At 72.4% G+C, this 57,671-nt stretch carries 44 protein-coding genes and 1 tRNA gene (1 of these 45 running past the window's edge); 29 read left to right on the forward strand and 16 right to left on the reverse strand.

Annotation, left to right across the window (positions count from 1 at the left end):
- Positions 1-124 precede the first annotated feature (124 nt).
- Positions 125-1,873, reverse strand: coding sequence for a dolichyl-phosphate-mannose--protein mannosyltransferase (locus tag ACIQMV_RS29815; RefSeq protein WP_402596387.1), 1,749 nt, complete (start codon positions 1,871-1,873; stop codon positions 125-127).
- Positions 1,874-1,970: 97 nt separating this feature from the next.
- Between ACIQMV_RS29815 and rsmI the strand changes: the two genes are divergently transcribed.
- The 14 genes from rsmI to ACIQMV_RS29885 all read left to right on the forward strand — a co-directional run bounded on the left by rsmI (position 1,971) and on the right by ACIQMV_RS29885 (position 19,978).
- Positions 1,971-2,819, forward strand: a complete 849-nt coding sequence (gene rsmI / locus ACIQMV_RS29820) for a 16S rRNA (cytidine(1402)-2'-O)-methyltransferase (protein WP_141360362.1) — start codon at positions 1,971-1,973, stop codon at positions 2,817-2,819.
- A 238-nt stretch (positions 2,820-3,057) separates the two neighbouring features.
- Positions 3,058-3,510 carry a hypothetical protein gene (locus ACIQMV_RS29825; RefSeq protein ID WP_402596388.1) on the forward strand — a complete coding sequence of 151 codons (453 nt, stop codon included), beginning with the start codon at positions 3,058-3,060 and terminating at the stop codon, positions 3,508-3,510.
- Between the two features lie 59 nt (positions 3,511-3,569).
- A complete protein-coding gene (locus ACIQMV_RS29830; protein ID WP_402596389.1) occupies positions 3,570-4,448 on the forward strand; it encodes a TatD family hydrolase in 879 nt (292 codons plus the stop codon).
- A 488-nt stretch (positions 4,449-4,936) separates the two neighbouring features.
- The gene (locus tag ACIQMV_RS29835; protein ID WP_402596436.1) at positions 4,937-6,250 is read left to right on the forward strand and encodes a ubiquitin-like domain-containing protein; all 1,314 of its coding nucleotides are present in this window, start codon (positions 4,937-4,939) and stop codon (positions 6,248-6,250) included.
- Positions 6,251-6,416: 166 nt separating this feature from the next.
- Positions 6,417-7,286, forward strand: coding sequence for a 16S rRNA (adenine(1518)-N(6)/adenine(1519)-N(6))-dimethyltransferase RsmA (rsmA, locus tag ACIQMV_RS29840; RefSeq protein WP_141360365.1), 870 nt, complete (start codon positions 6,417-6,419; stop codon positions 7,284-7,286).
- The gene (locus ACIQMV_RS29845) at positions 7,283-8,176 is read left to right on the forward strand and encodes a 4-(cytidine 5'-diphospho)-2-C-methyl-D-erythritol kinase (RefSeq protein WP_402596390.1); all 894 of its coding nucleotides are present in this window, start codon (positions 7,283-7,285) and stop codon (positions 8,174-8,176) included. Before rsmA ends, ACIQMV_RS29845 begins: the two co-directional genes overlap by 4 nt.
- A gap of 135 nt (positions 8,177-8,311) precedes the next feature.
- Entirely contained in the window at positions 8,312-10,126 is a 1,815-nt protein-coding gene (locus ACIQMV_RS29850; RefSeq protein WP_402596391.1) for an ABC-F family ATP-binding cassette domain-containing protein, read from the forward strand.
- A 268-nt stretch (positions 10,127-10,394) separates the two neighbouring features.
- Positions 10,395-12,299 carry a PQQ-binding-like beta-propeller repeat protein gene (locus tag ACIQMV_RS29855; protein WP_402596392.1) on the forward strand — a complete coding sequence of 635 codons (1,905 nt, stop codon included), beginning with the start codon at positions 10,395-10,397 and terminating at the stop codon, positions 12,297-12,299.
- Positions 12,300-12,401: 102 nt separating this feature from the next.
- Positions 12,402-14,219, forward strand: coding sequence for a PQQ-binding-like beta-propeller repeat protein (locus ACIQMV_RS29860; protein WP_402596393.1), 1,818 nt, complete (start codon positions 12,402-12,404; stop codon positions 14,217-14,219).
- Between the two features lie 261 nt (positions 14,220-14,480).
- Positions 14,481-15,152, forward strand: a complete 672-nt coding sequence (locus ACIQMV_RS29865; RefSeq protein WP_402596394.1) for a LuxR C-terminal-related transcriptional regulator — start codon at positions 14,481-14,483, stop codon at positions 15,150-15,152.
- 495 nt (positions 15,153-15,647) lie between these two features.
- Positions 15,648-16,709, forward strand: a complete 1,062-nt coding sequence (gene galT / locus ACIQMV_RS29870) for a galactose-1-phosphate uridylyltransferase (protein WP_402596395.1) — start codon at positions 15,648-15,650, stop codon at positions 16,707-16,709.
- Entirely contained in the window at positions 16,706-17,674 is a 969-nt protein-coding gene (galE, locus tag ACIQMV_RS29875) for a UDP-glucose 4-epimerase GalE (protein ID WP_402596396.1), read from the forward strand. The genes galT and galE overlap by 4 nt, the downstream gene beginning before the upstream one ends.
- A complete protein-coding gene (gene galK / locus ACIQMV_RS29880; protein ID WP_402596397.1) occupies positions 17,675-18,829 on the forward strand; it encodes a galactokinase in 1,155 nt (384 codons plus the stop codon). It begins immediately after the preceding gene.
- 522 nt (positions 18,830-19,351) lie between these two features.
- Positions 19,352-19,978, forward strand: a complete 627-nt coding sequence (locus ACIQMV_RS29885; RefSeq protein ID WP_402596398.1) for a Uma2 family endonuclease — start codon at positions 19,352-19,354, stop codon at positions 19,976-19,978.
- A 14-nt stretch (positions 19,979-19,992) separates the two neighbouring features.
- Here ACIQMV_RS29885 and ACIQMV_RS29890 read toward each other — a convergent pair whose 3' ends face one another.
- Entirely contained in the window at positions 19,993-20,436 is a 444-nt protein-coding gene (locus ACIQMV_RS29890) for a GNAT family N-acetyltransferase (protein ID WP_402596399.1), read from the reverse strand.
- A 274-nt stretch (positions 20,437-20,710) separates the two neighbouring features.
- Between ACIQMV_RS29890 and ACIQMV_RS29895 the strand changes: the two genes are divergently transcribed.
- Positions 20,711-21,484 (forward strand): LuxR C-terminal-related transcriptional regulator, encoded by a 774-nt coding sequence (locus ACIQMV_RS29895; RefSeq protein ID WP_402596400.1) that lies wholly within the window; start codon positions 20,711-20,713, stop codon positions 21,482-21,484.
- A 12-nt stretch (positions 21,485-21,496) separates the two neighbouring features.
- On the opposite strand, the gene tamR is transcribed toward ACIQMV_RS29895, so the two are convergent.
- Positions 21,497-21,994, reverse strand: a complete 498-nt coding sequence (gene tamR / locus ACIQMV_RS29900) for a MarR family transcriptional regulator TamR (RefSeq protein WP_141360378.1) — start codon at positions 21,992-21,994, stop codon at positions 21,497-21,499.
- A 128-nt stretch (positions 21,995-22,122) separates the two neighbouring features.
- Between tamR and ACIQMV_RS29905 the strand changes: the two genes are divergently transcribed.
- Positions 22,123-22,941 carry a trans-aconitate 2-methyltransferase gene (locus ACIQMV_RS29905; protein ID WP_401776774.1) on the forward strand — a complete coding sequence of 273 codons (819 nt, stop codon included), beginning with the start codon at positions 22,123-22,125 and terminating at the stop codon, positions 22,939-22,941.
- Between the two features lie 3 nt (positions 22,942-22,944).
- Entirely contained in the window at positions 22,945-23,307 is a 363-nt protein-coding gene (locus ACIQMV_RS29910) for a VOC family protein (RefSeq protein WP_225074789.1), read from the forward strand.
- A gap of 32 nt (positions 23,308-23,339) precedes the next feature.
- Here the strand turns inward: ACIQMV_RS29910 and ACIQMV_RS29915 are convergent, their stop codons facing one another.
- Together ACIQMV_RS29915 and ACIQMV_RS29920 are read right to left on the reverse strand one after the other, a co-directional pair.
- On the reverse strand, positions 23,340-24,014 hold the full coding sequence (locus ACIQMV_RS29915) for a TetR/AcrR family transcriptional regulator (protein ID WP_141360380.1): 675 nt from the start codon (positions 24,012-24,014) through the stop codon (positions 23,340-23,342).
- Positions 24,011-25,018 (reverse strand): acyl-CoA desaturase, encoded by a 1,008-nt coding sequence (locus ACIQMV_RS29920; protein WP_402596401.1) that lies wholly within the window; start codon positions 25,016-25,018, stop codon positions 24,011-24,013. The genes ACIQMV_RS29915 and ACIQMV_RS29920 overlap by 4 nt, the downstream gene beginning before the upstream one ends.
- A gap of 289 nt (positions 25,019-25,307) precedes the next feature.
- On the opposite strand from ACIQMV_RS29920, the gene ppc reads away from it, so the two are divergent.
- Positions 25,308-28,049 carry a phosphoenolpyruvate carboxylase gene (gene ppc, locus ACIQMV_RS29925; RefSeq protein WP_402596402.1) on the forward strand — a complete coding sequence of 914 codons (2,742 nt, stop codon included), beginning with the start codon at positions 25,308-25,310 and terminating at the stop codon, positions 28,047-28,049.
- An 83-nt stretch (positions 28,050-28,132) separates the two neighbouring features.
- Here ppc and ACIQMV_RS29930 read toward each other — a convergent pair whose 3' ends face one another.
- From ACIQMV_RS29930 to ACIQMV_RS29955, 6 genes are all read right to left on the reverse strand, one after another.
- Positions 28,133-28,639: a hypothetical protein gene (locus ACIQMV_RS29930; RefSeq protein WP_402596403.1), complete on the reverse strand. Its 507-nt coding sequence runs from the start codon at positions 28,637-28,639 to the stop codon at positions 28,133-28,135.
- A 52-nt stretch (positions 28,640-28,691) separates the two neighbouring features.
- On the reverse strand, positions 28,692-29,294 hold the full coding sequence (pth, locus tag ACIQMV_RS29935; protein ID WP_141360384.1) for an aminoacyl-tRNA hydrolase: 603 nt from the start codon (positions 29,292-29,294) through the stop codon (positions 28,692-28,694).
- Between the two features lie 88 nt (positions 29,295-29,382).
- Positions 29,383-29,973 (reverse strand): 50S ribosomal protein L25/general stress protein Ctc, encoded by a 591-nt coding sequence (locus ACIQMV_RS29940; protein WP_141360385.1) that lies wholly within the window; start codon positions 29,971-29,973, stop codon positions 29,383-29,385.
- 188 nt (positions 29,974-30,161) lie between these two features.
- Positions 30,162-31,136, reverse strand: a complete 975-nt coding sequence (locus tag ACIQMV_RS29945) for a ribose-phosphate diphosphokinase (RefSeq protein ID WP_141360386.1) — start codon at positions 31,134-31,136, stop codon at positions 30,162-30,164.
- A 96-nt stretch (positions 31,137-31,232) separates the two neighbouring features.
- Positions 31,233-32,681 (reverse strand): bifunctional UDP-N-acetylglucosamine diphosphorylase/glucosamine-1-phosphate N-acetyltransferase GlmU, encoded by a 1,449-nt coding sequence (gene glmU, locus ACIQMV_RS29950; RefSeq protein ID WP_141360387.1) that lies wholly within the window; start codon positions 32,679-32,681, stop codon positions 31,233-31,235.
- 128 nt (positions 32,682-32,809) lie between these two features.
- A tRNA-Gln gene (locus ACIQMV_RS29955) sits at positions 32,810-32,882 on the reverse strand.
- 237 nt (positions 32,883-33,119) lie between these two features.
- On the opposite strand from ACIQMV_RS29955, the gene ACIQMV_RS29960 reads away from it, so the two are divergent.
- Positions 33,120-34,514, forward strand: a complete 1,395-nt coding sequence (locus ACIQMV_RS29960) for a sensor histidine kinase (protein WP_402596404.1) — start codon at positions 33,120-33,122, stop codon at positions 34,512-34,514.
- A gap of 63 nt (positions 34,515-34,577) precedes the next feature.
- Here the strand turns inward: ACIQMV_RS29960 and ACIQMV_RS29965 are convergent, their stop codons facing one another.
- Both ACIQMV_RS29965 and ACIQMV_RS29970 read right to left on the reverse strand, forming a co-directional pair.
- Positions 34,578-35,114 (reverse strand): SUKH-3 domain-containing protein, encoded by a 537-nt coding sequence (locus ACIQMV_RS29965; protein ID WP_141360389.1) that lies wholly within the window; start codon positions 35,112-35,114, stop codon positions 34,578-34,580.
- Between the two features lie 111 nt (positions 35,115-35,225).
- Entirely contained in the window at positions 35,226-35,741 is a 516-nt protein-coding gene (locus ACIQMV_RS29970) for a YwqJ-related putative deaminase (protein ID WP_141360390.1), read from the reverse strand.
- A gap of 312 nt (positions 35,742-36,053) precedes the next feature.
- Between ACIQMV_RS29970 and ACIQMV_RS29975 the strand changes: the two genes are divergently transcribed.
- The 3 genes from ACIQMV_RS29975 (at position 36,054) to ACIQMV_RS29985 (ending at position 41,061) form a co-directional block, all read left to right on the forward strand.
- A complete protein-coding gene (locus ACIQMV_RS29975) occupies positions 36,054-37,073 on the forward strand; it encodes an SMI1/KNR4 family protein (protein WP_402596405.1) in 1,020 nt (339 codons plus the stop codon).
- An 8-nt stretch (positions 37,074-37,081) separates the two neighbouring features.
- A complete protein-coding gene (locus ACIQMV_RS29980; protein ID WP_402596406.1) occupies positions 37,082-39,997 on the forward strand; it encodes an SUKH-4 family immunity protein in 2,916 nt (971 codons plus the stop codon).
- Between the two features lie 176 nt (positions 39,998-40,173).
- Complete coding sequence (locus ACIQMV_RS29985) at positions 40,174-41,061, forward strand: cellulose-binding protein (RefSeq protein ID WP_402596407.1); 888 nt, start codon at positions 40,174-40,176, stop codon at positions 41,059-41,061.
- Between the two features lie 90 nt (positions 41,062-41,151).
- Here the strand turns inward: ACIQMV_RS29985 and ACIQMV_RS29990 are convergent, their stop codons facing one another.
- Positions 41,152-42,645 carry an MFS transporter gene (locus tag ACIQMV_RS29990; RefSeq protein WP_253266151.1) on the reverse strand — a complete coding sequence of 498 codons (1,494 nt, stop codon included), beginning with the start codon at positions 42,643-42,645 and terminating at the stop codon, positions 41,152-41,154.
- Between the two features lie 459 nt (positions 42,646-43,104).
- Between ACIQMV_RS29990 and ACIQMV_RS29995 the strand changes: the two genes are divergently transcribed.
- The 4 genes from ACIQMV_RS29995 (at position 43,105) to ACIQMV_RS30010 (ending at position 51,132) form a co-directional block, all read left to right on the forward strand.
- Entirely contained in the window at positions 43,105-43,893 is a 789-nt protein-coding gene (locus ACIQMV_RS29995; protein WP_141360394.1) for an ABC transporter ATP-binding protein, read from the forward strand.
- Complete coding sequence (locus tag ACIQMV_RS30000) at positions 43,890-46,469, forward strand: ABC transporter permease (RefSeq protein ID WP_402596408.1); 2,580 nt, start codon at positions 43,890-43,892, stop codon at positions 46,467-46,469. The genes ACIQMV_RS29995 and ACIQMV_RS30000 overlap by 4 nt, the downstream gene beginning before the upstream one ends.
- A gap of 240 nt (positions 46,470-46,709) precedes the next feature.
- On the forward strand, positions 46,710-50,252 hold the full coding sequence (gene mfd, locus ACIQMV_RS30005; RefSeq protein WP_402596409.1) for a transcription-repair coupling factor: 3,543 nt from the start codon (positions 46,710-46,712) through the stop codon (positions 50,250-50,252).
- Positions 50,253-50,415: 163 nt separating this feature from the next.
- Entirely contained in the window at positions 50,416-51,132 is a 717-nt protein-coding gene (locus tag ACIQMV_RS30010) for an HNH endonuclease family protein (protein WP_141360397.1), read from the forward strand.
- Between the two features lie 155 nt (positions 51,133-51,287).
- On the opposite strand, the gene ACIQMV_RS30015 is transcribed toward ACIQMV_RS30010, so the two are convergent.
- Together ACIQMV_RS30015 and ACIQMV_RS30020 are read right to left on the reverse strand one after the other, a co-directional pair.
- Positions 51,288-52,070, reverse strand: coding sequence for a hypothetical protein (locus tag ACIQMV_RS30015; RefSeq protein ID WP_141360398.1), 783 nt, complete (start codon positions 52,068-52,070; stop codon positions 51,288-51,290).
- A 300-nt stretch (positions 52,071-52,370) separates the two neighbouring features.
- A complete protein-coding gene (locus tag ACIQMV_RS30020; protein ID WP_141360399.1) occupies positions 52,371-52,838 on the reverse strand; it encodes a hypothetical protein in 468 nt (155 codons plus the stop codon).
- A gap of 190 nt (positions 52,839-53,028) precedes the next feature.
- On the opposite strand from ACIQMV_RS30020, the gene ACIQMV_RS30025 reads away from it, so the two are divergent.
- From ACIQMV_RS30025 to ACIQMV_RS30035, 3 genes are all read left to right on the forward strand, one after another.
- Positions 53,029-55,242 carry an N-6 DNA methylase gene (locus ACIQMV_RS30025; RefSeq protein WP_402596410.1) on the forward strand — a complete coding sequence of 738 codons (2,214 nt, stop codon included), beginning with the start codon at positions 53,029-53,031 and terminating at the stop codon, positions 55,240-55,242.
- A gap of 236 nt (positions 55,243-55,478) precedes the next feature.
- On the forward strand, positions 55,479-56,273 hold the full coding sequence (locus ACIQMV_RS30030; RefSeq protein WP_402596411.1) for a hypothetical protein: 795 nt from the start codon (positions 55,479-55,481) through the stop codon (positions 56,271-56,273).
- Positions 56,270-57,671 carry the 5' portion of a protein kinase gene (locus tag ACIQMV_RS30035; RefSeq protein WP_401776655.1) on the forward strand. 143 nt of this gene lie beyond the right edge of the window, so only the first 1,402 of its 1,545 coding nucleotides appear in the window; it begins with the start codon at positions 56,270-56,272; the stop codon falls past the right edge of the window. The genes ACIQMV_RS30030 and ACIQMV_RS30035 overlap by 4 nt, the downstream gene beginning before the upstream one ends.

Below are 57,671 nucleotides of genomic sequence, written 5' to 3' on the forward strand. Positions count from 1 at the left end.
GCGCGGGCGGCGGGGCGGCGCGTCTCGGGGGCCGGGCGGGGGGGGGTGGGTGTCCCAAACCAACCACAACCACCCCCGGGGGGGGGGCCCCCCCCGCCCCCCCCCTCCTGGTGTGTCTGCCCAGCTAGACCCAGGTGTCCAGCCACATCCGCGACCGCCACGAGTCGATGGGAATCGACGTGCCCGTGTACAGCGGCCAGAAGTAGACGAAGTTCCAGGCGATCAGCAGGAACAGGACGCCCGCGCCGGTGGCGCCCGCGACGCGGCGGGTCTCCGAGGAGCCGGGCGGGCCCACGAGCGCGCCGATCAGCATCGCCACCGCCAGGCACAGGAAGGGGAGGAAGACGATGGCGTAGAAGAAGAAGATCGTGCGCTCCTGGTACATGAACCAGGGCAGGTAGCCCGCGGCGGCGCCGCAGGCGATGGCGCCCGCGCGCCAGTCGCGGCGGAAGAACCAGCGCCACAGGACGTACACCAGCGCGGCGCAGGCCGCCCACCACAGCATCGGCGTGCCGATGGCGAGGACCTCGCGGGCGCACTTGCCGGCGGCGTCCGTGGGACAGCCCGCCGTGCCGGGGGAGGGCGACTCGTAGAAGTACGACACCGGGCGGCCGTCGACGATCCAGCTCCACGGGTTGGACTGGTAGTTGTGCGGCGAGGACAGACCGACGTGGAACTTGTAGACCTCGTGCTCGTAGTGCCACAGGCTGCGCAACCAGTCCGGCAGGAAGGTGAAACCGCCGCCCTTGCCGTCGGTCGTGGCCCAGTCGCGGAAGTAGCCGCCGCTGCCGTCGGCGGGGGAGCGGATCCAGCCGATCCAGGAGACGAGGTAGACGGCTATCGCGACCGGGACCGTGGCCAGGAACGTGATGCCGGTGTCCCGCTTCAGCACGGCCGTGTACGGGTGCCAGGCGCCGGCCACCTTGCGGGCGCCCACGTCCCACAGGACGGCCATCACGCAGAACGCGGCCAGGATGTACAGGCCGTTCCACTTGGTGCCGAACGCCAGGCCCAGCATGAGGCCGGCCGCCCAGCGCCATGGGCGCAGGCCGAGGCGGGTCGTCCCGGCCGTGTGCGCGTCGGGCCGCACCCGCCCGTCGGCGTCGGCCGGGAGCGCGGCGGCGAGTTTCTCCCGGGCCCGGTCGCGGTCGATCAGCAGGCAGCCGAAGGCGGCCAGCACGAAGAACATCAGCACGCCGTCCAGCAGCGCGGTCCGGCTCATCACGAAGTGCAGGCCGTCCACCGCCATCAGCGCGCCCGCCAGGCAGCCGAGGAAGGTGGAGCGGAACAGCCGCCGGCCGATCCGGCACAGCATCAGCACCGACAGCGTGCCGAGCAGGGCCGTCATGAAGCGCCAGCCGAACGGGTTGAACCCGAAGAGCAGCTCGCCGAGGCCGATCACGTACTTGCCGACCGGGGGGTGCACGACATAGGCCGCGTCCGAGGGGATCGGGATGTGCCCGCCGGTCTTGAGGATCAGGTCGTTGGCGTTCTTGTCCCAGTTGACCTCGAAGCCGCGGTGGACGAGCGCCCACGCGTCCTTGGCGTAGTACGTCTCGTCGAATATCACCGCCTTCGGGCTGCCCAGGTTCCAGAACCGCAGCACGCCCGCCACCAGCGTGACCAGCAACGGGCCGCCCCAGCCCGACCAGCGGACGATCCGGTCGGCGAGGGTCCGCGGGATGCCGAGGGCCGCCCACAGGCGCTCCCCGGGCCGCGCATACGGCGGCACCAGACGGTCGACGACGCCACTGCCGCCGCTCGCGGGCCCCGCGGAGTGGCCGAAGCGGTGCAGGCGCTGCTGCCACGTCGGCCGCTGGTCGTGCGGGGCCGGGCCCTGCCGGGTGTCCGTGTGGGACGCGGTACTGGTCACCGCGCCATCGTAGGGAACCGTTCTGTGTGAGTCCCGCGCATGGCCGGTACCGGCCGGGACGCGTCCGCCCGCGACGGCACTTGAGAGGATGGGGTGCGTGACTGGAATCCTTGTTTTGGCGGGCACTCCCATCGGCGACGTCCAGGACGCGCCGCCCCGGCTCGCGGAGGAACTGGCCGGCGCGGACGTGGTCGCCGCCGAAGACACCCGGCGGCTGCGCCGGCTCACCCAGGCGCTCGGCGTCACCCCCAAGGGGCGCGTCGTGTCGTACTTCGAGGGCAACGAGTCCGCCCGCACCCCGGAACTGGTCGAGGAACTGCTCGGCGGGGCGCGTGTGCTGCTGGTGACGGACGCGGGCATGCCGTCCGTCTCCGACCCGGGCTACCGGCTGGTCGCGGCCGCCGTGGAGCAGGACGTCCGGGTGACGGCCGTACCGGGCCCGTCCGCCGTGCTCACCGCGCTGGCGCTGTCCGGGCTGCCGGTCGACCGGTTCTGTTTCGAGGGATTCCTGCCGCGCAAGGCGGGCGAGCGGCTGACCCGGCTGCGGGAGGTCGCGGACGAGCGGCGCACGCTGGTCTACTTCGAGGCCCCGCACCGGCTCGACGACACGCTCGCGGCGATGGCCGAGGTGTTCGGCGCCGAGCGGCGGGGCGCCGTGTGCCGGGAGCTGACCAAGACCTACGAGGAGGTGCGGCGCGGCGGGCTCGGGGAACTGGCCGCGTGGGCCGCCGAGGGCGTGCGCGGCGAGATCACCGTCGTGGTCGAGGGGGCGCCCGAGAAGGGACCCGAGGAGATCGGCCCCGAGGAACTGGTGCGGCGGGTGCGGGTGCGCGAGGAGGCCGGGGAACGCCGCAAGGAGGCCATCGCGGCGGTCGCGGCCGAGGCCGGGGTGCCCAAGCGGGAGGTGTTCGACGCGGTGGTCGCCGCCAAGCGCGCGGGGGCGTGAGACCTCGCTCACACCCGCTCTGAGCAGGGCGCATCTCTCATGAGCGGCCGCCCCATGGGGTGGCAAAGAGCCGTCCGGGAAGGCAAAGGGACTTCGGCCGCGGGAGGGACCCTTTGGCAAGCGGGGCCCAAAACGCCTCCAACACTCCCCAGGCCTTGTGCGCCGCCGACGGCGGAGGAGTTCACTGGACGACGGGACGGCAACCGTCCCCTTTGTCCAGCGGACACGAGGAGCTGGCGTGAGCGACATCACAGGGCGGCGGTACGGCCACCGCGGTGCGGCCATGGCCGTCGTCAACGAGTCCTACTCCTTCGCCTGCATGAGGTGCGGGCACGGATGGGAGCAGTCGTACGAGATAGAGCACTACACGGACGGCGAGGGCAACGAGTGCGTGCGGTACGTGGCGGACGGCGGCGTCGTGCCGTCCCCGCTGAGCCGGCCGCGTTGCCAGAACTGCGACGGGCACGTCGTCCGGATCATGATGGCCGGCCGGGTGTCGTCCGCGCAGAGCCATCTGCACCGGCACGAGGAACGCCGGAACCATCCGGTGCCACCCGTGGCGAACCGGGTCGGGACGTCCCCGTCGGGGGAGGAGGCGGCGGACCGCGCGCAGGGCACCCGCACCGGCCACGGCGACCACCACTGGCATCTGTCGGACCTGCTGCACCCCTTCCACCGCAAGGCGGGCTGAGCGCCGCCTCACGACGAGCGGTGGACGATGAGGACCCGCCCCTTCCGTAGGATCGGGGCATGCCTTCGAACGCCGACAAGAACGCGGCGCCCCCGCTTCCGGAGCCGCTCCGGATACCGGTCGCCGACTCCCACACCCACCTCGACATGCAGTCCGGCACGGTCGAGGAAGGCCTGGCCAAGGCCGCGTCGGTGGGCGTGACGACGGTCGTCCAGGTCGGCTGCGACCTCAACGGCTCGCGGTGGGCCGCCGAGACGGCCGCGGCGTACGACAGTGTCCACGCGACGGTCGCCCTGCACCCGAACGAGGCTCCGCGCATCGTCCACGGCGACCCCGACGGCTGGTCGCGGCAGGGCGCGCGCGAGCCGGGCGGGGACACCGGGCTCGACGAGGCCCTGGCCGAGATCGACCGGCTGGCCGCGCTGCCCCAGGTCAAGGGCGTCGGGGAGACCGGACTCGACTACTTCCGCACCGGCCCCGAGGGCAAGGCGGCGCAGGAGCGTTCCTTCCGCGCCCATATCGAGATCGCCAAGCGGCACGGCAAGGCCCTCGTCATCCATGACCGGGACGCGCACGCCGACGTCCTGCGCGTCCTCAAGGAGGAGGGCGCCCCCGAGCGGACGGTGTTCCACTGCTACTCGGGCGACGCGGAGATGGCCGAGGTGTGCGCCCGCGCCGGCTACTACATGTCCTTCGCCGGCAACGTCACCTTCAAGAACGCCCAGAACCTGCGGGACGCCCTCGCCGTCGCCCCGCTGGAGCTGGTCCTGGTGGAGACCGACGCGCCCTTCCTGACCCCGGCGCCGTACCGCGGACGGCCCAACGCCCCGTACCTCGTTCCGGTCACGGTGCGTGCGATGGCCGCCGTGCGCGGCATCGACGAGGACACCCTGGCGACGGCACTGGCGGTCAACACGGCCCGCGCTTTCGGCTACTGAGCGCATCCGGAGCGCTTTGGAGAGTGACGGGCGCTCCGCTAGGTTCTGGCCGCGTGAGCAATCTGCGGTACGAGGCGTACGAGACGTACGGCGCATACGAGACCTACGAGGCGTATGAGTCCTACGGGCCGTACAACCCGTACGAGCAGTACGGCGGCGCGTACGAGCAGTACAACAACCCGTATCAGCAGGACAACGCGGACCAGCAGGGCAACGCGTACCGGCAGTACGGCAGCCCGTACGAGCGGGACAACCCCTACTGGGAGTACGGCAGCCCGTACGAGCGGGACAACCCCTACCGGCAGTACGGCAGCCCGTACGAGCGGGACAACCCCTACTGGGAGTACGGCAGCCCGTACGAGCAGGACAACCCCTACCGGCAGTACGGCAGCCCGTACGAGCAGGACAGCCCTTACCGGCAGTACGGCAGCCCGTACCAGCAGGACAGCTCGTACGAGCAGTACGAGCACACCGCCCTCCACCACGACGTGCACACCGCGCAGACGCTGCCGTACGGGGCCCACGGGTCGCCGTACGCGGACACGTACGGGCCCGCCTACGAGGCCCTCCGCCGGTCCGCAGCCCACGAGCCCACCCAGCCGGTACTGCCCCGCCAGACCCGCCACGCCGAGAGCACTACGGCGAGCGGCGCGGGGAGCGGCACGCACCGGGGAGCGCGGCGGCGCAGGGCGCGGTATACGGAGCGGCCCGAGGCGTGCGTGCGCCGGCTGCTGCCCCGCGCGCTGGTCGTCGCGTTCCTGGCGGGCGGGACCACCGCGTTCGTCGCCGAGGACAAGGCGATCGAGCTCAGCGTCGACGGCGGCGAGCGCAGCCTGCACACCTTCGCCGACGACGTCTCCGGCCTGCTGGCCGACGAAGGTGTGCGGCTCGGGCCGCACGACGTGGTGCTGCCCGCCCCCGAGGCCGCGCTCACCAGCGGCGACGAGATCACCGTCCGCCACGGGCGGCCGGTCCGGCTGACGCTCGACGGACACCGCCGCGAGGTGTGGACGACGGCGCGCACGGTCGAGGAGGCGCTCAGGGAGCTGGGCGTGCGAGCGGAGGGGGCGTATCTGTCGGCCGCGCGCTCGCAGCCCATCGGACGTGCCGGACTCGCGCTCGACGTGCGCACCGAGCGTTCGGTGACCGTCATGGCGGACGGCCGCGCCCGCACCGTCCGCACCAACGCGGCGACCGTGCGGGACGTGGTGGAGCAGGCCGGGATCACCCTGCGGGGCCAGGACACCATCTCCGTGGCGCCGGGCAGCTTCCCCCGCGACGGGCAGACGGTCACCGTGCTGCGGATCACCGGGAGCCGGGAGGCGCGCGAAGAGCTCATCCCGTTCGCCGTGCGGCGCACCGCCGACCCGACCCTGCTCAGGGGGACGGAGGTCGTCGAGCGGGTCGGACAGCCGGGAGTGCGCAGGGTCGAGTACTCCGTGCGCACGGTCAACGGCGTGCGGCAGCGGCCGTGGCGCGTGGAGTCGGAGGTAGTGCGCGCGCCGCGGACGCAGGTCGTGAAGGTCGGTACCAAGGCCCACCCGCCGTCGGTACGGGGCGCCGACCACCTCGACTGGCAGGGGCTCGCGCAGTGCGAGTCCGGCGGCCGGGCGGACGCCGTGGACACCTCGGGCACGTACGGCGGCCTGTACCAGTTCGACGAAGACACCTGGCACGGCCTCGGCGGCCGGGGCCGCCCCCAGGACGCGCCGGCGGTGGAGCAGACCTACCGCGCGAAGAAGCTGTACGTGAGCCGGGGGGCGAGCCCCTGGCCCCACTGCGGCGACCGGCTCCGAGGCTAGTGGCGGGCGGGGCCGCGGGCGGGCCGTCCCCCGCGCGCCGGCCTCCGCTTCGGGCGGCTGCGGGCCGTCCCCCGCGCGCCGGCCTCCGCTTCGGGCGGCCGCGGGCCGGACCCGGCTCCGGGCGGCCGTGGCAATCACGCCACCCGCGCCCCCGTACCCTTGTGCCGTGAGCAGCCCCGCCCCCGACGCCCTCCTGGGTCCCGCCGACATCCGCGAACTGGCGGCAGCACTCGGCGTACGCCCCACCAAGCAACGCGGCCAGAACTTCGTGATCGACGCGAACACCGTCCGCCGCATCGTCCGCACCGCCGACGTCCACCCCGAGGACGTGGTCGTCGAGGTCGGCCCGGGGCTCGGCTCCCTCACCCTCGCCCTGCTGGAGGCCGCCGACCGGGTCACCGCCGTGGAGATCGACGACGTACTCGCCGCGGCGCTGCCCGCGACCGTCGCCGCCCGCATGCCGGAGCGCGCCGGCCGTTTCGCGCTGGTCCACTCCGACGCGATGCACGTCACCGAGCTGCCGGGCCCCGCGCCCACCGCCCTGGTCGCGAACCTCCCCTACAACGTGGCCGTGCCCGTCCTGCTGCACATGCTCGACACCTTCCCGAGCATCGAGCGCACCCTCGTGATGGTGCAGGCGGAGGTCGCCGACCGGCTCGCCGCGGCGCCCGGCTCGAAGGTGTACGGCGTGCCGTCCGTGAAGGCGAACTGGTACGCCGAGGTCAAACGGGCCGGGGCCATCGGCCGCAATGTCTTCTGGCCCGCGCCGAACGTCGACAGCGGACTGGTGTCCCTGGTCCGGCGCACGGAACCGGTCGCGACCACCGCCACCAAGCGCGAGGTCTTCGCCGTCGTCGACGCGGCCTTCGCCCAGCGCCGCAAGACCCTGCGGGCCGCGCTCGCCGGGTGGGCCGGGTCGGCCGCGGCGGCGGAGGCGGCCCTGGTCGCCGCCGGGGTCTCCCCGCAGGCGCGGGGCGAGTCGCTGACGGTGGAGGAGTTCGCACGGATCGCCGAGCACAAGGAGACCGGTAAGTGAGCGTCACCGTACGCGTCCCGGCGAAGGTCAACGTCCAGCTCGCGGTCGGCGCCGCCCGTCCCGACGGCTTCCACGACCTGGCGAACGTCTTCCTCGCGGTCGGTATGTACGACGAGGTCACGGTCACCGAGGCCGACGAGCTGCGCGTGACCTGCGCGGGCCACGACGCCGGTCAGGTCCCCCTGGACCGTACGAACCTCGCCGCCCGCGCCGCCCTCGTCCTCGCCGAACGCCACGGCCGCAGCCCCGACGTGCACATCCACATCGCCAAGGACATCCCGGTCGCCGGGGGCATGGCGGGCGGCAGCGCGGACGGCGCGGGCGCGCTGCTGGCCTGTGACGCGCTGTGGGGCACCAACGCCTCCCGCGACGAACTCCTCGACATCTGCGCCAAGTTGGGCAGCGACGTGCCGTTCAGTCTGGTCGGTGGGGCGGCGCTGGGCACCGGGCGCGGGGAGAAGCTGCGCCCGCTGGAGGTCGGCGGCACCTTCCACTGGGTGTTCGCGCTGGCCGACGGAGGGCTGTCCACACCGGCGGTGTTCCGCGAGTTCGACCGGCTGAACGAGGGCGTCCGGATCCCGGAGCCGACCGCCTCCGAGGACCTGCTGGCCGCGCTGGAGAAGGGGGACACCGCCGCCCTCGCCGCCGCGCTCTCCAACGATCTCCAGCCCGCCGCGCTCTCCCTGCGCCCGTCCCTCGCGGACACCCTCGCGGCCGGCCGCGAGGCGGGGGCCCTGGCGGGCCTGGTGTCGGGGTCGGGGCCGACGACGGCGTTCCTGGCAGCCGATGCGGAGGCGGCGACTGCGGTGGCTCAGGCCCTGCTCGCGTCGGGGACCTGCCGAGCTGCCCGGGCCGCCGAGTCGCCGACGGCCGGGGCGACAGTGGTCTGAGAAACTCTGTTTCTCCACCGCAGCCGCCGTCTCCCGATCACGTCATCACGAAGAGTGACGGCAGCGTGACGTTCCAGCCCTTTCCTCCAAGGCCCTACGCTAGAAAGCTGACCGACCCCCGCGCACAGGAGTGAAATGGCCGTCAACCTGGTCAATGTCGAGAACGTCAGCAAGGTGTACGGCACACGCGCCCTGCTCGACGGTGTCTCGCTCGGTGTGTCCGAAGGGGACCGGATCGGGGTCGTCGGGCGCAACGGTGACGGCAAGACCACGCTGATCCGGATGCTGGCCAGGCTGGAGGGAGCCGACACCGGACGAGTCACGCACTCCGGCGGACTGCGGCTCGGGGTGCTCACGCAGCACGACTCCCTCGACCCGGAGGCCACCGTCCGCCACGAGGTCATCGGGGACATGGCCGACCACGAGTGGGCGGGCAACGCCAAGGTCAGGGATGTCCTGACCGGACTGTTCGGCGGGCTCGACCTGCCGGGCTTCCCCAAGGGCCTCGACACCGTCATCGGACCGCTGTCCGGCGGCGAGCGGCGGCGGATCGCGCTGGCCAAGCTGCTCATCGAGGAGCAGGACCTGCTCGTCCTGGACGAGCCCACCAACCATCTCGACGTCGAGGGCATCTCCTGGCTGGCCCGGCACCTGCGCGAGCGCCGCTCCGCGCTGGTGTGCGTCACCCACGACCGGTGGTTCCTGGACCAGGTCTGCACCCGCATGTGGGACGTGCAGCGCGGGGCGGTGTACGAGTACGAGGGCGGCTACTCCGACTACGTCTTCGCCCGCGCCGAACGCGAGCGCATCGCCGCCTCCGAGGAGGTCAAGCGGCAGAACCTGATCCGCAAGGAACTGGCCTGGCTGCGGCGCGGCGCCCCCGCCCGCACCTCCAAGCCGCGCTTCCGCGTGGAGGCCGCCAACGAGCTGATCAAGGACGTGCCGCCGCCGCGGGACAGCAGCGAGCTGATGAAGTTCGCCTCCTCCCGGCTGGGCAGGACCGTCCTCGACCTCGAGGACGTCACCGTGCAGGCCGGGCCCAAGGTGCTGCTCAAGCACGTCACCTGGCATCTCGGGCCGGGCGACCGGATCGGTCTCGTCGGCGTCAACGGCGCCGGGAAGACCTCCTTGCTGCGGGCCATGGCGGACGCCGTCCGCACCGAGGGCGAGGCACAGCCCGTCGGCGGGCGGATCGCCGTCGGGAAGACCGTGAAGCTCGCCTACCTCTCCCAGGAGGTCGCCGAACTCGACCCGGACTGGCGGGTCCTTGAGGCCGTGCAGCAGGTGCGCGAGCGCGTCGACCTCGGCAAGGGGCGGGAGATGACCGCCGGGCAGCTGTGCGAGACGTTCGGCTTCGGCAAGGAGAAGCAGTGGACGCCGGTGGGCGACCTGTCCGGCGGTGAGCGGCGGCGGCTGCAACTGCTGCGCCTGCTCATGGACGAGCCCAATGTGCTCTTCCTCGACGAGCCCACCAACGACCTCGACATCGAGACCCTCACCCAGCTCGAGGACGTCCTCGACGGCTGGCCCGGCTCGATGATCGTCATCTCCCACGACCGCTTCTTCGTCGAGCGCACCACCGACACGGTGTACGCGCTCCTCGGCGACGGCGCGCTGCGGATGCTGCCGCGCGGCATCGACGAGTACCTGGAGCGGCGGCAGCGGATGGAACAGCAGGCCGCGGCCGCCGCCCCGGTCCCGTCGGCCGTCGCCGAGCAGGCCGCGCCCGAGCGGAGCGCCGCCGAACTGCGCGCCGCGAAGAAGGAACTGCAGAAGATCGAGCGGCAGTTGGACCGGATCTCCGAGAAGGAGTCCACGCTGCACACGCGGATCGCCGAGCACGCCACCGAGTTCGCGAAGGTCGCCGAACTCGACGCCGAGCTGCGCGCGTTGGCGGGGGAGCGGGAGGAACTGGAGATGCGCTGGCTCGAACTCGCCGAGGACGCGTAGCGCTGCGGGAGGTCCCGTCGGGGGCGGGCGCACGCGCCGTGTGAACGCGGCGTGGCGGTTTTCTGGAGGAAAGTCCCCCGGGCCCGCCACGCATAACGGGCGCGTCACGGGCCGGTCCTCCCTTGGGAACAGGGGCCGACGCGGCCCGGTGACGGGCGGGTTGCGAGTGATAGGAATGAGCCGTCCGGGGACTTTCCCGGACGGCTCTGGGTTCTTCGGGTACCTCAGGGCGTGGCTAAAAAGCAGTGATTGAGGGGGAAGCGCGCTGATGTCTCAGCCGCCCAGCCAGCCGCCCCAGGGCGGCTTCGGAGCACCGCAGGATCAGCCGCAGCAGCCGCAGGACCAGCCGCCGCAGTCCGGCGGCTTCGGGCCGCCGCAGACCCCACCGGCGCAGGGCGGTTTCGGAGCTCCCCAGGACCCGTCGGCGCAGGGCGGTTTCGGAGCTCCCCAGGACCCGCGCCAGGCCACGCCCCCGCCCCCGGCCCAGCCGCCGCAGGCCCCGCCGCCCCCGCCCGCCGGACCGCCGCAGCCCGGCTACGGCTACCCGCAGCAGCCCGGGCCCTACGCCCAGCCCGGCCCCTATGGCGCGGCCGCCGCACCCGGCCCCTACGGCGCGCCCGCCGCACCCGGCCCGTACGGGCAGCCGCAGCAGCCGGGGCCGTACGGGCAGCAGCCCGGCTACGGCTACCCGCAGCAGCCGCACTTCGCGGGCGCGCCCGGCACCCCGCCCCCCGGCGGCACCGGCAGCCCGTTCAAGGGCAGGACCATGGCCATCATCGGCGCCGCGGTGGCCGCCGTGCTCGTCGCCGGTGTCACCGTCTGGGCCGTCAGCGGCGACGACGGCGACAAGAAGCCGGTCGCCGACGCGAGCGGCGACGCGAAGCCCTCGAACTCCGCCGCCTCCGACGCCCCGGTCAACCCCGGTGACGGCAGCGGCGACGGCAAGGGGGAGGCGGAGGACCTCAACGCGGGCCGCAAGTCCGGCGAGGCCAGGGTGCTCTGGTACAAGGAGGCGCCCGCCGCGCCCGGTGGCGGCGCCGAGGCCCCCGGTATGTGGATCACCGGCAAGACGGCGGTGAAGGCGGCGTACAAGCAGGTCTTCGCCTACAACGTCGGTGACGGCAGGCCCACCTGGGAACCGATCACGTTCCCGGAGAAGATCTGCGCGGTGACACCGCGGAAGACGGCCGACGACAAGGTGGTCGTGGCCTACATGAGCGGCAGCAGCGACCGCGCCAAGTGCAACCAGCTCCAGCAGATCGACCTGAACACCGGCGCGAAGGGCTGGACCATCAAGGTCGAGGACGGCGAGCTGTTCGACAGCACGCTCACCATCGAGATGACCGTGGCCGGCAAGACGCTGATGGTGGGCCGCTCGCAGTCGGGCACGGCGTACGACGTCGACAGCGGCAAGAAGCTCTTCGACAAGCGGCGCTACGGCCAGGCCTGCTTCCCCGGCGCCTTCGCGGGTGGTTCCCGGCTGATCTCCGTGGCGTCCTGCGGGGCCGGCGGTTCGAACGAGCACGACGAGGTGCAGGAGCTCGACCCCGCGACCGGCGCGGTCAGGTGGACCAAGAAGATCCCCAAGGACTGGTCGGTCGAGCGTGTCTACTCCGTCGACCCGGTGGTCGTGTACTCGGTGGACAAGGACAAGAAGCACTGGAACATCTCGACGCTGAGCGGCGGCGCCATCCGTTCCCAGGTGGACACCAAGTCGAACTTCAACGCCCAGTGCGGCTGGGCCATCCTCGCCCGTAACCTCCAGGGCTGCCAGGCCGTCGCCTCCGACGCCGACACCCTCTACCTGCCCACCGACGTCACCACCGGCGCCAACGAGATCGTCGCCCTCAACCTCGCCACCGGCAAGGAGAAGTGGCGCGTGAAGTCCCCGACGGACTCCTCGATGATGCCGCTCAAGGTGGAGAACGGGCAGCTCATCGTGTACGTCGAGCCGTCGTACGACGCGGGCGGCCAGATCGTGTCCGTGGCGACGGCGGGCTCGGCCCACACTCCGGTCAAGCTGCTCCAGAACCCGGAGGGCACCGCGTCGATCGAGAACGGCTTCTACTCGCGGGCCGTCGACTGGGTCGACGGACGCTTCTACCTCTCCACCACCCGGCTGCGCGGAAAGGCCGACGCGAAGGAGAAGCTGATGCTCGCCTACGGCAAGTGAGCCCGGCCGGTCGCGCCACGCGCGGCCGGCGTCGCACGCCGTTCCGGCCACCCGGCTTCCCCGTCGTCCCGTCCCCTCCGCTTCCCCCGAGGTGCACCCGTCATGTCCCAGCCGCCCCCGCCGCCCAACCAGCCGCCGCAGCCCGGCGGCTTCGGCCCGCCGCGGGACCAGCAGCCGCAGCAGCCCGCACCACCTCCGCAGACGCCGCCCGCGGGCGGTCCGGACTTCGCCAAGTCCCCTCAGCCGGCGCCGGGTTACGGCTACCCGCAGGCACCGCAGGGCGCCCCGCAGACGCCGCCGCCCCCGGCCGGACCGCCGCAGCCCCAGTCCGGCTACGGCTACCCGGGCCTGCAGCCGAACCCCTACGCCCAGCCCCCCGCCGCGCAGCCGAACCCCTACGGCGCCCAGCAGCCCGGGTACGGCTATCCCGGCCAGCCGCCGACCGTGCCGGCGCAGCCGCAGGCCGGACAGCCGGGGGGCGGCCGGAAGATCAACGCCCAGGTGGTGATGATCGTCTCGACCGTCGTCGTGATCGCGCTGATCATCGGCACCGGCATCTGGTACTCGAACAGGTCCGACGGCGGCAAGCAGGACACCGCCAGTTCCAGCGGTGGCACCGGCGGCAAGGAAGACGACGGGAAGTCCGCCTCCGGCGGCACGGAGAAGGCGCCGTCCGACCCGGCCGCCAAGGTCCTCTACCAGGTGCCGATGCCCGAGGTGAGCGACCTGGTCACCACCACCGGGTCCTGGCTCACGGACAAGGCGTACGTCAAGAGCGGCGTCGCCGAGATCGTCGGCTACGACCGGGACAAGGGCACCAGGCTGTGGACGATCGAGCTGCCCGGCCCGGTGTGCGAGGCCAGCAAGCACGCCACCCCGGACGGCAGGACGGCGATCGTCCACGAGCCGGCCATGCCGACCAAGGACAAGCCCACGCACGGCTGCAGCCAGGTCGCGGCGATCGACCTCGACGCCGGCAAGAAGCTGTGGACGCAGACCGTCAAGTCCGGTGACCAGGCCATCAGGCTCGACAACGTCACCGTCAGCGGCGGCACGGTCGCCGTGGGCGGCACCAGCGGCGGCGCCGCCTTCGACATCGCGGACGGCAAGGCCCTGTGGGCCCCGAAGGCGGCCGACACCTGCTACGACGCCGGGTACGGCGGTGGCGCGAAGCTGGTCGCGGTGCGCAAGTGCGGCCAGTACGGGCAGCGTCAGCTGCACATCCAGACGATCGACCCGAAGTCCGGCAAGGTGATCTCGGAGTACAAGATGTCGCAGGGCATCGAGTACGCCGCGATCGTCTCGACCGATCCGCTCGTCGTGGCCGCCGATGTCGGCCAGAGCGCGGGCGACGGCAGCGGCATCTCGGACTTCTTCTCCATCGACAACGGGACCGGCAAGCTGCGCGCCCACATCTCGGCGCCCGGCGACACCTACGCGGCCCGCTGCGACGGCATCAGCAGGGTCGAGGACTGCCGGGGCCTCGCGGTCGGCAACGACCGGCTGTACGTGCCCACCGAGGACCACGACGGCAGCGAAGAGTTCCGCAAGACCAACGAGGTCGTCGCGTTCGACCTCGGTACCGGCAAGCAGACCGGCCAGCGAGCCGACGCGGGCGACGGCTACCACATCTACCCGCTGCGCATGGACGGCGCCGACGTCATCGCGTACAAGAGCCCGCCCTACGACAAGGGCGGCCAGATCGTCAGCATCGACGGCGGCAGCTTCAAGCAGACCAAGCTGCTGGAGAACCCGGCCTCGCGGGACGTGCGCGACGCGGAGACCTCCATGTCCCCGGACCGCGCGGAGTTCCTCTACTCCCAGGGTCACCTCTACATGTCGTCGATCTACGCCCGCAAGGCGTCGTCCTCGTCCCTCGGCAAGGACTACCTGGCGCTGGCCTTCGGAGCGGGCGGCTGATCCGCCGCACGGCCGGAACGAGACGGCCCCGCCCCCGACCGGGGGCGGGGCCGTGCGCGTACCACTCAACGCCCCCGCATGACCCTCGAAATGAGTTTTGAATGCGAGGAATGCGAAAAGTCCGCCGATCCGTGGGTACTTCTCGCCGGTAGGGGCAGCGCGACGTCGAACAAGCGTGTAGCTTCCGGGGGCATGACGGGCGGGCGTGCCGGGGGGCCGCCGTCCGGGGCTGTGGACATCCTTGGGGGGACTGGGGGCTCGATGGGAGTGCGGCTCATGGTGGTCGACGACCACCGGCTACTGGCCGAGGCACTGGCCTCGGCGCTGAAGCTGCGCGGACACCGCGTGCTCGCCGCCGCGGCGCCGGCCGCGGGCGCGGCGGACCTGGTGATCAGCCGCGCTCCGGAGGTGTGCCTGCTGGGCACGGCGGCACCGGCCGAGCCCGGCATCTTCGACCCGGTGGTGAAGATCAAGCGGGAGCGTCCGCAGGTCGCGGTGGTTGTGCTCGGCCCGGTTCCGTCCCCGCGCGGCATCGCGGCCGCCTTCGCGGCGGGGGCCTCGGGGTACGTACGCCACGACGAGCGCATCGAGGGCGTCGAGCGGGCGATCATCAAGGCGAGGGCGGGCGAGGCCGCCGTCGCCCCCCAGCTCCTCCACGGCGCCTTCGGCGAGTTGCTGAACCCCGCCGCCCCGCCGGACGACGAGGGCCAGCGTCTGCTGCGGATGCTCACCCCGCGCGAGGTGGAGGTCCTGGTCCGGGTCGCCGAGGGCGAGGACACCCGCCTGATCGCGGCCGGCATGGGCATCGCCCCCAGCACGGCCCGGACCCACGTCCAACGGGTCCTGATGAAGCTCGGGGTGGGCTCGCGGCTGGAGGCGGCGGCCCTGGCCGCCCGCACCGGCCTGCTGGACCGCGCGGGCCCGCTGCCGTAACCCCGTCGTCCGGCCCGGCTCTCCCGCGCCGGACGGGGGCGCCCGGGTCACCTGCTCTCTTGCGAGGAGGCCCGCCGTTCAGACCGGGTAGGAATCGCCTCGTGTGACGGCGGCGCGGAGTGCCGCCGCATCCGGATTCCAGGGCGCGGAGCGCCCTGACGGCCTGCCCGGTGGAGCCGGTCGAACTCGAACGCGTGTGCCTGGCGTTCGCTGATCGGGGTGATCGCATCGGAAGAGGGGTGCGACTGTTCGGGTGTCGGGTGCAGATGTGGGGGTTTGCGTGGAACTCACTTCGTCGCGCGAACTGGTTCAGCGGGAACCTGCCCCTCCGTGTTCAGTGATTGAACGCTTTTGTTGATGGGCTTTGTTCGATCGTGATCTGAAAAGGGCTGGTGAGTTGTGGCGTGTTATGTTTGATTGTGTTGGGGTGGTCGGGTGCTGACGGGGTGTGGGCTCGCGGACCGGCGGCCCGGGGACCAGTAGGGAGTTCCGGTAGTGAAGAAGACCTCGACCCGGCTGGCCGACGGTCGCGAGCTCGTCTACTACGACCTGCGGGACGACACCGTGCGCGACGCGGTGGACCGGCGCCCGCTGGAGCCGACGGTCACCACGTCGGAGGTGCGCCGGGACGTGCTGCTCGGCGACGCGGTCGCCGTCGCCTCCCACCGCCAGGGCCGCACCTACCACCCGCTGGCGGACGAGTGCCCTCTGTGCCCCTCCACGGGCGACCGCCTGAGCGAGATCCCCGACTCCTCCTACGACGTGGTGGTCTTCGAGAACCGCTTCCCCTCGCTGACCGGCGACCTCGGCCGCTGCGAGGTCGTCTGCTTCACCTCGGACCACGACGCCTCGTTCGCCGGCCTGAGCGAGCGGCAGGCCCGGCTGGTCCTGGACGCGTGGACGGACCGCACCGCGGAGCTGTCCCGACTGCCTTCCGTGGAGCAGGTGTTCTGCTTCGAGAACCGCGGATCCGAGATCGGCGTGACGCTGGGGCACCCGCACGGCCAGATCTACGCCTACCCCTTCACCACCCCGCGCACCGCGCTGATGCTGCGCTCACTGGCGGCGCACCAGGAGGCCACCGGCGGGGAGAACCTCTTCGACGCGGTCCTGGAGCGCGAACTGGCCGGCGAGCGGGTGGTCGTCGAGGGCGACCACTGGGTGGCCTTCGTGCCGTACGCGGCGCACTGGCCCTACGAGGTCCACCTGTACCCCCGGCGCCGGGTCCCCGACCTGCTCGGACTCGACGAGGCGGCGCGCGCGGAGTTCCCCGGGATCTATCTGGACCTGTTGCGGCGCTTCGACCGGCTCTTCGGCGAGGGCGCCCCGCCGACGCCGTACATCGCGGCCTGGCACCAGGCCCCGTTCGGCGTGCCGGCCGGGTCCGGCGGTGTCACGCGCGACGACTTCGCGCTCCACCTCGAGCTTTTCACCATCCGCCGCACTACCGGCAAGCTGAAGTTCCTCGCGGGTTCCGAGTCCGGCATGAACGTGTTCATCAACGACGTCCCGCCGGAGCGTGCGGCCGAGCGACTGCGGGAGGTGGCGGGTTCATGAGCGGGAAGTACCTGGTGACGGGTGGCGCGGGCTACGTCGGCAGCGTGGTCGCCCAGCACCTGCTGGAGGCCGGTCACGAGGTCGTCGTGCTCGACAACCTGTCCACCGGCTTCCGTGAGGGCGTGCCCGCGGGCGCCTCCTTCGTCGAGGGCGACATCCGGGACGCCGCCGAGTGGCTGGACCCCTCCTTCGCCGCAGTGCTGCACTTCGCCGCCTTCTCCCAGGTGGGCGAGTCGGTGGTGAAGCCGGAGAAGTACTGGGAGAACAACGTCGGCGGCACGATGGCCCTGCTCACCGCGATGCGCGAGGCCGGCGTACGCACGCTGGTCTTCTCCTCCACGGCGGCGACCTACGGCGAACCGGAGCGGGTCCCGATCGTCGAGACGGTCCCGACCCGGCCCACCAACCCCTACGGTGCCTCCAAGCTCGCCGTCGACCACATGATCGCCGGCGAGGCGGCGGCCCACGGCCTGGGCGCGGTCTCGCTGCGCTACTTCAACGTGGCCGGCGCGCACGGCGCGTACGGCGAACGCCACGACCCCGAGTCGCACCTGATTCCCCTGGTCCTCCAGGTCGCCCAGGGCAGGCGGGAGGCGATCTCCGTCTACGGCGACGACTACCCGACCCCGGACGGCACCTGCGTCCGCGACTACATCCACGTGGCGGACCTCGCCGAGGCCCATCTGCTGGCCCTGGACGCCGCCCGGCCCGGCGAGCACCTGGTGTGCAACCTCGGCAACGGCAACGGTTTCTCCGTCCGCGAGGTCGTCGAGACCGTCCGGCGGGTCACCGGCCACCCCGTCCCGGAGGTCGTGGCCCCGCGCCGGGCCGGCGATCCCGCGGTCCTGGTCGCCTCGGCGGCGGCCGCCCGCGAAAAGCTCGGCTGGAACCCGTCCCGCACGGATCTCGCGGGTATCGTCGCGGATGCCTGGGAGTTCGCGCAGCACATCGCAAGGGAGCGGTAAGTGGGGGCACTTGAGGTCCGGGAAGGCTTCACCGAGCTGTACGGCGCCGAGCCGGAGGGGGTCTGGGCGGCGCCGGGCCGCGTCAACCTGATCGGCGAGCACACCGACTACAATGACGGCTTCGTGATGCCCTTCGCGCTGCCGCACGTCACGACCGCCGCGGTCGCGCGCCGCGACGACGGCGTCCTGCGGCTGCACTCGGCCGATGTGCCGGGGCCGCCGGTGGAACTGCGGGTCGACGACCTGGCCCCGGAGTCCGACCGGAACTGGACCGGCTACCCGGCGGGCGTGGTCTGGGCCCTGCGCGAGGCGGGCCACGAGGTGACCGGCGCGGACGTCCACCTGGCGTCGACGGTCCCCACGGGCGCCGGCCTGTCCTCCTCCGCGGCCCTGGAGGTCGTGGTCGCCCTGGCCCTGAACGACCTCTACGCCCTTGGCCTGAAGGGCTGGCAACTGGCCCGCCTGTGCCAGCGCGCCGAGAACGTCTACGTCGGCGCCCCCACCGGCATCATGGACCAGACCGCCTCGGCCTGCTGCGAGTCGGGCCACGCCCTGTTCCTGGACACCCGCGACCTGTCCCAGCGTCAGATCCCCTTCGACCTGGCTTCCGAGGGCCTGTGCCTGCTGGTCGTCGACACCCGCGTCCAGCACGCCCACAGCGGCGGCGAGTACGGCAGGCGCCGCGCGGGCTGCGAGAAGGGCGCGGCCCTGCTGGGCGTGGACGCCCTGCGCGACATCCCCTACGACGGCCTGGACGCGGCGCTGGCCGGCCTGGCCGGCGAGGAGGAGGTGGCCCGGCTGGTCCGTCATGTCGTCACGGAGGACGAGCGGGCGGAACGGGTGGTGTCCCTCCTGGAGTCGGGCGACATCCGGTCGATCGGCCCGATCCTGACCGAGGGCCATGCCTCCCTGCGCGACGACTTCCGGGTCTCCTGCCCGGAGTTGGACCTGGTCGTCGACGCGGCCCTCGCCTCCGGCGCCCTCGGCGCCAGGATGACGGGCGGCGGCTTCGGCGGCTCGGCGATCGTCCTGACCGACACCTCCGACGTTCCCGCCCTCACCAAGGCAATGGAAGAGGCCTTCACCAAGGCGGCCCACACGATCCCACGCGTCTTCGAGGCGGTGCCTTCAGCGGGCGCCCGACGGCTGGCCTGACACCCGCGGCCGGATCTGTGCGCGCGGGCGGGCACACAGATCCGGCACGCTGATCAACAGCGGCCGAGGGCAGCCCGGACGGGCTGTCGGCGGCAACCGCTACGAATGTCGGCATGACCGACGACAGGATCATCCCTAGGATCCGAGAGCAGGATGCGGCTGGCGAACTGCCGCTACCTGCGCCACCCGAGGCCGTGCGCGCTGCAGCGCACTCTGGTCACCGTCGGTGTGACCGATACGGGCATGGGCCCCACTCCTTTCCCCGCGTCCATGCCCTCGCCGGAGAGCGAACACGGACGCAGGCTGCTCATCACCGACGCGCTGGCCGCCCGGTGGGGAACCCACCGGACGAGGAGTGGTCTGACGGTCTGGGCCGAAATCGCCACCGGGCCACGGGCGTCCGGGTGCTGACCCAGCCGACTGCCCCCGCCGAGTCACCCCACCGGTCGGATCGTCACCCTTTGTGATGACGTTCATCGATCGCGGCGGTTACCGTGGACGCGCAGGCCGAAGATGCCGCCCATGGGAGGAATCATGACCGCCGAGCCCACTGCCGAGCCGACCGCTGAGCCCGGCTGCCGCTGGCCGGTGCCGCCCCGGGACGGATACACCGTGGACGACCTGTTCACGTTGCCCGACCTCCCGCCGCACACCGAGCTGATCGACGGGAGCCTGATCTTCGTGAGTCCGCAGCGGTATTTCCACAGCATCGCGATCGACCTTCTGGTGACCGGCCTGCGCCGCACGACTCCCGCGAAGATGAAGATCGTCCGGGAGATGACGGTCGTGCTGGACCGTCGTAACGGACCGGAGCCGGACCTGTCGGTGGTCCGCGCGGAGGCGGTCACCGGCAGGGAGCAGACCCGCTTCCCCGTCGCCGATGTCCTGCTGGCCGTCGAGGTCGTCTCCCCGGACTCCGAGGCCCGGGACCACGACACCAAGCCGCACAAGTACGCCGCCGCGGGCATCCCGCACTTCTGGCTGGTCGAGATGAGCGGCTCCGATCATCACCCCGTGGTCCGCACCTACGAACTCGATCCGCTGACCAAGACGTACGCCCTGACGGGCACCCACCGCGACCGGCTCAAGCTCGACGTGCCCTACGACATCGACATCGACATCAGCACGGAGGCGCTCGACGCGCTCTGAGGGCCGCCGTCCGCTCAGGGCAGCGGTTTGATCATGGTGTACTCGGTGATCCCCGGCGGATAGTCGGGGATCGCGCAGACGACCTTGTAGCCGTGCCTGCGGTAGAAGTCCGGGGCCTGGAAGTCCCAGGTCTCCAGGCGGGCGGCGACGCAGGCGCGTTCGCGGTGGGCGATGCGCTCGGCGCGGGTCAGCAGGCGGGAGCCGAGGCCCGTGCCGCGGTGGGGGTCGTCGACCCAGAGGTGGGTCACATGCAGCCAGGTCGCCCAGGTGTGGCCCACCAGTCCGCCCGCCAGATCGCCGGAGTCGTCCAACGCCCAGAGATGGATGGGGACTTCCCGGACGGCGGGCGTTTTGCGCAGGGCGTCGATGAGCGGGGAGGCCGCCGTGTTCGTGTCGCGGAGGCGGGAGCGGAGCAGATCGTGCCGCGCTTTGTCGACTTCTGCCTCAATACGAAACATGCGGCACACCCTAAACGCGTCTGCCGGTCAGTTCTGCGAATTGCCTTCCCCTCCCGGCCGCCGGCCGTACCCTGATGAGCGGCACCGGTGGGGGCCGGTGCTGGTCAGGGGGGCGAGAGGGTTCGGGCAGGACACCGGGGCGGGGTGGCGGTCCGGTACGGCGAGGGCCGTACGACCGTGCTCGGCCCCGGGCGTCGGGTCCGTGCCGCTCGGCGTTCTCCGGCGATGGGAGACTCCCCTGCTCCGACCAGGAGCGCGGGGAAGGGGGTTTTCAGTGGTTCGTGTCCGAGTCCTGGTCGTCGACGACCACCGCATCTTCGCCGAGTCGCTCGCCGCCGCCCTGGCCGCCGAGCCCGACGTCGAGGTGTCCGCGGCCGGCTCCGGTCCGGCGGCACTGCGCTGCCTGGAGCGGGCGGCCGCCGACGGCCGCCGTTTCGACGTCGTGCTCGTCGACGCCGACCTCGGCGGCACCGTCCCCGGGGCCCGGCCCGCCGCCCCGGTGCGGGAGGGTGACGAGGACGGACTGGTGGACGGGATATCCCTGGTCGCGGGGGTGCGGGGGGCCCAGCCGGGGGTGCGGACCGTCGTACTCGCCGAGAAGGACGACCCGCGCCGCGCCGCGCTCGCCCTCCAGGCCGGTGCCTGCGGCTGGGTCGCCAAGGACTGCTCGCTGTCCCGGCTGCTCACCGTCATCCGCGGAGTCCTGCGCGACGAGACCCATCTGCCGCCCGCCCTGCTCACCGGTGTGCTGCGGGAGCTGACCGCCGCGCGCAAGCACCGCACCGAGAGCGAGCGCCTCGTGGAGTCGCTGACCCCGCGCGAGCGGGAGGTGCTGCGCTGCATGGTCGCGGGGCTGGGCCGCAAGGCCGTCGCCGAGCGGCTGTTCCTGTCCCCGCACACCGTGCGCACCCATATGCAGAACGTCCTGGGCAAGCTCGGCGTGCACTCCACGCTGGCCGCCGTGGCACTGGCCCGCCGGGCCGGGGTGGGGCCGGCCGACCTGGCGCCCGCCGGGCGGATCGGGGTGGAGGAAAGCAGCAGCGCCTGACCCGGCGCCCCCTCAGCCGGGGATGTTGTCGAACGGGGCGGTCAACTGGCGGAGCAGGCCGGCCAGTTCGGCGCGCTGTGCGGTCGACAGCTCGGCCAGCAGCGCGCGCTCCTGGTCCAGGAGTCCGGCCAGGGACCGGTCGGCGCGGTCCCGGCCCTCGTCCGTCAGGCGGACCAGCACCCCGCGCCGGTCGCTGGGGTCGGGGAGTCGCTCCACCAGGCCCTTCTTGGCCAGCCGGTCGATGCGGTTCGTCATCGTGCCCGAGGTGACCAGTGTCTGGGTCAGCAGCTGCCCGGGGGAGAGCTGGTAGGGCGAGCCCGCGCGCCTGAGCGCCGTCAGGACGTCGAACTCCCAGGGCTCCAGACTGTGCTCGGAGAAGGCGAGCCGGCGTGCGCGGTCCAGGTGCCTGGCCAGCCTGCTCACCCGGCTGAGCACCTCGAGCGGTTCCACGTCGAGGTCCGGGCGCTCCCGGCGCCACGCTGCGACCAGCCGATCGACCTCGTCCTCCATGACGATCAGTGTAGTGGTTGTGTCGACGTGAAGTCTCTTGGTGTCGAGTCTCTTGACGTCGAGATAATTGCCGGGGGAGAGTGGTGAACGCAGCCGCCGACGACTCCCCGCACCTCCAGGAGGCCGCCATGTCCGTCCACAACCCCGCCTGGGATCCCGCCCAGTACCTGCGCCACGCCGGCCACCGGGCCCGCCCCTTCGCCGATCTCCTCGCCCGCGTCCCCGCTCTGCCGGGCGACCGGCCCCGCATCGCCGACCTCGGCTGCGGCCCCGGCAATGTCACCGCCCTGCTCGCCGACCGCTGGCCCACCGCGCACATCACCGGCTACGACAACTCCCCGGCGATGCTCGACAAGGCCGTGGTCGACCACCAGGGCCCCACCCCCGGCGGCGGCCGCCTCGACTTCACTCCCGCCGACGCCCGCACCTGGACCCCCGGCGAGCCGCACGACCTGATCGTCAGCAACGCCACGCTCCAGTGGGTGCCCGGACACCTGGACCGCTTCGCCGACTGGGTGGCGGGGCTGCGCCCCGGCGGCACCTTCGCCTTCCAGGTCCCCGGCAACTTCTCCGCCCCCAGCCACCGGCTCATGCGCGAGCTCGCCGGCTCCGCCCGCCGGCGCGACCGGCTCGCGGATGTCCTGCGCCACGAGGACGCGGTGCTCGCCCCCGAGGCCTATCTGGAGCGGCTGACCGGCCTCGGCTGCGCCGCCGACGTCTGGGAGACCACGTACATCCACCTGCTGACCGGTGAGGACCCGGTCCTGGACTGGGTGAAGGGCACCGGGCTGCGGCCCGTCCTCACCGCCCTCGCCGACGACCCGGCGGCCCGCGAGGAGTTCCTGACCGAGTACCGCGCCGCCCTGCGGGAGGCCTACCCGGCCGGACCGCACGGCACCCCGTTCCCCTTCCGCCGCATCTTCGCGGTCGCCACCAAGGAGGCGTGAGGCATGCTCGCCGCCGTCGACCACGTACAGCTCGCCGCCCCGCCCGGCTCCGAGGACGACCTGCGGGCGTACTACGCCGGTGTCCTCGGCATGACCGAGGTCCCGAAGCCGCCGGCTCTGGCCGCGCGCGGCGGCTGCTGGTTCCAGGCCGGGGCCGTCCGGCTCCACCTGGGCATCGAGCGGGACTTCCGCCCCGCGAGGAAGGCCCACCCGGGGCTCCGGGTGACGGCCGTCGAGGCCTTCGCCGCCCGGCTCGCGGCGCACGGCGCGAAGGTCGTCTGGGACGACGGTCTGCCGGGCCACAGGCGCTTCTACTCCGAGGACCCCGTCGGCAACCGCCTGGAGTTCCTGGAACCGCTCGCCTGAACCTGCCGCCCAGGACGTCGCGGCGCCCGATCCTAGGACTTGCGGTGCCCGATCAGCCGGGGCCGCGGCTCCAGCCCGTCCAGCCCGTGCCAGGCCAGGTTCACCAGGTGGGCCGCGACCTCCGCCTTCTTCGGGCGGCGGACGTCCAGCCACCACTGGCCGGTCAGGGCGACCATGCCGACCAGCGCCTGGGCGTACAGCGGGGCCAGCTTCGGGTCGAAGCCGCGGGACTTGAACTCGCGGCCCAGGATGTCCTCCACCTGGGTGGCGATGTCGGAGATCAGGGAGGCGAAGGAACCCGTCGACTGGGGGATGGGGGAGTCGCGGACCAGGATGCGGAAGCCGTCCGTGTACTCCTCGATGTAGTCCAGCAGCGCGAACGCCGCCTGCTCGCACAGCTCCCGGGGGTGGCCCGCCGTCAGCGAGCCGGTCACCATGTCCAGCAGCCGCCGCATCTCGCGGTCCACCACGACGGCGTACAGGCCCTCCTTGCCGCCGAAGTGCTCGTACACCACCGGCTTGGACACCCCGGCCTTGGCCGCGATCTCCTCCACCGAGGTGCCCTCGAAGCCCTTCGCCGCGAACAGCGTGCGACCGATCTCCAGCAGTTGCTGGCGGCGCTCGGCACCGGTCATACGGGTACGGCGCGTGCGCCGCGGCTTGTCATTGCTGGGGGTGCTGGAGTCGGTCGCCACGCCGTCAATCATGCCGCCTCGGCGGTCTTCCTCCGGCGCCGGGAGTCGCCCTCCCCGTCGTTGCGGCGGGAATCGATACGCGAGCGTGACGGCCAGCGCACGTCGTAGGCCCAGCCGAACCGCTCGAACCAGCGGATGATCCGGGCCGAGGAGTCCAGCTGGCCGCGCTCCACTCCGTGCCGGGCCGAGGTCGGGTCGGCATGGTGCAGGTTGTGCCAGGACTCGCCGCAGGACAGGATCGCCAGCCACCACACGTTGCCCGAGCGGTCCCGCGACTTGAACGGGCGCTTGCCGACCGCGTGGCAGATGGAGTTGATCGACCAGGTCACGTGGTGCAGCAGCGCCACCCGGACCAGCGAGCCCCAGAAGAACGCGGTGAACGCGCCCCACCACGACATCGTGACCAGGCCGCCGATCAGCGCCGGCAGTGCCAGCGACACCGCCGTCCACAGCACGAACTGACGGGAGATCGTCCGCAGGGCCCGGTCCTTGATCAGGTCCGGGGCGTACTTCTCCTGCGGGGTCTGCTCCTCGTCGAACATCCAGCCGACATGGGCCCACCACAGGCCCTTCAGCAGCGCCGGAACCGTCTCGCCGTACCGCCACGGGGAGTGCGGATCACCCTCGTGGTCGGAGAACTTGTGGTGCCTGCGATGGTCGGCGACCCAGCGGACCAGGGGTCCCTCGACCGCCATCGACCCCGCGATCGCCAGCGCGATCCTCAGGGGCCGCTTCGCCTTGAACGAGCCATGCGTGAAATGCCGGTGGAAACCGATCGTGATGCCGTGACAGCCGAGGAAGTAGAAGAAGACCAGCAGGCCGAGGTCCAGCCAGCTCACCCCCCAGCCCCACGCCAGCGGCACCGCCGAGAGCAGCGCGAGGAACGGAACGGTGATGAAGAGCAGCAGCGTGATCTGTTCGATCGAACGCTTCTGCTCACCTCCCAGGGTGGCGGAGGGAAGAGAGGTGTCGGTCGCCTTCGGGGCGTCGTCGATCACATCGGAGCTTGTGGTCATGGGCGTCCCCTGTGGGGTCGAGGGTCGAGACGGGTCGTCGGATCAGGGAACCGTTCAGCTCCCTACGGTTCCGTAACCTACGGCGTCGTAAGTATGGCAGTGCCTCGCGCCGCGGCAAGAGCCCCTAGCCTGCGCGTCCCCCATGACACCTAGACTTGGAGGCGGTCGGACAGCGCGGTCCGCTCTGAAGAATTCCTTCCCGGACACCTGGCCCGTAAGCGGCAGCCGCCGCGCGGCACTCGTCCGGGTTCCCTCCCAGACGTGCTTCAACCCGCAAGGAGCCGCACCTGTGAGCAGTGCCGACGACCAGACGACGACCAGCGCCGAGCTGCGTGCGGACATCCGCCGACTGGGTGACCTCCTCGGGGAGGCCCTGGTACGGCAGGAGGGCCCCGAGCTCCTCGACCTGGTCGAGAAGGTCCGCCGCCTCACCCGAGAGGACGGTGAGGCCGCCGCCGAACTGCTGCGCGGCACCGAACTCGACACCGCGGCCAAGCTGGTCCGCGCCTTCTCCACCTACTTCCATCTGGCGAACGTCACCGAACAGGTGCACCGCGGACGCGAACTGCGTGCCCGGCGCGCCGCCGAGGGCGGCCTGCTCGCCCGTACCGCCGACCGTCTCAAGGACGCCGACCCGGAACACCTGCGCGAGACCGTCCGGCACCTGAACGTCCGCCCGGTGTTCACCGCCCACCCCACCGAGGCCGCCCGCCGCTCGGTGCTGAACAAGCTCCGGCGCATCGCCGCGCTCCTGGAGGCCCCGGTCGTCGAGTCCGACCGCCGCCGCCTGGACACCCGGCTGGCGGAGAACATCGACCTCGTCTGGCAGACCGACGAACTCCGCGTCGTCCGCCCCGAGCCCGCCGACGAGTCCCGCAACGCCATCTACTACCTCGACGAACTCCACGCCGGCGCCGTCGGCGACGTCCTGGAGGACCTCACCGCGGAACTGGAGCGCGTCGGCGTCAGGCTGCCCGACGACACCCGCCCCCTCACCTTCGGCACCTGGATCGGCGGCGACCGCGACGGCAACCCCAACGTGACCCCCGAGGTCACCTGGGACGTGCTGATCCTCCAGCACGAGCACGGCATCAACGACGCCCTCGACATGATCGACGAGCTGCGCGGCTTCCTGTCCAACTCGATCCGCTACACCGGCGCCACCGACGCACTGCTCCAGTCCCTCGGGACCGACCTGGAGAACCTGCCGGAGATCAGCCCCCGCTACAAGCGGCTCAACGCCGAGGAGCCCTACCGGCTCAAGGCCACCTGCATCCGCCAGAAGCTCGTCAACACCAAGCAGCGCCTGGCCACTGGCACCCCGCACGAGACCGGCCGCGACTACCTCGGCACCTCAGAACTCCTGGGCGACCTGCGGATCATCCAGGACTCCCTGCGCGAGAACCGCGGCGGCCTGTTCGCCGACGGCCGCCTGGGCCGCACCATCCGCACCCTGGCCGCCTTCGGCCTCCAGCTGGCCACCATGGACGTCCGCGAGCACGCCGACGCCCACCACCACGCCCTCGGCCAGCTCTTCGACCGGCTCGGCGAGGAGTCCTGGCGCTACGCCGACATGCCCCGCGAGTACCGCGCCAAGCTGCTCGCCAAGGAGCTGAGGTCCAGGAGGCCGCTCGCCCCCACCCCGGCCCCCGTCGACGCGGCCGGCGCCAAGACCCTCGGCGTCTTCGAGACGGTCAAGCGGGCCCTGAGCGTCTTCGGGCCCGAGGTCATCGAGTCGTACATCATCTCCATGTGCCAGGGCGCCGACGACGTCTTCGCCGCCGCCGTCCTGGCCCGCGAGGCCGGACTCGTCGACCTGCACGCCGGCTGGGCGAAGATCGGCATCGTGCCGCTGCTGGAGACCACCGACGAGCTCAGGGCCGCCGACACCATCCTGGAGGACATGCTCTCCGACCCGTCCTACCGGCGCCTGGTCGCGCTCAGGGGCGATGTGCAGGAGGTCATGCTCGGGTACTCCGACTCCTCCAAGTTCGGCGGCATCACCACCAGCCAGTGGGAGATCCACCGCGCCCAGCGGCGCCTGCGCGACGTCGCCCACCGCTACGGCGTACGGCTGCGGCTCTTCCACGGCCGCGGCGGCACCGTCGGCCGCGGCGGCGGCCCCACCCACGACGCCATCCTCGCCCAGCCCTGGGGCACCCTGGAGGGCGAGATCAAGGTGACCGAGCAGGGCGAGGTCATCTCCGACAAGTACCTCATCCCGTCCCTGGCCCGGGAGAACCTGGAACTGACGGTCGCCGCGACCCTTCAGGCCTCCGCCCTGCACACCGCCCCGCGCCAGTCGGTGGAGGCACTGGCCCGCTGGGACGCCGCGATGGACGTGGTGTCCCACGCCGCCCACGCCGCCTACCGCAGGCTCGTCGAGGACCCCGACCTGCCGGCGTACTTCTTCGCCTCCACCCCCGTGGACCAGCTCGCCGACCTGCACCTGGGCTCGCGTCCCTCGCGCCGCCCCGACTCCGGCGCCGGACTCGACGGACTGCGCGCCATCCCCTGGGTGTTCGGCTGGACCCAGTCCCGGCAGATCGTGCCCGGCTGGTTCGGCGTCGGCTCCGGGCTGAAGGCGCTGCGCGAGGCGGGCCTGCGGCTGGAGGGGGACACCGTGCTCGACGAGATGCACGGGCAGTGGCACTTCTTCCGCAACTTCATCTCCAACGTCGAGATGACCCTCGCCAAGACCGACCTGCGCATCGCGCAGCACTACGTCGACACCCTCGTCCCCGACGAGCTCAAGCACATCTTCGACACCATCCGGGCCGAGCACGAACTCACCGTGCGCGAGGTGCTGCGCGTCAGCGGCGAGAGCGAACTCCTCGACGCGCAGCCCGTGCTCAGGCAGACCTTCTCCATCCGCGACGCGTACCTCGACCCGATCTCCTACCTCCAGGTCACCCTGCTCAAGCGGCAGCGCGACGCGGCGGCGGCCGGTCAGGAACCCGACCCGCTGCTCTCCCGGGCCCTGCTGCTCACGGTCAACGGCGTGGCGGCCGGCCTGCGCAACACCGGCTGACCGTCCCCGGAACGGCCAAGGGTGCCCCCGGGATTCGTACCGGACATCGGACGAACCCCGGGGGCACCCTCATGCCCCACGGCTCACAACGCCACGAAGACCGCCGTCAGCAGCGCGACCCCCGACCCCGCCAGCACCCACGCAGCCCGGGTCCGCCGCAATCCGCCCGCCACGACCACCGAGGCCAGCAGCAGCCCACCGCCCAGCGGGGCCCACGCGTACAGGATCCCGGCCGGGCCCGAGCGGACCACCTCGTCCGTCCCCGGCTTCACGACGACGCTGTAGGTCTGCCCCTTGCGCACCGCCACGGTGTGGTCGATCACCACCTGATCGCGGGCCTTCGACCCCGTCGAGACCGGTGTGTACGGCCCGGTGCACGTGTCGCCGTCGCACCGCGTCACCGCGACCGTGCCCTGCTCACGTCCCTTGGTCAGCATCACGTACGGCGCGGTGTCCCACGACGCCCACACTCCCGCGACGAGGATCAGCGCCGTGACGGTGCCCATGGCCGCGACCCGCCCGAATTGGAGCGCGGCGTAGGAGGCCTGACGGGAACGGGTGGCGGTGGCGGCAGGCATGGCCGGGATCATTGGCCATGTCGCTACGACCGGTCAACTCAAGGGGGCGCGGTGGGAGGACAAGTCAGGAGTTGTACGCGCTTTGTGCCCGCTCCAGCCCCTCCGCCAGCAGACACTCCACCGAGTCCGCCGTCCGGTCCACGAAGTAGTCCAGCTCCTTGCGTTCGGCGGAGGAGAAGTCCTTCAGCACGAAGTCGGCCACCTGCATACGGCCCGGCGGACGTCCGATCCCGAACCGCACCCGGTGGTAGTCCGGGCCCATCGCCTTCGTCATCGACTTCAGCCCGTTGTGGCCGTTGTCGCCGCCGCCCAGCTTCAGCCGCAGCACGCCGTAGTCGATGTCCAGTTCGTCGTGCACCGCCACGATGTTCGCGAGCGGCACCTTGTAGAAGTCGCGCAGCGCGTTCACCGGCCCACCGGACAGGTTCATGAACGACATCGGCTTCACCAGCACCACCCGGCGGCTCTCCGGCCCGGGAGGACCGATACGCCCCTCCACCACCTGCGCCTGCGCCTTGCCCGCCCGCTTGAACCGGCCCCCGATCCGGTCGGCCAGCAGATCCACCACCATGAACCCGACGTTGTGCCGGTTCATGGCGTACTCCGGTCCGGGATTGCCGAGGCCGACGATCAGCCAGGGGGCGTTCGCGGAGGTCGTCACGTCCATGTCTCCTCAATACGCGTCATACGCGTCATACGCGCCAGCCGCCGCCCCCAGAGGGAAGCGGCGGCTGACGAGACGGCGACGGTCGGGCTCAGGCCTGCGCGGCCTCTTCGCCTTCCTCGCCCGCCGGGGCCTCCTCGGCCTGCGCGGCCAGCACCTGGAGCACCGCGGTGTCCTCCTCGACGGCCAGCTTGACGCCGTCGGGGAGGTTGATGTCCTTGGCGAGGATCGCGTCACCGGCCGACAGGCCAGCCACGGACACCGGCAGGGTGTCCGGGATGTGCGTGGCCTCGGCCTCGACCGGCAGCGCGGTCAGGACGTGCTCGAGCAGGTTGCCGCCCGGGGCCAGCTCGCCCTCGGCGACGACCGGGATCTCGACGACGACGCGCTCGCCGCGCTTGACCATCAGCAGGTCCACGTGGACCAGGAAGCCCTTCAGCGGGTCGCGCTGCACGGCCTTCGGAATCGCCAGCTCGTTGCTCTTGCCGTCGATGTCCAGCGAGAGCAGGACGTTCGGCGTACGCAGCGCCATCAGCAGCTCGTGACCCGGCAGCGTCAGGTGGATCGGCACCATGCCGTGCTCGTACAGCACACCGGGAACCTTGTTCTCACGGCGGACACGGCGGGCGGCACCCTTGCCGAACTCGGTGCGCGTCTCGGCGGCGAGCTTCACCTCGGACATGCTCTTCACTCCTCGTAGAGGTACACGGAAAACGGTCGGGGTCACCCGGCCACGAACGGCCTGCTACGAAGAGCGCGTCGATAACGGATCGCCGTACCACGAGAACGAGTACGGCCTCCCTCGCCGAGCAACTGAAGCAGTCTACTCGGAGGGGGAGGCCGGACCCAAAACGATCTAGGGTCTGATGCTCACTGCTCGTCGAACAGGCTCGTGACCGAACCGTCCTCGAACACCTCGCGCACCGCACGCGCGATCGTCGGAGCGATGGACAGCACCGTGATCTTGTCCAGTTCCAGCTCGTTCGGCGTCGGCAGCGTGTCGGTGAACACGAACTCGCTCACCTTCGAGTTCTTCAGTCGGTCCGCCGCGGGACCCGACAGCACACCGTGCGTCGCCGTCACGATCACGTCCTCCGCGCCGTGCGCGAACAGGGCGTCCGCCGCGGCGCAGATCGTGCCGCCGGTGTCGATCATGTCGTCCACCAGGACGCAGATGCGGCCCTTCACATCACCGACGACCTCGTGGACGGTGACCTGGTTCGCCACGTCCTTGTCACGCCGCTTGTGCACGATCGCCAGCGGCGCGCCCAGCCGGTCGCACCAGCGGTCCGCCACCCGCACCCGGCCGGCGTCCGGGGACACCACCGTCAGCTTCGAACGGTCGACCTTGTTGCCCACGTAGTCCGCCAGCAGCGGCAGGGCGAACAGGTGGTCCACCGGCCCGTCGAAGAAGCCCTGGATCTGGTCCGTGTGCAGATCCACGGTGAGGATGCGGTGGGCACCCGCGGTCTTCATCAGATCCGCGATCAGACGTGCCGAGATCGGTTCACGCCCCCGGTGCTTCTTGTCCTGCCGCGCGTAACCGTAGAACGGCACGATGACCGTGATGGAGCGGGCCGACGCACGCTTCAGCGCGTCGATCATGATCAGCTGCTCCATGATCCACTTGTTGATCGGAGCAGTGTGGCTCTGGATCAGGAAGCAGTCCGCGCCGCGGGCCGACTCCTGATAACGCACGTAGATCTCGCCGTTCGCGAAGTCGAACGCCTTCGTCGGGACGACCCCGACGCCCAACTCGTGGGCGATTTCCTCGGCAAGCTCGGGGTGGGCGCGGCCGGAGAAGAACATCATCTTCTTCTCGCCGGTCGTCTTGATCCCGGTCACAGCAGTGTCTCCTCAGCGGGTGGTTCGCAACGTGGTGGGCTGCACTTGGGGGCTGCACTTATCACGGTACGCCGTGTTCGGCGTGCCGGTTTCCGGTCAGGCTTCGCCCTCCGGCTGTCCGGATACCGACTCGGCCGCCTTCGCCGCCGCGCTTCCCGGGCGCTTGCGAGCCACCCAGCCCTCGATATTCCGCTGCTGGCCACGGGCCACGGCCAGCGAACCGGGCGGTACGTTCTTCGTGATCACGGACCCGGCGGCGGTGTAGGCGCCGTCGCCGATCGTGACGGGAGCCACAAACATGTTGTCCGAACCGGTCTTGCAGTGCGAGCCGACCGTCGTGTGGTGCTTGCTCTCCCCGTCGTAGTTCACGAACACGCTCGCCGCGCCAATGTTCGTGTACTCGCCGATGGTGGCGTCACCGACGTACGACAGGTGGGGAACCTTGGTCCCCTCGCCGATCGAGGCGTTCTTCGTCTCGACGTACGTACCCACCTTGGACTTGACCCCGAGCCGGGTGCCCGGCCGCAGGTACGCGTACGGCCCCACGGAGGCCTGCGGGCCCACCACGGCGCCGTCGGACACCGTGTTGTCCACCCGCGCCCCCGCGCCGACCCGGGTGTCCGTCAGCCGGCTGTTGGGGCCCACCTCGCAGCCCTCGCCGAGCCGGGTCGTCCCGTGCAGCTGCGTGCCGGGGTGCACGACGACGTCCTGCTCGAAGGTCACCGTCACGTCGATCCAGGTGGTCGCCGGGTCGACGACCGTGACACCCGAGAGCATCGCGTTCGTCAGGAGGCGGTCGTTGAGGGTCCGCCGCGCCTCGGCCAGCTGCACCCGGTTGTTGATCCCGGCGATCTCCCGGTGGTCGCCGGCCACGCAGGCACCGACCCGGTGCCCGGCCTCGCGCAGGATCCCGAGGACGTCGGTGAGGTACTCCTCGTGCTGGCTGTTGTTCGTCCGGACCTTGCCCAGCGCGTCGGCGAGCAGCCGCCCGTCGAACGCGAACACCCCGGAGTTGATCTCCCGGATCGCCCGCTGGGCCTTGGTGGCGTCCTTGTGCTCGACGATCGCGGTCACCGCGCCCGTGCCGGCGTCGCGGACGATCCGGCCGTAGCCGGTCGCGTCCGGCACCTCCGCGCTGAGCACGGTGACGGCGTTGCCGTCCTCCTGGTGCGTGGTGGCGAGCCGCTGGAGGGTCTCACCGGTGAGGAGGGGAGTGTCGCCGCAGACGACGATCACGGTTCCCTCGACGGGCCCGCCGAGCTCCTCGAGGCCCATCCGGACCGCGTGCCCGGTGCCCTTCTGCTTCTCCTGCACGGCGGTGCGGACCTCGGAGTCGACCTCGGCCAGGTGCTCGGTCACCCGCTCCCGCGCGTGCCCGACCACGACGACGAGGTTCTCCGGCTTCAACTCACGTGCGGCGGCGAGCACATGGCCCACCAGTGACCGGCCACAGATCTCATGCAGAACCTTCGGTGTGGCCGACTTCATACGGGTGCCCTCACCCGCTGCGAGAACGACGACGGCTGCCGGGCGAATGGCGCTCACGGGATGCCCTTCGGCTGTGGATGGGTGGGGGTGGACATCCGCAGGATACCGGGGCGGTTGTGGGGAGATATGAGAGCGGGTCCCGACCCGTGGGGGCGGGACCCGGACCGGGACCGTGTGCACCGCGGCTCCCCCGCAAGGATTCGAACCTTGTCCTGCTGGTACCAAAAACCAGTGTGCTGCCAGTTACACCACGGGGGACAGCGCTTCAGACCTTACCGGAGACGTGCCCGGGTCCGGGCCACGATTCCGTCCCGCCGGCCCCCGGAACGGGCCTGCGGTCCGAATGGAATGTCCGCTTCCGATATCGAACAGGGCATGGTTCAGCAGTTCGAGGGATACCAGCTGGTTTCGCTGTTATCCGATTACGGAGTGTGCTGGGGTCCGGTACCCGGAACTCACCGGAAATGCCCCGGCCGGCGCCCGTAGGCTGGAGCCATGACCACGACGGGGGAAGACCACGAGGCGGTCCCGACCGGGCCGTGGTGGTGGGCGCGCCGGCGCAGCGCCGCGCTCGACGGGGGGCTGGCGCTGGTGTCCGCGCTGGAGTGCGGGGCCGAGGGCGTGCCGTTCGCCCGGGACGCGGGGATTCCGGCGTCCCTGGGGATCGTGTTCGGGGTGCTGGCGGGGTCCGTTCTGCTCATCCGGCGGCGGTGGCCGATCGCCGTGGTGCTGGTGGCGATCGCCATCACGCCGGCCCAGATGGGTTTCCTGATGGGCATCGTCGGGCTCTACACCCTGGCCTCGTGCGAGTTGCCACGCAGGGTGATCGCCGCGCTGGCCGGGATGTCCCTGCTCGGGACGATGATCGTGACGTTCGTGCGGGTGCGCCAGGACATGGCGCGCGGGGATCTGACCCTCGGCAACTGGTTCGTGCCGTTCGCCGCGGTGACCACCTCGCTCGGGCTGACGGCCCCTCCCCTTCTTCTCGGCCTGTACGTGGGGGCCCGGCGGCGGCTGATGGAGAGCCTGCGGGAGCGGGCGGACAGTCTCGAACGGGAGTTGCAGCTGCTCGCGGAGCGGGCGGAGGAGCGGGCCGAGTGGGCCCGCAACGAGGAGCGGACCCGGATCGCGCGGGAGATGCACGACGTGGTCGCGCACCGGGTGAGTCTGATGGTGGTCCACGCCGCCGCGTTGCAGGCCGTGGCCCGCAAGGATCCGGAGAAGGCGGTGAAGAACGCGGCCCTGGTGGGGGACATGGGGCGGCAGGCGCTCACCGAGTTGCGGGAGATGCTCGGGGTGCTGCGCAGCACGGAGGGGCCGGCCCAGGTCCAAGTTCAGACCCAGGCCCAGACCCAGGTCCAGACCCGGAGCCAGGTCCGGACGCGGGCGGAGGCGTCGGAGCAGGGTGTGCCCGGCGCGCCGGACGCCGTGCCGCTCGCCGCGGTGGGGGCCGCCGCGGCCGCCGCGGCCTCCCGGGCCGCCGGCGGCACGCCCGAGGGGCCGTGCCTGTCGGAGCTGGACGAGCTGGTCGGGCAGTCGGCTGCCGCCGGGATGGCCGTGGACCTGTCGGTGCAGGGCACGGTCCGCCCGTACGCGGCGGAGGTCGAGCAGACGGCGTACCGCGTGGTGCAGGAGGCGCTGACGAACGTCCACAAGCACGCGGCGGGGGCGAAGACGTACGTGCGGCTGGCGCACCGCTCGGCGGAGATCGCGATGCAGGTGGAGAACGAGCCGCCGCCCGAGCCCGCGTCGGCGTCGGCGGGGCTGCCGTCGGGCGGGAACGGACTGCTCGGTATGCGGGAGCGGGTCGTCGCGCTGGGCGGTGTCTTCGTGTCGGGGCCGACGGACGCGGGAGGCTTCCGGGTGTCGGCGGTGATCCCGGCGTCGTAGCGGCGCTTCCGTCCGGTGCGCGGCGGGTCCCGCCCACCGCGGGCCGGCGAGCCGTACGGGTGTTCAGCCCGTGGTGAGCCGTACGGGCTCCGTGCCGGAGATGAGGGCCGACAGGGCCTGGTCGATGTCGGGCCCGAGGTACCAGTCGCCGGTGTGGTCGAGGGCGTAGACGCGGCCCTCGGTGTCGATGGCGAGCAGGGACCGGCTGTCGGTCTCGGCGCCCAGCGGGCAGACCTCGGTGTCCAGGGCGCGGCCGAGGTCGCCGAGGGTGCGGGCCATGTGGAGGCCGTGCAGCGGATCCAGGTCGAGGGCGGCGGGAGCGATCCGGCGGCCGGGCCCGGTGGGCGAGACGCGCAGGCCGCCGAATTCCGCCCAGGCCTCGACGGCGGCGGGGAACACGGAGTGGTGGTGGCCGGCGGGCGAGAGGTGCTCGCGCAGGGCGTCGGCCCACACCTCGGCCTGCTTTATGTCCCACCGTCCCGGCTGCCAGCCGGCGGCGCGCAGCGTGGCGTCGACGGGTGCGGCGAAACGAGCCGGGGTTCCCCCCTGCCCATGAGGAGGAGCCGAGGGTTTGGGGAAGGAGGCGCGGTCGGCGTGCATCTGCCCTTCGTTCGTGGATCGTGCCGCGGCGGGTGGCGCCGTGGCGGGTGGTGCGGTCGTGGGGGGTTTCGCGGCGACCGCGGCCGGGGGGGGGGCTCGTGGCCGGGCGGGTCAGCTCTTCCCGGCGGCGGGGTCGACGATGCGGACGCCGAAGTGGGCGCTGAGCGCGGTGCAGGCCCGGCAGGGGCCGGCGAAGCCGCCGTGCAGGGGGTCGCCGTCCTCGCGGATGCGCCGGGTGGTCAGTTTGGCGTGTTTCAGGCTCTTGCGGGCCTCGCCGTTGCTCATGGGTTTGCGGGAGGCACGTTTGCTCCGGGCGGCGTCGGCGGCGGTGATGTGCCGGGAGATCAGGATGGTCTCGGCGCAGCGGCCGGTGAAGCGGTCGCGCTGGGCGCTGGTGAGGGCGTCGAGGAAGTCCTGGACGAGGGGGTGCAGGGCGGGCGGCTCCTCGCCTCGGGCGGCGGTGCCCGTGAGGGTGGCGCCGCGCACGGAGAGGGCGGCGGCGACGGTCGGGAGAATGCCGTCCCGGCGGTGGCGGAGCGCGGGCGCGTGCGGTGTCTCGGCGCTGCTCCAGCCGACTCTGGGGTCGCCGGAGGCGCTCGTGTCCGGTCCCGTCTGCGTCGCGTTCATGATCGTTTTTCCCTCCCGTGCATCCCCCGGAAACTCACAGAGTGCCAAATGGCGTGGCTGCTGCGGAAGCTGGGGCGGTGTGACACACCCCGTCCGGGGCAGTGCGTCACTGGAAGGTGACGGCTGGTCACGGCGAGGCCGGGCCGGCGGGTGGCGGCCCGGTGACCGGTGACGTCGTACCGCATAGGCTGTCGGCACGCCGCGACGCGCGCGGCGGACGCGTTGGAGAGTAGTAGGGATACGGGCCTCGGCGGGGCGGAGCAGCGAGCCGGTCGCCGTGGGCCGTACAGAGTGCCGCAGGGGGCAACAGCCATGACGACAGGTCGGCTCGGGCTCGGGGTACCACCCGGCCGCCAGGCTGGGGGACAGGCCGCGCCGCCGAACGCGGCCTATGCCGGGCAGGTCGTGCACTTCCCGGATCCGGTCCGGGCCGCACGTCACCCGAGAGGGGTGCGGGTGGACGACCGCGGTTTCCCCGACTTCTCGCCGTACGCGCGGGCCGCGGTGGAGATCGCGGAGCCGCCGCAGGGGTTCGGGGTCGACGAACTGCGGCTGACGGACTACGTGTCCGCGAACGCGGCGATGGCGGCGTCGGGGCACGAGTTGTGGGACACGGTGCCGAACGTGGCGACCCCGCACGGCTGGACGTGGCACCACGTGGTCGGCTCCCGGCGCCTGGAACTGGTCCCGGTGGAGGTGAAGGCGCTGCTGCGCCACCACGGCGGGATCGCGACCGCGAACGTCGACCAGAACAAGCGGGGCACCCGCCCGTTGCAGGAGACGCGGCCGGCGCACTTCCGGCTGCCGAAGTCGGGTGCCGCGGTGGCGGAGCAGCAGGTGCAGGGGGTCGAGGAGGACCTCGGGTACCGGCTGCCGGGCGCCTACCGTTCGTTCCTGAAGGCGGCGGGCGGCTGCGCACCCGTCGGGACCGCCCTGGACGCGGAGTTGGGGCTGCTGGTCGACCAGCCGTTCTTCACGGTCCGCGAAGAAGCCGCGGTCAACGACCTGGTGTACGTCAACAAGTGCCTGCGCGACCATCTGACCAAGGACTACCTGGCCGTCGGCTTCGTCCAGGGCGGACTGCTCGCGGTGAAGGTGAAGGGCGAGAGGGCCGGTTCGGTGTGGTTCTGCGCGTACGACGACGTACGGGACGTGGATCCGTCCTGGCCGCAGGCGGAGCGGGTGCAGCGGCTGCTGCTGCCGTGCGGTGAGGACTTCGACGCGTTCCTGTCCCGGCTGGCGGGTTCGCCGCCGGAGCTGGAGACGGTGGCGAACCTGATGGTGGACGGCGGTTTCGTCCGTGCCGTGGCCGTCTCGTCGGTGGGGGAGTGAGTCGAGCGATGGTGACGTTCGCGCAGGCGCAGGAGCGCGCCGAGGAGTGGATCAACGGGGATGTGCCCGCGTACCAGCACCGCGAGGTGCGGGTACGGGAGTTCGAGCTGGGCTTCGTGGTGTGGGCCGAGGACCGTGAGGGCGGCCCGCGCCTGGACGGGGGCGCGCAGCGGCTGGTGATCGCCCGGGACAGCGGGGAGGCCACGCTGTGGCCCGCGCTGCCGGTGGGCGAGGTGGTCCGCCGGTACGAGGAGGAGTACGGCCGGGTCGAGCCGGCCGCCGGCGCGGCCCCTGCGCCCCCGGCGCGGGTGGACCTGAATCAGACGTCCTTCCTGCTGAGCCCGCCGGAGTGGCTCCAGGAGGCGGCGGACCGGATGGGCATTCCGGACCGGCGCGGCGCATCGGGCACGGGGGGCGGCGCGGCCGCCGCCGCGTCGGCGGAGGCGGCCGGGAGTGGTTCGCTTCCTCAGACGCAGGCCGGGGTGCCGCTGGGCGCGCCCGCGGGCGCGGGTGCGCCGGGTGCGCCGGCCGGGGCGACCCCGTGGGCGGGTACGGACACCAACGCCGACACGGGGGACGACCGTTCCGTACCGCTGCCGGCGACCGTGTTCGCGCCGCCGCTGAGCGGTTCCGACGACGACACCCCGCTGCCCGCCGCCCCGCCGGACGCCAAGACGGCGCTGATGGCGGGCGGCAGCGCGCTCCCGCGCACGACGTTCGCACCGGCGGTCGACGAGTCCAACGGGCCGGTCCCGCCGGGTACTTCGCCCGCCCCGGGCGTGGGGTACGGGTTTCCGCAGGGGCCGGGTGGGCCGGGTGGTCCCGGGGCTCCGGGTACGCCTCCGCCGCCGCCGGTGCCGGGAGTGCCGCAGGGCAGCGCGCCTCCGCCGCCGTCCGGGCCGGTGGGGGATGCCGGGTACGGGTTTCCGCAGGGGCCGGGTGGGCCGGGTGGCCCCGCGGCTCCGGGTACGCCTCCGCCGCCGTCCGGGCCGGTGGGGGACGCCGGGTACGGGTATCCGTACGGGCCGGGTGGGCCGGGTGGTCCCGGGGCTCCCGGTACGCCGCCTCCGCCGCCGGTCCCGGGTGCGCAGGCGCCGGGCGGTGCCGGTCACGGGCGGCCGCTCGCGTCCAACGCCGGTGACATCGCCGACGCCGCGACCAGCAAGGCGGCGCCTCCGCCGCGCCGTGGGGGCGGTTCGACCACGCCTCCGCCGCCGGGTGCTCCGGGCACGCCGGGCGCGCGGCCCGGTGGTCCGTCCACACCTCCCCCTCCGGGCGCCGCGGGCGGTTACGTGCCGACCCAGATGGTGTCGTCGCTCGGCCCCGACGGGCCCGAGGGCCTCACCGGTCCGGGCACGCCCGGCGGTACGCCCCCGGGCGGCGTCCACCACGCCGCCACGATGTTCGCCGACCCCGGCCAGAGCGGTGGAGGCAGCCCGCCCCCGTCGGCTCCGCCCGGTGCTCCGGGAGCTCCGGGTGCGCCCAAGCCGCCTGGTGCCTCCGGCGCGTCGCAGCCGCCGACACCCCCTGCTGGGCCGGGCGTTCCTGGCGCCCCCGGTGTGCCTCCGGGTGCCCCGGGCATGCCCGGCGCCCCCGGCGCTCCGGGAGCCGTGCACCACGCGGAGACGATGCTGGCCGCGCCCCCCTCGGGCGGTCCCCACACGCCTCCGCCGCCCCCGGGCGCTCCCGGCGCCCCGGGCGGCCCTGGGATGCCTGGCATGCCTCCGGGCACCCCGCCGCCCATGGCCCCGGGTACCCCGCCGCCCATGCCCCCGGGCGCGGTGCCGCCGCCGGGCGCGCCGCCCATGCCCGGTCAGGCGATGCCCGGTCAGCCGCCCGTTCCTGGTCAGGCGATGCCCGGTCAGCCGCCCGTTCCGGGGCAGGCGATGCCCGGTCAGCCGCCCGTTCCGGGGCAGCATTCTCCGGCCTACGGCTACCCCCAGCAGGGGCAGCCGACCGTCGGGCCCGGCTACCAGGCCGTGTTGCGCTACCGCGCGCACGACGGTTCCGAGCAGCAGCTGATCCGGCGCTCCGCGCCCGGCACGCCGCACCCGGAGTGGCAGATCTTCCACGAACTGCGGGCCATGAACGTGCCGCCGGACCGGGTCCTGGAGCTGCACACGGAGCTGGAGTCCTGCGAGCTGCCGGGCGCGTACTGCGCGCGGATGATCCGTGAGCAGTGGCCGCAGGCCCGCATCGCGTCCATCGCCCCGTACGGCACCGACCACGCGAGCCGCCAGCAGGGCATGCAGCAACTGCTTGCTCACCAGGGTGAGTTGCACCAGGTGGCGGACGGTCCGGCCCGTCCCGGACCGGTCCGCGCGCCGCTGCCGCCGGTGCAGCCGGTACCGCCGATCCCCCCGGAGGGGATCGCGCAGGAGCTCGCCGCGGCGTTCGGGCCGGGTGTCTTCCGGTTCGAGCAGGCGGCGGTCTCCCGGCAGGGCGTACCGCCGGTCGTGGCGCACACGCTGGTGGTGGCGGGTCTGCCCATGGACATGGGTCCGTTCTTCTGGGCGCAGGCCCAGCCGGGCCGCCCGGTGCCGACGCTGGCGGAGCTGGCGGCCGAGCGCGGGGTGCAGCCGGCGTCGGACGCGGGTTCCTACCTTGTCATGGGCAGCGACTTCGGCAAGGCGATCTGCGTGCAGTACGGCACGGCGAACATCGTGGCGGTGCCCGTGGAGGCGGGGCCGGGCGGTGCGCCCGTGGCGCCGCAGTTCGTGAACACCGGTCTGCCGGAGTTCGCGCGCTGCCTGGCGCTGCTCGGCCGGATGTGGCGGCTGCGGTTCGGCCTGAACCAGGAGCAGGCGGGCCGCTGGACCGTCGACTTCCAGGCGCAGTTGGCCGCGCTCGACCCGGCGGCGCTCGGTTCGCCCGAGAGCTGGTGGTCGGTGCTGCTGGAGCAGATGTGGGACGGGCTGCTGTGAGCAGGTGAGCGTGTGAGCGTTCGGACCAAGGGGCCGGGCCCGGTCGTGTGACCGGGCCCGGCCCCTTTGTGTTCGAGGCCGGCTGCCGGTCGCGCCCGGAGTGTCGCGTTATGAACATTTCCCCCCAATCCCTCAAGATGTGCGCGAAATCACCGCCGGCGGGAGAGGGGTCCAGGATGGGCAGCGTACCGATGTCGCTCCACGGCTTCGTGGTCGTACGGGGACGCGGCTACCGCCCCGATCAGGTGAAGGCCTTCGCGGACTCCCTCTCCGGCGACCGGGACGCCGCCTGGGAGCGAGCCGCGCGGCTGACCGTCCTGGCCAGGAACATGGAGGAGGAACTCGAGGCCCTGCGGGAGAGGGTCGCGCGACTCGGCGAGCAGACCTACGAGTCGCTGGGCGAGGGCGCCCGGCGACTGTACGAGCTGGGCCTTGAGGAGGCGCGGAGGGTCCGGGAGGGGGCGCGGCAGGAGGCGGACGAACTGCTGGAGACGGCGCGGACGCACGCGGAGGATGTGCTCCAGGACGCGCGGGCGCACGCCGACGCCGTACGCGCCGAGGCGGACGAACGGGCCCGGCAGCGGCTGCTCGGGGCACGTGCGGAGGCCGACGACATCCGGATCTCCGTGCGGCGCGAGGCGAAGGAGTCCCGCGGCGAGGCGCTGGCGGCGCTGCGGGAGATGCGGCAGCGCACGTCCGGGATGCTCACCGAGCAGTCCCGCGAACAGGCGGACGCCCTGGTCGGCGCGGAACAGGAGGTGATGGAGCGTCAGGTCGCGCTGGAGGTGGACCACACCGAACGGGTCGCGGCCGCCGAGACGGCGCTGTCCGAGGCGGAGCAGGCCCTCGCCGACGCGTGGGAGGTGGCGCGGCGGGAACCGGAGGAGGCACGCGAGCGGGCGGCGGAGCTGCTGGCCGAGGCGCGGCTGCGCGCGGACCGGATCGCCCACGAGACCGACCGGGTCCTGCGGGAGCACGGCGAGGCGTGGGACGCCGTACGGGCCCAGATGGACACCGTGCGGGACAGCATCACGGCGCTGAAGGAAGGAGCGTGGGCCGACTAGTGCCTCTCGTTTGGATCACGACGACAACACCGCTGGGGGTACCGCGGCCTGATCCGTACCAAAGACCCTGGCGCCCCGCGGCCGGCCGCCTCATTCCTTCAGTACCGGGAAGCGGCGCGGTGCCAGTACCAGCAGCACCGTGAACGCCAGTACCGCCGCGCACCCCGCTCCCACGTACACCGCGTGGACCGCGTCCGCGATGGCCCGGCGTGTGGCCTCCGGCGCCGTGCCCGAACTCAGCGCCCGCGTCACCGAGTCCAGGTCGCTCGCGCCGCCGAGGCGGGTGGCCAGCACCCCGTTGGCGACCGCGCCGAAGACGGACGCGCCGAGTGTCTGGCCGGTCTGGCGGCAGAAGAGGATGGAGGCGGTGGCGGTGCCCCGCTCCGACCACCCCACCGTCGACTGGACGCCCACGATGAGGGGGAGCTGGAACAGGCCGAGGGCCGCGCCCAGCACCAGCATCAGCGCGGCGGGCTGCCAGGCCGCGCCGGGGTAGGGCAGGAAGGGGAAGGCGAACAGGGTCAGCGCCGCCGCGCCGATGCCGAGCATGGCGGTGTTGCGGAAGCCGATCCGCCGGTAGACGTGCTGACTGAGCGCGGCCGCCACCGGCCAGCTCAGCGTCCAGACCGACAGGACGAAACCGGCGGCCACCGGCGCCAGGCCGAGCACCGACTGGGCGTACGTGGGCAGGAAGACCGTCGGGGCGACCATCAGCAGCCCCAGCGCGCCCAGGGCGAGATTCACCGCGGCGATCGTACGGCGGCGCCACACCCAGCCCGGGAGGATCGGCTCTGCCGCTCGCCGTTCGATCACCACCACCGCGGCGGCCAGCGCCAGCCCCGTACCGAACAGGGCGAGCGACGGCGCCGACAGCCACGGCCACGCCACCCCGCCCTGCACCACCGCGGTGAGCAGGGCGCCCGCGCACGCGAACACCGCCAGCGCGCCCGCCCAGTCGACGCGCGGGCGCGACCGCGGCTCCCGCTCGGGCTCGCGCAGGTGGCGGACGATCAGCCACAGGGCGACGGCGCCGATCGGAAGGTTGACCAGGAAGATCCAGCGCCAGTCGGCGTAGGCGGCCAGGACGCCGCCCAGGGCCGGTCCGGCGATCGCCGACACCGCCCACACCGTGGAGAGCTTCGCCTGGATCTTCGGACGCTGCTCCAGCGGGTACAGGTCGGCGGCGAGTGTCTGGATCGTGCCCTGCAACGCCCCGCCGCCCAGGCCCTGGACGACGCGGAAGGCGATCAGCGCGCCCATGTTCCAGGCGCCGGCGCACAGCAGGGAGCCGACGAGGAAGACGACCGCGCCCGCGACGAGCACCGGCTTGCGGCCGAAGGTGTCGGACAGCTTGCCGTAGACGGGCAGAGTCACCGTCACGGCCAGCAGATAGCCCGAGAACAGCCACGAGAACACGGAGAAGCCGCCCAGGTCCCCGACGATCTGCGGCACGGCCGTCGACACGATCGTCGAGTCGAGGGCGGCCAGCGCCATGGCCAGCATGAGCGCGGCGACGACCGCGCCCCGCCGGTCGGTCGCGCCGGGTCGAGCGGCCTGCCGTGTCGTGGGTTCGGTGCTGCCCACCCCAGATCCTTTCCCACTGCATCCATCTGCCTCGGACAGCTTCCCACTTGACCTTCACGTAGCGGGAGGGCGGAGGCTGAGGAGGCCGGGAGGCGGACGCGACCCTGAGAACGTGTCCACCCACAGGGGGAGACCCCCTAGGGGAAGCTCCGTACCCGGGGTCGGGGAGGGTTCGTACCGGCGGAGGACGAGCGGGGACCGGGGCGGTCCTTAACCTGGCTTTACGCCGCGGGGGGCGGTACGCCGGAGCGGCGGGGGTGGGGTTTTCCCCCGGAGAAGACTGCGCTGAGCACCAGCGCGCCGGACACCCCCCGTCGACCAGACTCGACGGCGTACCGCAGCGCACGACGTACACGCACCGACTCGTTCCACCGAACGCGGCTCACCACCGCGATTCACCAGCAGACGCCACTCGCCACCAGACGCGTTTCACCAGCAGACCGACATAGGAGACTTGACGTGACAACGGCTGTGACCATTCCCAGGCACGGGGGTACTGGAGGGACTACGGCCGTCGCCGCGCGGGCGCGGCAGGTCGTGAAGGCGTACGGGGCCGGGGAGACCCGTGTCGTCGCCCTCGACCACGTCGACGTGGACATCGCCCGCGGCCGGTTCACCGCGATCATGGGCCCCTCCGGCTCCGGCAAGTCCACGCTGATGCACTGCCTCGCCGGTCTCGACACCGTGACGAGCGGTCAGATCTTCCTGGACGAGACCGAGATCACCGGGCTGAAGGACAAGAAGCTCACACAGCTGCGCCGGGACCGGATCGGTTTCATCTTCCAGGCGTTCAACCTGCTGCCCACGCTGAACGCGCTCGAGAACATCACCCTGCCCATGGACATCGCCGGCCGCAAGCCGGACCGGAAGTGGCTGGAGCAGGTGGTGGAGACCGTCGGCCTCGCGGGGCGGCTCAAGCACCGGCCCAACCAGCTCTCCGGTGGCCAGCAGCAGCGCGTCGCCGTGGCCCGGGCCCTGGCCGCCCGGCCCGAGATCATCTTCGGTGACGAGCCGACCGGCAACCTGGACTCCCGCGCGGGCGCCGAGGTGCTGGGCTTCCTGCGCCGGTCCGTGGACGAGCTGGGCCAGACGATCGTGATGGTCACGCACGACCCGGTGGCCGCCTCCTACGCCGACCGCGTGCTGTACCTCGCCGACGGCCGGATCGTCGACGAGATGAACCAGCCGACGGCCGATCAGGTCCTGGACCGCATGAAGGACTTCGACGCCCGGGGGCGTACGTCATGACCGTCCTGAAGACCTCCCTGCGCAACTTCTTCGCGCACAAGGGACGCATGGCGCTGTCGGCCGTCGCCGTGCTGCTGTCGGTGGCCTTCGTGTGCGGCACGCTCGTGTTCACCGACACCATGAACACCACGTTCGACAAGCTGTTCCAGGCGACCGCCTCGGACGTGACGGTGAGCGCCAGGACCTCGTCCGACACCGGTGAGACCACCTCCCGCACCGGCAAGCCGCCGGTCATGCAGGCGTCCGTGCTCGGCGAGGTACGCCGGGCCCAGGGCGTGCGGGCCGCCGAGGGGACGGTGTTCTCCACCTCGGTGACCGTCGTCGACGCCGACAAGGACAAGCTGTCGCCCAGCAGCGGCGCGCCCACCATCGTCGGCAACTGGAACGACAACGACTCCCGCACCATGAAGATCACCTCCGGTGCGGCGCCCAAGGGCCCGGACCAGGTGATGGTCGACGCCGACACCGCCGACAAGCACCACCTGAAGCTTGGCGACGAGATCGGTGTGATCACCGCGGTCGGCACCCACCGCGCGCACGTGTCCGGCATCGCCGCCTTCACCGTCACCAACCCCGGCGCGGCGATCTTCTACCTGGACACCAGGACCGCCCAGCAGACCCTGGTCGGCCGGACCGACGTGTACACGAACGTCAACGTGACGGCCGCCAAGGGCGTCACCGACGAGCAGCTGAAGAAGAACGTGGCCTCCGCGCTCGGCGCCGGCTACAAGGTGCAGACCGCCAAGGAGGTCGCCGACGCCAACCAGAAGGACATCGAGAGCTTCCTGAACGTGATGAAGTACGGGATGCTCGGCTTCGCCGGAATCGCCTTCCTGGTCGGCATCTTCCTGATCATCAACACCTTCTCGATGCTGGTCGCCCAGCGCACCCGCGAGATCGGCCTGATGCGCGCCATCGGCTCCTCCCGCCGTCAGGTCAACCGGTCCGTGCTGGTCGAGGCGCTGCTGCTGGGCGTGGTCGGCTCGGTGCTCGGCGTCGGGGCGGGCGTCGGCATCGCGGTCTGCTTGATGAAGCTCATGAGCCAGATGGGCATGCACCTGTCCACCGACGACCTCACGATCGCCTGGACCACCCCCGTGATCGGCCTGGTCCTCGGCGTGGTCGTCACCGTCCTCGCCGCCTACCTGCCCGCCCGGCGGGCCGGCAAGGTCTCCCCGATGGCCGCCCTGCGTGACGCGGGGACCCCGGCCGACGGCAGGGCCGGGACCGTACGGGCCGTCGTCGGCCTGGTCCTCACCGGCGTCGGCGCCGCGAGCCTGTACGCCGCGGCCAACGCCGACAAGGCCACTCAGGGCTCGGCGTGGCTGGGCCTGGGCGTGGTGCTCACCCTGATCGGCCTCGTCGTCGTCGGCCCGCTGCTCGTGGGCGGCCTGGTCCGCGTGCTCAGCGTGGTCCTGCTGCGGATCTTCGGTCCGATCGGGCGGATGGCCGAGCGCAACGCGCTGCGCAACCCGCGCCGCACCGGCGCCACGGGTGCCGCGCTGATGATCGGCCTGGCCCTGGTGGCCTGCCTGTCGGTGGTCGGCTCCTCGATGGTCGCCTCCGCCACCGACCAGCTCGACAAGACCGTCGGCACGGACTTCATCATCCAGAGTGACAACGGCGAGGTCATCACTCCGCAGGCGGTGAAGGCCGTGAAGGATGCCCCGGGACTGGAGCGGGTCACCGAGTACAAGCTCGTGGACGTCTCCCTGACCACGCCGGACGGCCGTACCTCCAAGAACGAGATGATCAACGCGGCCGACCCGACGTACGCCCAGGACCTGCGCACCAAGACGGTCGCCGGCACGCTCGACGACGCCTACGGTCCCGACTCGATGTCCGTCCCCGAGGGCTTCGCGAAGAAGCACGGCGTCAAGCAGGGGTCCACGGTCGAGGTCGGTTTCAAGGGCGGCAGGACGGCCGAGCTCACGGTCCGCGCGATCACCAGCGACGACGGCCTGATCGACAACGGCGCGATGTACGTCTCGATCGCCACGGTCGGAAAGTACCTGCCCGCCGACCGGATGCCGCTCGACCTGCTGCTCTTCGCCACCGCCAAGGACGGTCAGGAGACCGCCGCGTACCAGGCGCTCAAGTCCGCGCTGCACGACTACCCGCAGTACACCGTGCGCGACCAGACCGACTACAAGGAGGAGCTGCAGAACCAGATCGGCCAGCTGCTCAACATGGTCTACGGCCTGCTCGCCCTGGCGATCATCGTCGCCGTCCTGGGTGTGGTGAACACCCTGGCGCTGTCGGTGGTCGAGCGGACGAGGGAGATCGGCCTGATGCGGGCGATCGGCCTCTCCCGCCGCCAGCTGCGCCGCATGATCCGCCTGGAGTCCGTGGTGATCGCCCTGTTCGGCGCGCTGCTGGGCCTGGGGCTTGGCATGGGCTGGGGCGCGACCGCCCAGAAGCTCCTCGCCCTGGAGGGCCTGAAGGTCCTGGAGATCCCCTGGGGCACGATCGCCGGAGTCTTCATCGGCTCGGCCTTCGTGGGCCTGTTCGCCGCCCTGATCCCGGCCTTCCGGGCGGGCCGGATGAACGTACTGAACGCGATCGCGACGGAGTAGCGAGCGCGACGCGACCCCTCCGTGGACGGGGGTCACGGTGGAGCCCGGTGCCGGGAAGTCAGGGGGACTTCCCGGCACCGGGCTTGTGCCGGAAGGGGCGGCGGGGGCGCGAACGGGGTTGTCCACAGCCCCCGCTGTCCGTCGGCCCGGCGGCGTACGCTGAAGGAACCCCCGGCCCGCCGTACGAGTCGGGATCTTCGCGCTGCCCACCCTCGGACGGATTCGGACGGAAAGCCCCCCATGAGCCTGCACGGTCTGCTCGACGCCGTCGTCAAGGACCCAGCCCTCGCGGAAGCGATCACCGCGGCGGCGGACGGCAACCGCATGCACGTCGACCTCGTCGGTCCCCCCGCCGCCCGCCCCTTCACCGTCGCCGCCCTGGCCCGTGAGGCCGCCCGTCCCGTGCTCGCGGTGACGGCGACCGGCCGCGAGGCCGAGGACCTGGTCGCGGCCCTGCGCTCGCTGCTGCCGGCGGAGAGCGTCGTGGAGTACCCCTCCTGGGAGACGCTGCCGCACGAGCGGCTCAGCCCGCGCAGCGACACCGTGGGCCGCCGCCTGGCCGTGCTGCGCCGCCTGGCCCACCCGAACCCCGGCGATCCGGAGACCGGCCCGGTGTCGGTCGTCGTCGCCCCCGTGCGCTCGGTGCTCCAGCCGCAGGTCAAGGGCCTGGGCGACCTGGTGCCGGTGTCCCTGCGAACGGGGCAGACCGCGGACCTGAACGCCGTGGTGGACGACCTCGCCGCCGCCGCGTACTCCCGCGTGGAGCTGGTGGAGAAGCGCGGCGAGTTCGCCGTGCGCGGCGGCATCCTCGACGTCTTCCCACCCACCGAGGAACACCCCCTGCGCATCGAGTTCTGGGGCGACGACGTCGAGGAGATCCGGTACTTCAAGGTCGCCGACCAGCGCTCCCTGGAGGTGGCCGAGCACGGACTGTGGGCCCCGCCCTGCCGTGAGCTGCTGCTCACCGAGGACGTACGCGCGCGGGCGCGTGCGCTCGCCGAGCGGCACCCCGAACTCGGCGAGCTGCTGGGCAAGATCGCCGAGGGCATCACCGTGGAGGGCATGGAGTCCCTGGCGCCGGTCCTGGTCGACGACATGGAACTGCTGCTCGACGTGCTGCCCAAGGGCGCCATGACCCTGGTGTGCGACCCGGAGCGGGTGCGCACGCGCGCGGCGGACCTGGTGGCGACCTCCCAGGAGTTCCTCCAGGCGTCCTGGGCGGCCTCGGCCGGCGGAGGCGAGGCGCCCATCGACCTCGGCGCGGCCTCTCTGTGGTCGATCGCGGACGTCCGGGACCGGGCGCGCGAGCTGGACATGATGTGGTGGTCGGTGTCGCCGTTCGCCGCGGACGAGACGGTGTACGACGGCGACGGGGACGCGCTCAAGCTGGGCATGCACGCGCCCGAGACGTACCGCGGGGACACCGCGAAGGCGCTCGCCGACACCAAGGGCTGGCTCGCGGACGGCTGGCGCGCGGTGTTCGTCACCGAGGGCCACGGCCCGGCCTCGCGCACCGTCGAGGTGCTGGGCGGGGAGGGCATCGCGGCCCGCCTCGACGTGGACCTCGGGCAGATCTCCCCGTCGGTCGTGCACGTGGCCTGCGGCGGCATCGACCACGGCTTCGTCGACGCCGCGCTGAAGCTGGCCGTGCTCACCGAGACCGACCTGACCGGCCAGAAGACGGCCGGCCGGGACGGCGCGCGGATGCCGGTGCGGCGGCGCAAGACCGTCGACCCGCTGACCCTGGAGACGGGCGACTACATCGTCCACGAGCAGCACGGCGTGGGCCGCTACATCGAGATGGTGCAGCGCACGGTGCAGGGCGCGACCCGCGAGTACCTGGTGGTGGAGTACGCCCCGGCCAAGCGCGGCCAGCCCGGCGACCGGCTGTACATCCCCACCGACCAGCTGGAGCAGATCACCAAGTACGTCGGCGGCGAGGCGCCCACGCTGCACCGGCTCGGCGGCGCCGACTGGACGAAGACCAAGGCGCGGGCGAAGAAGGCGGTCAAGGAGATCGCCGCCGACCTGATCAAGCTCTACAGCGCGCGGATGGCGGCGCCCGGGCACGCCTTCGGCACGGACACGCCGTGGCAGCGCGAGCTGGAGGACGCCTTCCCGTACGCGGAGACCCCGGACCAGCTGACCACGATCGCCGAGGTCAAGGAGGACATGGAGAAGTCGGTCCCGATGGACCGCCTGATCTGCGGCGACGTCGGCTACGGCAAGACGGAGATCGCGGTCCGCGCCGCCTTCAAGGCCGTCCAGGACGGCAAGCAGGTCGCGGTCCTGGTCCCGACGACGCTGCTGGTGCAGCAGCACTTCGGCACGTTCTCCGAGCGGTACGCGCAGTTCCCGGTGAACGTCAGAGCGCTCTCCCGCTTCCAGACCGACACCGAGGCGAAGACGGTCGTGGAGGGCCTCGGGGACGGCGCGGTGGACATCGTCATCGGCACCCACCGCCTGTTCTCCTCGGAGACGAGGTTCAAGGACCTCGGCCTGGTCATCGTCGACGAGGAGCAGCGCTTCGGCGTCGAGCACAAGGAGCAGCTGAAGAAGCTCCGCGCGAACGTCGACGTCCTGACGATGTCGGCGACCCCGATCCCGCGCACGCTGGAGATGGCGGTGACCGGCATCAGGGAGATGTCGACGATCACCACGCCGCCCGAGGAGCGGCACCCGGTGCTGACGTTCGTCGGGCCGTACGAGGAGAAGCAGATCGGCGCGGCGATCCGCCGCGAACTGCTGCGCGAGGGCCAGGTCTTCTACATCCACAACCGGGTGGAGTCCATCGACCGAGCCGCGGCCCGGCTGCGGGAGATCGTCCCCGAGGCCCGCATCGCCACCGCCCATGGCCAGATGTCGGAAACGGCCCTGGAGCAGGTCGTCGTCGACTTCTGGGAGAAGAAGTTCGACGTGCTGGTCTCGACGACGATCGTCGAGTCCGGCATCGACATCTCCAACGCCAACACCCTGATCGTGGAGCGTGGCGACAACTTCGGCCTGTCCCAGCTGCACCAGCTGCGCGGCCGGGTGGGCCGCGGCCGCGAGCGCGGGTACGCCTACTTCCTGTACCCGCCGGAGAAGCCGCTGACGGAGACGGCCCACGAGCGCCTGGCGACCATCGCGCAGCACACCGAGATGGGCGCCGGCATGTACGTGGCGATGAAGGACCTGGAGATCCGCGGCGCCGGAAACCTGCTGGGCGGCGAGCAGTCCGGGCACATCGCGGGCGTCGGCTTCGACCTGTACGTGCGGATGGTGGGCGAGGCGGTCGCGGACTACCGGCGGCAGTTGGAGACGGGGGAGATCGAGGAGGAGCCGCCGCTCGAGGTCAAGATCGAGCTGCCGGTCGACGCGCACGTCCCGCACGACTACGCGCCCGGCGAGCGGCTGCGCCTCCAGGCCTACCGGTCCATCGCCTCCGCGAACTCCGAGGAGGACATCAAGGCCGTCCGCGAGGAACTCACCGACCGCTACGGCAAGTTGCCCGAGCCGGTGGAGAACCTGCTGCTGGTGGCCGGGCTGCGCATGCTCGCCCGCGCCTGCGGTGTCGGCGAGATCGTCCTCCAGGGCAACAACATCCGCTTCGCTCCGGTGGATCTGCGCGAGTCGCAGGAGCTGCGCGTCAAGCGCCTCTACCCGGGCTCGGTGATCAAGCCGGCCGTCCGCCAGGTCCTCGTGCCCCGTCCCAAGACCGCGAAGATCGGCGGCAAGCCGTTGGTCGGCCGTGAACTGCTGGGCTGGGTGGGGGAGTTCCTGGCGTCCATCCTGGGGTCGTAGCCGCGCGTCCTGAGGGTCGCGGAGGGTGCGCGGTCCGCGCGTTCGCCCCCCGTGACCCCAGTACCCCCCGTGTGGCCTGGGCATATTCCCCGCTACGGTGGGCACCAGGTGAAGGACGCCCGAACCAGGGGCGGGACCAGGCAGGTTAGGGGAGGGGCGCAGCGTGACGCGTCTGAGGGGCGGGGCGGTTGCGGCTGCCGTCGTGGCACTGTTCGTGACCGGATGCACGGAGCAGTTGGATGGCCGCGCGAGCGGACCGGAGCCGGTGAAGACCGGCGGCGAGGCGCTCGCCGCCGCCGAGTCACTGACCGTCAAGGGGCGGTCGCCGAAGACCGGTTACGTCCGGGAGAAGTTCGGCACCGCCTGGGCGGACACCGACTCCAACGGCTGCCCCACCCGCGACGACATCCTCAAACGGGACCTGAAGCAGGTGCGGTTCACCGACGGGGACTGCAAGGTGTCGTACGGCGTGCTGGAGCGGGACCCGTACTCCGACAAGGAGATCGTCTACCGGCGTGGGCGCAGCCAGGTCGACATCGACCATGTCGTCGCCCTCTCGGACGCCTGGCAGAAGGGCGCCGCGTACTGGGACGCGAGCAAGCGCATAGCGCTCGCCAACGACCCGCTCAACCTGATAGCCGTGGACGCGAGCGCCAACCGCTCCAAGGGCGACGGCGACGCGGCGACGTGGCTGCCGCCCGCCAAGTCCTACCGGTGCACGTACGTCGCCGCGCAGGTCGCGGTGAAGAAGAAGTACGAACTGTGGGTCACCGCGGCCGAGAAGACCGCGATGAAGAAGGTCCTGTCCACCTGCCCCGGCCAGAAGCTCCCCTCGGGCGGCAACCCGACGAAGGCACCGGAGCGGTTCCGGGCCCGCTGAGAAGCGGTCGGCGTCGCCGCCACGCGCCGTGACGTGATGCCCTGTGGCCGGGGAGGCGGGTGTTCCTCCCCGGCCGGGGCGGCGGTCCGTACCCGCTCCCCCCAGAGGGGTGAGGGACCGCCGGAGGGGTGGTCGGTCGGGACGCCGCTCGGGCGTCAGAGGCTGTCGAGGTCCAGGACGTCCTTGTCGGCGGGCGGCACCGCCGGGACCGGCTTGCCGTAGTCCGTGAAGGAGATGTCCTCCGGCTGCTTGGCCGTGGTGTTCTCGATCCGCAGCAGGTACGGCTTGCCCTCGGTGGCGACGTAGAGGGTGTAGCGGTCCTTGCCCTCGGCCTCGGTGAGGGTGAACGCCGGGGTGCCGTCGAGGGTCGTCGCCTCCCCCTTGCGGGCGGCCGAGCGGGTGTCGTCGAAGTCGGCGAGCAGCTTGTCGAGGTGGCAGAAGTCGGCCAGGTCCTTGGCGTCGTCGCTGTCGGCGCCGGTCTTCACCCAGCGGTCGGCGAGCATGTCCACCACACCGTCGGTCTCGGACTTGGACTGGCCCTTGCCCTCGGAGCGCAGGTACGCCTCGTCGAACTTCATGTAGACGGTGTCGTCGGTCCTGATGAGACCGACCTCGCCCTCGCCGTACATGCCCAGGGTCCCGGCGCAGTGGCCCTCGCGGTCCAGGGCCAGGTCCAGTTCGATGGTGCCCTCGTCGTCGGGGACGCTGCCCTTCAGGGTGAGGGAGGTGGCGCTCCGGGTGGCCTTGAGCGCCCTGTCGACGATCTCCTGCCCGGACAGGTCGGCGAACGGGGCGCGTTCGGCCGTGGCGCCGGCGGAGCGGGGTGCCTTGCCCTTGGCGTCCCCGCCCGCCGTGTCCGGCTTCTCGGAGCCGCACGCGGTGAGCGCGAGCGAGGCGGCGACGGCGGTCAGGCAGAGAGCGGCGGCGGTGTGACGCATGGGTCCCCCCGAGGGTGGCGTGAGGTGGATGAGCTGCTGTCGCGCCGTGGTGATGGCACGGGCAGGGGGCGGTGGTGCGGCGGGGAGCACCGGGGGCCGGAGGCCCGGTGCGGTGCGGGGCGCGGGGTGCGAGGCCCCGGTGCGGTGCGGGGTGCGGGGCCCCGGTGCGGTGCGGGGTGCGGGGCCCCGGTGCGGTGCGGCACCGGGTGCGGGGCCCCGGTGCGGTGCGGCACCGGGTGCGGGGGCCCCGGTGCTGGAGGCGAAGCAGGGGATGAGGGGCGCGGGCCCGGTCCGCCGGCCCTAGAAGTTGCCGTTGCCGAGCAGTTCGCCGTCGGCGTCGTAGACCGTGACGAGGCCGTTCTTGCTGTGCTTCCAGTCCGCGAAGGCGGAGGCGATCAGCTTGGCCGGACCCGTCCCCTTGCCCATCAGGCCGCCGGTGAAGTCGGTGTGGACGTCGACGCTGTCGAGGATGTCGTTCTGCTCGTCGGCGCCCTGGACCTTGGTGACGTGGGCGACGGCCTCCTTCTCCTTCGCGGTGCCGTTCTTGTTCACGAAGGCCTTGAACCGGTCCGCCTGGGAGGCCTTGGCGGCATCGGACTTCTTGTCCTTGGCGCCGCCCTTGCCGGAGGTGCCGCCGCTGGCCCCGTCGGCCGCCGCCGAGCTGGACGAGCCGCTCTTGGAGTCGCCGGTGTCGGCGCTGCACGACACCGCGCCGATGATCGCGAGACCGACGGCGGCACCCAGCGCGAGCTTCGTCTTCATGCCCATGAGAAATCCCTCCCGACGATGGCGGCCGCCGATCCGGCGGCCGCTCGTTCCGATGAGTCAATCAGAGCAGGCTTTGTGAACCGAGTCAACACGATGGCTTCTGTTTCATGGGTTCACCTCGTGAAGGGGGCTTTCGGGCGTCCTTGGGTATGCTCGACGCCACAGAGCCGTCACGAGGGGAGCCGCGCGGGTGCAGGACAACGCCACTGAGGTGACCGCCGCCGGAATCGCACGCCTCGCGGGGGTCGGCCGGGCCGCCGTCAGCAACTGGCGCCGCCGCCACGCCGACTTCCCCCGGCCCGTGGGCGGCACCGAGGCGAGCCCCGCTTTTGCGCTCGCCGAGGTCGAGGAATGGCTGCGCAAGCAGGGCAAACTCGCCGAGGTCCCGCTCCGTGAACGGGTCTGGCAGCAGCTCGCCGGACACCCCGCCGGCCCCGTCACGGCCCTGGTCCACGTGGGCTGCGCCCTGCTCCTGATCCGCGACCGGCCCACCGAATGGCTGAAGCTGAACGGCCTGACCGACGCGCGTATGGCGGAGCTGCTGCCCGCCAAGCTCGCCAAGGCCCTCACCCGGCGGTTCGGTTCACAGACCGCTGTGAACACCGAGCGCGTCACCCCCGCCCCGGTCGACGCGAGCCACAGTTCACAGGCGGCTGTGAACACCGACGGCGCTCCCTCCGCCGCCGCACCCGGCTCCGGCCCGATGACGGCCTCCGCCGGCCACGCGGCCCTGACCCTGCCCGGCCCCGCCGAACTGGCCGCCTCCGTACCGCTGCTGCGGGGCGTCGGCGAACTCGCCGTCGAACTCGGCACCCGCCGTGCCTTCGAGTTCCTGCTCGGACGGCAACTCGACGCCAACCCACGTCAGTACACGCTCACTCCGGCCGGGCCCGCCGCCCTGATGGCCGAGCTCGCCGGCCGGCCCCGTACGGTGCTCGACCCCGCCGCCGGCACCGGCGCCCTGCTCGGCGCGCTCGGCTCGCCGACCGCCGTGTACGCACAGGACGCCGCCCCCGACCTCGCCGCCCTCACCGCGCTGCGGCTCGCCCTGAGCACCGACGCCGAGGTGCACGCGCGCGTCGGCGACACCCTGCGCGCCGACGCCTTCCCCGGCCTCGCCGTGGACGCGGTGCTGTGCCATCCGCCGTTCAACGAACGCAACTGGGGCCACGACGAACTCGCCTACGACCCGCGCTGGGAGTACGGCTTCCCCGCCCGCACCGAGTCCGAGCTGGCCTGGGTCCAGCACGCCCTCGCCCACCTGCGCGACGGCGGCACCGCCGTCCTGCTGATGCCGCCCGCCGCCGCGTCCCGCCGCTCCGGCCGCCGCATCCGCGCCGACCTGCTGCGCCGCGGAGCCCTGCGCGCCGTGATCGCGCTGCCCGCCGGATCGGCGCCCCCGTACAACATCCCGCTGCACCTGTGGGTGCTGCGCCGCCCCATCGCCGGAGCCCAGCCCTCGACACCCGAACTGCTGCTCGTGGACACGGCGGCCGCCGCCGACGGGCGCGCCCGCGGCGACTGGCAGGACGTGCGCTCCGCCGTCCTCGACGCCTGGCGGCCCTTCGACCGCACCGGCACGGCCGACGAGCAGCCGGGGCTCAGCCGCTGCGTACCGGTGATCGACCTCCTCGACGACGACGTCGACCTCGCCCCCGCCCGCCACCTGCCGCTCCCGGCCGACGGCGGAGCCGAGCGACTGGCCGACGTCGGCGCACGCCTGGGCGACACCCTGCGGCTCGCCGCCACCCTCGCCCCGCCGCCGCCCGCCACCGGGGCGCCACCGGCGCGCTGGCCGCTGACCAGCGTCGGCGAACTCGCCCGCGCCGGCGCCCTGGTCCTGCGCACCTCCGGCAGCTCCGGTCCTGCGGCGGCGTCACACCCCCGTACCCCGGCCGCCGGCCGGCCGGCCCGCGCGGGCGTCCCCGTCCTCACCGACCACGACGTCCTCGCCGCCGCCGCGCCGTCCGGGGTGCTGCCCGACGGGGAGCCGGCCGAGGACGTCGTGCTCACCGAAGCCGGCGACGTCGTCGTGCCCGTCCTCGGCGGGGGACGCGTGGCCCGCGTCGTCGACGAGCGCACCGCCGGGGCCGCGCTCGGCCGCAACCTCACCCTGCTGCGCCCCGACCCGGCCGCGCTCGACCCGTGGTTCCTCGCCGGATTCCTGCGCGGCACCGCCAACAACCGCCAGGCCAGCAGCTACGCGTCCACCGCGACCCGGCTCGACGTGCGCAGGCTCCAACTCCCCCGGATCCCGCTGGAGCAGCAGCGGACCTACGGCGAACGGTTCCGCGGACTGGCAGCCTTCGAGGACGCGCTGCGACTGGCCGGACACCTCGGCGAGCAACTCGTGCGGGGCATGTACGACGGCCTGACCGACGGGACGGTCCCGCCCGGCGGCTGACGGACCGGCGGCCGGCCGAGCGGGCGGCGCGGCGGTGCGGTGGTGCGCGGTGGGGCGCGGCGGTGCGGCGGTGCGGCGGTGCGGCGGGAACGGGAGACGGCAACGGTTCGGTACATCCCAGGCCGGTTGTCCGGGCGGACCGATACCCTCGGAACACGCTCGGAACACCCTCGGTTCCGCACCGTACGCAACGTCCCCGCAGGCGCCCCGCCAGGGCCTCGGCACTAGGAGCAGTCATGCACGGCCCCGGCTACGCGCCGCCGCAGCCTCCGCGCCCCTCGACCGCACTGGTGGTCGGGCTCAGGGTGCTGTTCGTGGCCCTCTCGGTGCTGAGTCTCGGCTTTCTGGCCTGGGGCACCATGCTGCGCGTCGCCTGCATGACCCGGGCCCGGCGCGACTGGGCCCTGTTCGTCCTGTCGCTCGTCCTCCTGTTCGTGGGGTGCGTGTTCGTCGGCGTCGACGGGACCGGCGAGGAGGGCGACCCGCAGACCTGGCGCAGCGATGTCGGTGTCGGGCTGCTCCTGCTCTCCGCGTTCGGCAGCGTCGGCTACTTCCTGTACCGGGACCTCCGTCACCAGGAGGCCCCCCTGGCCGGCCGGGTCGCCCCCAGTGCCACGGCCGCCACCGTCGTGTACGGCTACCCGCCGTCCCTCGCCCCGCAGAGCTACGGTCCGCCGCCCGCCCCGTACGGCGGGACGCGGCCCGCGTCCTACTCCCCGCCGCAGCCGGGCCCTTACTCCCCGCCGCGGCCCGCCTCCTTCCCACCCGCGCCGAACCCGGCGCCCGCGCCCGCTCCCAACGCGCTGCCCCAGCAGCCGCAGCGTCCCGCGCCCGCCCGGATCGACCAGGTCCGCGCCGAACTGGACGAGTTGAGCGACTTCCTGCGCGGTCAGGACAACGGTCCCGGCCAGGGCGGGCAGTCCGGCCAGGGCGGGCAGTCCGGCCGGGGTGGGCAGACCGGACCGGGCGGAGCCCCGGGCACCGGGGACGCCGGGTTCACCACGAGCTGGGGCGCGGGAGACGGCCGGTGACCGCACGCGTCGTCGCCGGACGCTACGAACTGTCCACGCTCATCGGACAAGGCGGCATGGGTCAGGTCTGGACGGCCTACGACCAGAGGCTCGACCGCCGGGTCGCCGTCAAGCTGCTGCGCCCCGACAAGGTCGCGGGACCCCACAGCCAGGACGCCGCCGAACTGCGCCGCCGCTTCGTCCGCGAGTGCCGCGTCACCGCGCAGGTCGACCACCCCGGCCTGGTCACCGTGCACGACGCGGGCAGCGAGGACGAGAACCTCTACCTCGTCATGCAGTACGTCGACGGCGCCGACCTCGCCGACCACCTCGCCGAACACGAGCCGTACCCCTGGCAGTGGGCGGTCGCCGTCGGCGCCCAGCTGTGCGCCGTGCTGTCCGCCGTGCACGCCGTACCCATCGTCCACCGGGACCTCAAACCGCGGAACGTGATGGTGAAGCCGGACGGCACCGTCACCGTCCTCGACCTCGGCGTCGCCTCCGTCCTCAACGCCGAGACCACCCGCCTCACCCGCACCGGATCACCCATCGGCAGCCCCGCCTACATGGCCCCCGAACAGGCCATGGGCGGCGCCGTCGGCCCGTACACCGACCTGTACGCACTCGGCGTGGTGCTGCACGAACTCCTCAGCGGGGACGTCCCGTTCGCCGCCTCCACCGCGGTCGGCGTGCTGCACCGCCACCTCTACGAGCCGCCGGTGCCCGTGCGCCGGCTGCGCCCCGAGATCCCCGACGCCCTCGAATCCCTCGTGCTGCGGCTGCTCGCCAAGGACCCCCAGCACCGCCCGGCCAGTGCCCAGGCGGTGTACGAGGACCTGCTGCCGCTGCTGCCCCCGCGCGGGCCGCACACCGGCGGCCCCCTCGATCCCACCCGCCCCTTCCTGCGCCCGCACGCCCCCTGGCCCGACCGCGCCGTCACCCCCGCGCCGCGCCCCGAACCGTCCACCACCAGGACCGGCGGCCACCACGATGTCGCCACCGCCGTCGACGAGGTCAAGCGGCTGCTCGGCGAGGGCCGCATCACCCAGGCCGTCGACATCCTCGGCGCGATCCTCCCGGCCGCCGCCGCCCAACACGGCGAGCACTCACCGGTGGTGCGCACCCTGCGCAAGCAGTACGCGGCCACGCTGATGGACGACGGCCAGTACCGGCGCGCCCTGCCCGAGCTGCGGCGCCTCGCCGACGAACGGGCCACCGAGGCGGGCGCCGCCGACCCGCAGTCCCTCCGGTTCCGCTACGACGCGGCGCAGTGCCTCGAACAGCTCGGCGAGCCGGCCGCGGCGCTCACCGAGTACCGGGCCCTGCTGCCCTACTTCGAGAACCGGTTCGCGGAGAACCCGTACACGGCCGCCGACCCCGACCTGCCCTTCGAGATCCGCCGCCGCATCGGGCACCTGC

Source organism: Streptomyces sp. NPDC091412 (assembly GCF_044756885.1).
GTDB lineage: Bacteria > Actinomycetota > Actinomycetes > Streptomycetales > Streptomycetaceae > Streptomyces.

Bases quoted from the DNA above. Each gene is read 5' to 3' on its own strand.
- ACIQMV_RS29830 (WP_402596389.1), top strand. From the start codon at position 3,570: ATGCCTTCGAACGCCGACAAGAACGCGGCGCCCCCGCTTCCGGAGCCG.
- ACIQMV_RS29850 (WP_402596391.1), top strand. From the start codon at position 8,312: ATGGCCGTCAACCTGGTCAATGTCGAGAACGTCAGCAAGGTGTACGGC.
- ACIQMV_RS29855 (WP_402596392.1), top strand. From the start codon at position 10,395: ATGTCTCAGCCGCCCAGCCAGCCGCCCCAGGGCGGCTTCGGAGCACCG.
- ACIQMV_RS29860 (WP_402596393.1), top strand. From the start codon at position 12,402: ATGTCCCAGCCGCCCCCGCCGCCCAACCAGCCGCCGCAGCCCGGCGGC.
- ACIQMV_RS29865 (WP_402596394.1), top strand. From the start codon at position 14,481: ATGGGAGTGCGGCTCATGGTGGTCGACGACCACCGGCTACTGGCCGAG.
- galE (WP_402596396.1), top strand. From the start codon at position 16,706: ATGAGCGGGAAGTACCTGGTGACGGGTGGCGCGGGCTACGTCGGCAGC.
- ACIQMV_RS29885 (WP_402596398.1), top strand. From the start codon at position 19,352: ATGGGAGGAATCATGACCGCCGAGCCCACTGCCGAGCCGACCGCTGAG.
- ACIQMV_RS29890 (WP_402596399.1), bottom strand. From the start codon at position 20,436: ATGTTTCGTATTGAGGCAGAAGTCGACAAAGCGCGGCACGATCTGCTC.
- tamR (WP_141360378.1), bottom strand. From the start codon at position 21,994: ATGGAGGACGAGGTCGATCGGCTGGTCGCAGCGTGGCGCCGGGAGCGC.
- ACIQMV_RS29905 (WP_401776774.1), top strand. From the start codon at position 22,123: ATGTCCGTCCACAACCCCGCCTGGGATCCCGCCCAGTACCTGCGCCAC.
- ACIQMV_RS29910 (WP_225074789.1), top strand. From the start codon at position 22,945: ATGCTCGCCGCCGTCGACCACGTACAGCTCGCCGCCCCGCCCGGCTCC.
- ACIQMV_RS29915 (WP_141360380.1), bottom strand. From the start codon at position 24,014: ATGATTGACGGCGTGGCGACCGACTCCAGCACCCCCAGCAATGACAAG.
- ACIQMV_RS29920 (WP_402596401.1), bottom strand. From the start codon at position 25,018: ATGACCACAAGCTCCGATGTGATCGACGACGCCCCGAAGGCGACCGAC.
- ACIQMV_RS29930 (WP_402596403.1), bottom strand. From the start codon at position 28,639: ATGATCCCGGCCATGCCTGCCGCCACCGCCACCCGTTCCCGTCAGGCC.
- pth (WP_141360384.1), bottom strand. From the start codon at position 29,294: ATGGACGTGACGACCTCCGCGAACGCCCCCTGGCTGATCGTCGGCCTC.
- ACIQMV_RS29940 (WP_141360385.1), bottom strand. From the start codon at position 29,973: ATGTCCGAGGTGAAGCTCGCCGCCGAGACGCGCACCGAGTTCGGCAAG.
- ACIQMV_RS29960 (WP_402596404.1), top strand. From the start codon at position 33,120: ATGACCACGACGGGGGAAGACCACGAGGCGGTCCCGACCGGGCCGTGG.
- ACIQMV_RS29965 (WP_141360389.1), bottom strand. From the start codon at position 35,114: ATGCACGCCGACCGCGCCTCCTTCCCCAAACCCTCGGCTCCTCCTCAT.
- ACIQMV_RS29970 (WP_141360390.1), bottom strand. From the start codon at position 35,741: ATGAACGCGACGCAGACGGGACCGGACACGAGCGCCTCCGGCGACCCC.
- ACIQMV_RS29975 (WP_402596405.1), top strand. From the start codon at position 36,054: ATGACGACAGGTCGGCTCGGGCTCGGGGTACCACCCGGCCGCCAGGCT.
- ACIQMV_RS29980 (WP_402596406.1), top strand. From the start codon at position 37,082: ATGGTGACGTTCGCGCAGGCGCAGGAGCGCGCCGAGGAGTGGATCAAC.
- ACIQMV_RS29985 (WP_402596407.1), top strand. From the start codon at position 40,174: ATGGGCAGCGTACCGATGTCGCTCCACGGCTTCGTGGTCGTACGGGGA.
- ACIQMV_RS30000 (WP_402596408.1), top strand. From the start codon at position 43,890: ATGACCGTCCTGAAGACCTCCCTGCGCAACTTCTTCGCGCACAAGGGA.
- mfd (WP_402596409.1), top strand. From the start codon at position 46,710: ATGAGCCTGCACGGTCTGCTCGACGCCGTCGTCAAGGACCCAGCCCTC.
- ACIQMV_RS30015 (WP_141360398.1), bottom strand. From the start codon at position 52,070: ATGCGTCACACCGCCGCCGCTCTCTGCCTGACCGCCGTCGCCGCCTCG.
- ACIQMV_RS30020 (WP_141360399.1), bottom strand. From the start codon at position 52,838: ATGGGCATGAAGACGAAGCTCGCGCTGGGTGCCGCCGTCGGTCTCGCG.
- ACIQMV_RS30030 (WP_402596411.1), top strand. From the start codon at position 55,479: ATGCACGGCCCCGGCTACGCGCCGCCGCAGCCTCCGCGCCCCTCGACC.